This is a genomic window from Cognatundibacterium rugosum (assembly GCF_014284365.1).
Lineage (GTDB): Bacteria > Pseudomonadota > Gammaproteobacteria > Burkholderiales > Burkholderiaceae_D > Undibacterium > Undibacterium rugosum.
On record NZ_JACOGG010000003.1, the window covers coordinates 288,357 to 344,942 of the forward strand.

Sequence of the window (56,586 nt, forward strand, 5' to 3'; positions counted from 1 at the left end):
CGCTTTAACATAAACTGGAAAGCAGGGTGTTGTACCAGTTCGCCATCTATCGTATTTTGCGCCAGCAGGCTGGCGACCCTGACCTCAAAAAATTCATCCAGATTACTGCCGACGATGCACAGGTATTTGAGTCTTTCCAGCAAAGGAATGCTGCGGTCTTCAGCCTGAGCCAGTACGCGCCAGTTAAACGCAATTTGTGACATCTCCCTGTCAAGGAATATGACCTGCCTCGATGTTTCCGCTTTATTGGTACTTGTCACATTTCTTGCTGCCGGTTTAGATTTTTCCGGTTTTACTGTGTCCGGGGCAACTGCTGTCACTGCATCTGCGGGTGTAGCCGTCGGATTGACTGTTACTTCTGGGGTGTGCATAGTTTTTTGCATGTCATCAAAGCTGTCATCAGCCGTCATATATATGGCAATGACTATTGTAGGTGTAAAACATGACAAGTTTATGACAAATAAAATTGTGTTAAAAGAAATATTTCACAAATATTTCAGCGTGTCATGTTCTTGTCATATTTGATCAGTACAGTTCGCCTCGCAGTAGCAAAACATGTAATTTAACCTAGAGGTCAACATGCAAATGAATCATGTCGTGAAATCCCTGATCGCTGCAGTCGGTGTGGCAGCATCTTTCTCTGTTGCACACGCAGCTGATATTACTGGTGCTGGCGCGACTTTCCCATTCCCGATCTACGCGAAATGGGCTGAAGCTTATAAAAAAGCAACTGGCACAGGCCTGAATTACCAGTCCATCGGCTCCGGTGGTGGTATTAAACAGATTAAGGCAAAGACAGTTGATTTCGGTGCATCCGATATGCCTTTGAAGCTCGAAGAGCTGGACGCTGAAGGACTGACCCAGTTCCCGGCTGTGATTGGTGGCGTAGTTCCGGTTGTGAATCTGGATGGCGTGGCACCTGGCGCAATGAAAATGACTGGCGAAGTATTGGCCGGTATCTACATGGGTAAGATCACGAAATGGAATGCAGCTGAAATCGTTGCGCTGAATCCAGGTGTGAAGCTGCCTGCTGAAGATATCACTGTCGTACACCGTTCTGACGGTTCCGGTACCACTTTCCTGTGGACAGATTACCTGAGCAAAGTCAGTGCAGAATTCAAAACTGCAGTGGGTTCCGCGACCGCAGTGAAATGGCCGGTTGGTATGGGCGGTAAAGGTAATGAAGGCGTTGCAGCAAACGTGCAGCGTATCAAGAATTCTATCGGTTATGTTGAGTACGCTTTCGTAAAGCGTAACAAAATGACGCATACACAACTGAAAAACACAGAAGGTGTATATGTCAGCCCGGACGATGAAAACTTCAAAGCAGCGGCATCTCATGCTGACTGGGCAAAAGCACCTGGTATGTACCTGGTGCTGACTAACCAGCCAGGTAAGGCTTCCTGGCCTGTGACTGGTGCTTCTTTCATCCTGATGCACAAATCTCAGGCTGAAGCCGAAAAAGGCAAAGAAGTGTTGAAATTCTTTGACTGGGCATTCAAAAACGGTGGTGCGATGGCGACTGAGCTGGAGTATGTGTCTATGCCAGCTCCAGTTGTAAAACAGATTGAAGACGGCTGGAAAGCTAAAATCAAAGATGCATCTGGCAAAGCACTGTGGTAATCACAGTCTGAGTAACTTGTAATTCCGATGTGAGCCTCTCTGCAATTCAGAGATTTTCGTATCAGGCGAACCACTGCGGTGGTTCGCCTCCCGGTGAAAAAATACACCCATGACACTACCAACGTCTTCCGTCAACATGAACGCACCCTCCGTTATACCCACAGCCTCTTCCTCGCCGCAAGCAAACTTGCCACTTAGTGATGCGCGCATGGCGGTCATTATGCGTCGTCAGCGTTGGCAAGATTTCTTTTTCCATAAACTTACCTTGAGCTTTGCAGCATTTGTGCTGATCGTATTGCTCGGTATTATTTTCTCTTTGTTTGTCCGTGCTTTGCCTGCAATGCAGGAATTCGGACTGGCATTTATCACCACCATAGAGTGGGATCCGGTCAATGATAAGTTTGGCGGTCTGATCGCAATTGTAGGTACGCTCGCTACCTCTGTGATTGCATTGCTGATCGCGTTTCCGGTCAGTTTTGGTATCGCATTGTTCCTGACCGAAATCTGCCCGGCCTGGCTCAAGCGCCCATTGGGTACAGCGATAGAATTACTGGCAGGTGTGCCAAGTATTATTTACGGTATGTGGGGCCTGTTTGTATTTGCACCGCTGTTTTCAGAATATGTACAGCCTGCGCTGGCCGCCACGCTGGGTAAATTGCCAGTCGTCGGCGCTTTGTTTTCCGGTCCTATGATAGGTCTGGGTATTTTGTCGGCCGGTATTATTCTGGCGATTATGATTATTCCTTTCATTTCTTCAGTGATGCGTGATGTGTTTGAAGTCGTGCCACCAGTGCTGAAAGAGTCTGCCTACGGCCTTGGCTGTACTAAATGGGAAGTGGTCAGAAAGATTGTGCTGCCTTACACCAAAATCGGTGTGGTCGGTGGCGTGATGTTGGGTCTGGGACGTGCGTTGGGTGAAACCATGGCAGTGACCTTCATGATTGGTAATGCACACAAATTATCCTGGTCCTTGTTCGCAGCCGGTAACAGTATCGCTTCCACACTTGCAAATGAATTCGCAGAAGCAGAGTCCGTGTTGCATACCTCCTCGCTGTTCCTGCTGGGTCTGATACTGTTTGTGATTACGTTTATCGTGTTGTCTGCAGCTAAATTATTGTTGCTCGGTCTGAGCAAAAAAGAGGGATCAAAATAATGAGTGATCAACAAGTAATCGCGGCGCGTAATCCGGTTTACCGCAAGCGCCTGTATATGCACAGAGTGGGGATTTTTCTATCCTCGATCGCGATGGCATTTGGGCTGATATTCCTGATGTGGATTTTGTTCACGTTGATCGTGAAAGGCTTTTCCGCAGTCAATCTGGCGATGTTTACTGAATCGACGCCGGCGCCTGGCAGCGAAGGTGGTGGTTTGATGAATGCAATCGTCGGTAGTTTTATGATGGTTGGTGCAGCTACGTTGATTTCGACACCGATCGGTATTCTGGCGGGTATCTACCTGGCAGAATATGGTGACAAGAGCTGGTTTGGTGGACTCACCCGCTTTGTGACTGACATCATGCTGTCAGCACCGTCTATCGTAGTTGGCTTATTTGTGTATGCAATCTATGTCGCGAACGTGAAGCATTTTTCCGGCTGGGCGGGCAGTATCGCGATTTCTCTGATTGCGATTCCGGTCGTGGTGCGTACCACAGATAATATGCTGGGCCTGGTGCCGGCCAGTTTGCGTGAGGCGGCATTCGCACTCGGTGCACCACGTTGGAAAGTCGCTTTGCTGGTACGTCTGCGTGCAGTCAAAGCAGGTGTGGTCACCGGTATTTTGTTAGCTGTGGCACGTATTTCCGGTGAAACGGCGCCTTTGCTGTTCACAGCGCTGAGCAACCAATTCTTTAATGGAAATATGAATAAACCAATGGCGAATTTGCCGGTGGTGATTTACCAGTTTGCTATGAGCCCGTATGAAAACTGGCGTGATCTGGCGTGGGCAGGTGCCTTGCTGATTACCTTCAGTGTTCTGGGCCTGAATATTTTATCGCGTACCTTGTTTAACCAAAAGACACAGCATTAATCCGAGCATCGATATGACAACTACTCAAGCAACTACCCAAAAGAAAGCAATCGAGATCGACGGGCTGAATTTTTACTACGGTGCGACCCGTAGCCTGCGCGATATCAACCTGAATATTTTCGATAAAAAAGTAACTGCTTTTATCGGTCCTTCGGGTTGCGGTAAATCCACTTTACTGCGTACACTGAATCGCATGTACGATTTGTACCCAGGCCAGCGCGCTGAAGGCCGCATTGTGTATAACGGTAAAAATATTCTGGATGCAGATCAGGATATCAATTTGCTGCGCGCTAAAGTCGGCATGGTGTTTCAGAAGCCAACCCCATTCCCGATGTCGGTGTATGACAATATCGCGTTTGGTGTGCGTCTGTACGAAAACCTGTCAAAAGGTGAGATGGATGAGCGTGTGGAATGGGCATTGAAAAAAGCCGCGATCTGGACTGAGGTCAAAGACAAACTTAATAAGAGCGGTCTGAGCCTGTCAGGTGGTCAGCAACAACGTCTGTGTATCGCTCGCGGTGTCTCGGTGAAACCGGATGTGTTATTGCTGGATGAGCCAACATCTGCGCTCGATCCTATCTCTACCGTCAAAATCGAAGAGCTGATTAACGAGCTCAAAGAAGAATATACGATTGCTATCGTGACGCACAATATGCAGCAAGCAGCACGCTGCTCTGACTATACTGCTTACATGTATCTGGGTGAACTGGTCGAATTTGGTGAGACCGATCATATTTTCATGAACCCGGTTAAAAAAGAAACCCAAGACTATATTACCGGTCGTTTCGGTTAATACCATCCAGTGATATGGAATACAGGAGAAAAAAGTGACAGGTGAACACTCTTCAAAACAGTACGACATGGATCTGGAAACGATCCGTTCCAAAGTATTACTGATGGGCGGTTTGGTAGAAAGCCATTTTCACGACGCGATGTCCTGCTTCAGAACCGGCAATGAACAGCAGGCTGAAGCGGTTATTCAGTCTGATCTGGAAGTAAATCGCCTCGAAGTCAGCCTTGATGACATGTGTAGCCATCTGATCGTCAAGCGTCAGCCAGCAGCAAACGATCTGCGTACCGTGATGGCGACAGGTAAAGTGATTACCGATTTGGAGCGGATAGGCGACGAATCGACTAAAATTGCACGTATTGCAAAAGATGCAGCGATTAACCGCCGTAGTCTGCCTATGTTCAGTGGCTATGAAACAGTGCGCGTGCTGGCAGCGAATGTTGCTGACATGTTGCATAACTCGCTGGATGCGTTTGCGCGTCTGGACGATGCAAAAGCGGTCCAACTGATCGCGCAGGATGCCATTATCGACCATGACTTCCGCTCGATTATGCGTAACCTGATTACCTTCATGATGGAAGATCCGAGCACGATTTCATCTTCCCTGAATGCCTTGTGGGTAGCGAAAGCCATAGAACGTATCGGCGATCATGCGAAGAACATCGCGGAACATACGATATATATCGTTGAAGGCAAAGATATCCGGCATTCTGATTATGTCGCAACCAAACAAGAGCAAAAGAGCTAATTGAGATATGGCAGCTGACACCACTATTCTGATCGTTGAGGATGAACCGGCTATCGTTGAGCTGGTCAGCTTTACCCTGCGTGCCGCCGGATGGAATACCTTCGCTGTGAATAACACTGCAGAGGCATGGGAATTTATTCAACGCCGTACACCGCAACTGATATTACTGGACTGGATGTTGCCGGATCAAAGCGGCTTGCGTCTGCTGTCTAAAATACGTGGTGACCGTCAGTTCAATGAAATTCCCATCATCATGCTTACTGCGAAGAGCATGGAAGAAGATAAGATCGCGGGATTGGATCATGGTGCAGATGACTATATCACCAAACCATTTTCACCGCGTGAACTGACTGCGCGGATTAAGGCGCTGCTACGCCGTAAGAGCCCTGAACACGCGCAGACTGCACTGACAGCTGGTGCCGTGGTGCTTGATCCGGTCAGCTGCACCGTCAAAATATCTGATCAGAAGGTCGATATCGGACATGCGGAATACAAGCTGCTGAAGTTCTTTATGGCGCACCCGGAACGTGTATTTTCACGCAGCCAGTTGCTCGATAAAGTGTGGGGCGATCATGTCGTGATCGAAGAGCGCACAGTGGACGTACATGTATTACGCCTGCGTAAGGTATTAAAATCCGCCGAATCCTTAATTAAGACGGTACGCAGTGTAGGCTATATGCTGTCTGAAAAATAAATCAGTTTACGGCGTGTTCACCATGATCACGCCGTAAACCCATCAGTTGCGCTGCAAACGCAGCGGGCTGGTCTGATCAGGCTAAGATCACCAGACCCTCATCTACTATCCTTATTCAATAATAATATCTGGATCCCTTATGTCCCCTCGTCTGATTTTCTGGATTTCTAATGTCGTCAGAATTTTTCTGGTGTTGGCTGGAACTGCCCTGGCGGCTTATTTCTGGGGGTTGGTTCCAGGGCTGATTATTGGATTTCTGGTCCTCCTCACCATGTTTCTGATACAGCTGGTGTATTTGCAGCGACTGGGTGACTGGCTGGATAATCCCAGCAGCTCCCGTTTGCCCGATGGTTCGGGCGCCTGGACTGAAGTGTTTTCCCGTTTGTACAAACTGCGTCGTGGCGATGAAAAAAATCAGGCTGAGCTGACTGAATGGCTGGCACGCTTTCGTCAGGCAATGACACTGCTGCCGGATGGAGTGGTGATCATGGATGATGTGCTGTTTCTGGAATGGTGCAATCCCGCCGCTGAACATCATCTGGGCCTGAGTCTGAGTCAGGATAAGGGCATGCGTGTTACCAATCTGGTACGCAGTCCTGAGTTCATGGACTACATTATTTTGGGACGCTATGAAACACCACTGACCCTGTCTTTCCGCGACAGAAAGCTGATTGCACACATCATCCCGTTTGAAAACCGTCGTCAGATTTTGGTGACGCATGATGTCACTGAGTCTGAACGTATCGACATGATGCGACGCGACTTTATTGCTAACGCCTCGCATGAGTTGCGCACTCCGCTGACGGTGATTAACGGCTTTCTGGAAATCGCCTCGTTGCAGCCTGATCTCGATATACCAACCCGTAACGCGCATCTGAAACTGATGTCCGAGCAGGGCGAGCGCATGCAGCGACTGGTTGAAGACATGTTGACGCTGACCCGTCTGGAATCGGTCGACCATTTACTGCGCACTGAAGTCGTCAATATGCGCGGCTTACTTGAGCAGATATTGCAGGAAGCGGAAGCGCTGTCTGCCGGGCGTCACCAAATCAGTCTCAGTGTTGAAGGGCCAGATATTAAAGGCAGCACCGATGAAATTCGCAGTGCACTGACCAATCTGGTCACGAATGCAATTCGTTATACACCGCAGGGTGGGCGTATCGAAATCTGCTGGCAGAGCGTGGAGCAGGGGGCGAAATTCAGTGTGCGCGACAATGGGATAGGCATTAGTCCCGAGCATATTTCCAGATTGACCGAGCGCTTTTATCGCGTCGATAAAAGCCGTTCTCGTGAGACCCAGGGCACGGGGCTGGGCCTGGCTATCGTAAAGCATGTGTTATTGCGTCACAATGCACAATTATTTATTGAATCAACACCCGAGGTCGGTAGTGTCTTTGCTGTGCAGTTTCCTGGCACAGTCTTGCATCAGTTACACTGAACCAGCATAACGATTTAGTTTGTTGCTTGCTTTACTTGAATTTAGTTTAAATTTCTTGTCGCAAATAGACAGACGGAATAAATACGATACACTCAAAAAAGATTCCTGGTAGTAAAATCAGTGTCATCCAGACATCTGGAATTCTTTTTTTGAGGAATATTCGATGGAAATGAATGTTTTGGTGCTGGATGACGCACAGATAAACGTAACCCTGCTGTGTCATTTGCTACAAAAACTGGACGATTGCCGTTCCATCAGTTTCACGGAGCCTGCAAAAGCATTGAGCTGGTGTGCGGTTCAGGTACCTGATCTGGTGTTGGTGGATTACATGATGCCTGAAATGGACGGTGTCGCTTTCATCAGTCATTTTCGCCAGCTGCCAGGCTGTGCCGATATTCCTGTTCTCATGATTACTGCCAACAGTGGGTTGGAGCTGCGCTATCAGGCGCTTGATGTTGGTGCTACCGATTTCCTGATTAAACCCATTGATCGCATCGAATTTCTGGCCCGTACCAAGAATATGCTGGCGTTGCGACGCAGTCAGCGTTTTTTGGAAGACAGGGCCAGCTGGCTGAATGTCGAAGTACAAAAAGCGACAGCAGAAATCCGGGCGCGTGAGAGAGAGACCATATTGCGTCTGTCACGCGCAGCAGACTCACGCGATCCTGAAACCGGGGCGCACATCATCCGTATGGCAAATTATTCCAAGATCATTGCTGCCAATCTGGGCTTGTCCACCGACGATCAGCAATTGATACTCGAAGCTGCACCCATGCATGACATTGGCAAGGTGGGTATTCCAGACAGTATTTTGCTCAAGCCAGGTAAGCTGACGCCAGAAGAGTTCACGATCATGAAGCGCCATTCACGTCTTGGGTATGAAATTCTGGCTGGCAGCTCATCAGAAATGCTGAATGCCGGTGCCGTGATCGCACTTGCACATCATGAGAAATTTGATGGCAGTGGTTACCCCCAAGGCTTAGTGGGAGACGCGATACCTTTGTTCGCCCGCATCGTTGCTGTATCCGATGTATTCGATGCACTGACCTCAGAACGGCCCTATAAGGCCGCATGGGAAACTGAACGCGCCCTGCAATTTCTGCGTGAAGGTTCAGGTCAGCATTTCGATCCCGCCTGCGTCAATGCGTTCATGGCGGGGCTGAGCGAGATTTTGGCAATTAAAAATCAGTATCAGGAAGACTTGTCGCAGCAAAAAGAATTTGGTGCAGAGTGGGGTATTCAGACTTAAACAGGCTGTTGCAATGACAGCACGCAGGAAGCGCAGACAGTCTCGTCTAATGACATGAGGTTACGATGAAAATTGCTCAGGAAATTTTGTATGGTACACCCGGGACGGAATGGAAGCTGGATGCTGTTTCCGCCATATCGCCGCAATTGGTATTGGTCTTTGCATCGATTTCCCATTTTGAAAATCCAGACTTTTTAGCTCACTTAAGGCGCTTGCTGCCGGATGCGCAATTACTGGGATGCTCGACCGCTGGTGAAATTTCTGCTCAGGGTGTCAGTACGCAAACTGTGGTGGTGACAGGGATACGTTTTAACAGCGCGCAGTTTCAGATTGTTAGCGCGACTTTATCCGGTATGGAATATAGTGAGCAGGCGGGCCGTACTTTGGCCGCCCAGCTGAGTCGGGACGGTTTGCGTGCCGTCAGCGTATTCGGACAAGGCGTCGGTATCAACGGCAGTGCCCTGATCGATGGCATCGTCGCAGAGCTGGGGCAGGCATTGCCTGTGACGGGTGGCCTAGCGGGTGATAACGGCAGTTTTTCGCGTACCTATACATTAGGTCCGGCCGGTGTCTCAGATAACCAAGTCGTCGCCTTAGGCCTGTATGGAAAAAATCTGACGTTCACGCATGGCAGTTATGGGGGTTGGCGTCCTTTTGGTCCTGTGCGTAAGGTGACACGTTGTGAGGACAATATACTGTACGAACTGGACGGAGCACCTGCACTCGACATTTATAAAAAATATCTGGGTGATTACGCGGCTGATTTACCCGGTTCAGGTTTGTTATTTCCATTTGAAATGCTGAGCCATCTGCGCGAATCATTGGGGCAAATACGCACTATATTGGGTATCAATGAGCAGGATGGCAGTCTGATATTAGCTGGTTCGATTAATCCTGACGGTTATTTGCGACTCATGCATGCGCAAACCAATGAGCTGGTCGATGGTGCAGAAACGGCCGCCAGTGCTGCCTTACCAAAAGACGCACCAGAAACTGGTCAGGCGCTGGCGATGTTGGTCAGCTGTGTCGGCAGGAAACTGGTGATGGGGGGCCGGGTGGATGAGGAGGTGGAGGTCGTGCAGGATCTGATGGGGTCGCAAACAGTGATATGCGGTTTTTACTCCAACGGCGAGATTTGTCCCGGCTATCAATTGCAAGTTTGTAGTCTGCATAATCAAACCATGACCATTAGCTATATGGCTGAAGATATGTGATGACACATAAGCTCACTCAGCGCCAATACAAACGCTTGTTGGGCATTGCGGATGAGGCGCAGTTGCAGCAACTGCTGCAAGAATTTGAAACCCTGGCGGCAACGACGGATTGTCCGCCCCTGGCAGCGCGTGCATTGCGCGGATTCCGACAGTTTTTTACGCAGGTAGACGAAGCCTATGTGCAGTCGGATCGTGATCTGGATTTGGGGAAACGCAGTCTGGAGCTGAGCTCCCAGGAGCTGGGGCAGGCAAATGAAACCCTGCGTGTCGATGCCGATCAGCGCCGTCAGTTACTGAATACCTTGCGCCAGACTGCCAATGATGCACTGGGTCAGCTAGGGCGACAACTCAGCGATGATGATGCGAGTCTGGAAGGCTTATCGCAGCAATTGTCTATCCTGGTGAATGAATTGCTGACCACCCGCAATGAGTTGCAGGAAGCGATGGCCGACCTGGGTAAACAGCAATTCGCACTGGATCAGCATGCGATTGTCAGCATTACCGATACTAAAGGCACGCTGATTTACGCGAATGAAAAATTCTGTACCATCAGTCAATATAGTCCGCAGGAGTTGTTGGGAAAAAATCACCGTATCGTTAATTCTGGCCTGCATAGCAAGGACTTTTTTCAGGCGATGTGGTCGACCATTTTGTCTGGCAAAGTCTGGCACGGCCAAATCCGGAATGTCGCGAAAGATGGTAGCTTTTACTGGACCAATGCGACCATCGTACCTTTGCTGGATGAAGATCAGCAGCCATATCAGTTTATTTCCATCCGCACTGACGTGACAGAAGAATTTGCATTGCGCGAAAAGATAGAGTCCAGCCAGGCATTGCTGCAGAATGTGATGAATACTCTGGGTGAGGGGGTCTATACCGTTGACGCAGAGGGGCTCTGTACCTTCATTAATCCTGAAGCGCAGAATATCTTGGGATGGCAGCTGAACGATATTGTAGGGCAAAAGCTGGATGCGTTGCTGCAGCCGGTCGCGGCGGAGGGTGATGCTGGCACCGCACTTGCTGCTCAAATCAGTTTGCATCTCGCAGCTGGAAAAGTCTTCCGTTCTGATCTGACTTTTTTACGGCATAAAACAGGTAAAACCTTTCCCGCCGCGATCGTGATATCACCGATTTTTGAGGAAGGAAAAATTGTTGGTGCGGTCGGCGCTTTCCAGAATATCTCTGCACGTCTGGCGACAGATCAGGCTTTGCGTGAAAGCGAAATGAAGCAACGCATGTTGCTTGACAACGCGGCCGACGCTGTTTTCGTTGCAGGTGCGGATGAGAAGTGTACTTACGCTAATGATCTGGTGCTGAGCTTACTTGGGTATCGTCGTGAAGAGTTGATCGGCAGCTCCATTCATGATTTGTTTGTGGATGAGCGCGCTGACCCAACTGAGCTGAAATTTATGCGCCAGCTCATGCAAAGTCAGCGTTTGCGGGCAGAAGTCAGGCTTGTCACCAAACAGGAACATACCGTGCCGGTTGAGCTGAACGCAGCGTTGTTACCGGATGGCAGTATTTATTGTTCTTGCCGCGATATCACCGAACGTCTCGAATTTGAATCTGCACTGATCAAAGCCAAAGATGGTGCCGAAGCGGCTAACAAAGCCAAGAGTCAGTTCCTCGCGACCATGAGTCACGAGATACGCACACCCATGAATGGCATTATAGGAATGACAGAGCTGGCGCTGGACACGCCTTTGCAACCGCAACAGCGCGAATATCTGGAACTGGTGAAGCTGTCTTCCGATGCGTTGCTGGCGATTATTAACGACATACTCGATTTTTCCAAAATCGAATCTGAAAAAATCACTTTGGAAAAAATCGATTTCCCTATTCGCGACTTGCTCGCCTCATCGCTCAAGGCGCTGGCGGTGAAAGCAAATGAGAAAAAACTGGAACTGGTGTATCAGATAGATCCGGCTATCCCTGACATACTGATTGGGGATCCTGGCAGGATCAGGCAGATTGTGACCAATTTGGTGGGTAATGCGATCAAATTCAGTGAGGCGGGCGAGGTGGTGCTGGAAGTTCGCCTGGTCGCCAGTCATGATAACCAGGTCGACTTGTTTTTCGCCGTGAGGGATCATGGCATCGGTATTCCACACGACAAACAAGCCAGTATTTTTCAGGCCTTCAGTCAGGCAGATGCTTCGACGACACGCAAATATGGGGGGACTGGTTTAGGTCTGACCATCTCCTCGCGCCTGGTACAACGTATGCATGGGAAGCTGGAAGTGCAGAGCGAACCCGGTAAGGGTAGCAGCTTCTTTTTTACATTGTGTCTGGGGGTGGGGATCGGTACAGAGACCATGCTGGCGCCTGCCAGTCTGCATGGTTTGCGCGTGTTAATCGTCGATGACAATGCCATTAACCGACACTTCTTTGAAGATACCCTGATTGCCTGGGGTATGCGGCCTCAGTCAGCAGAAAATGCAGAAGAAGCGCTGCGGCAACTGGATGTCGCAGCAGAGCAGCAGCATCCTTTTGAGCTGGTCTTGCTTGATATCTGTATGCCGGAAACGGGCGGTTTTGAACTGGCAGAGCAATTGCGCCATGCAGATGGCAGTTATGAGCAGAAGATCATCATGTTGTCTTCTGCAGGCGCATACGAACACGCCTGCCGCTGTCGCGAGGTCGGGATACATGATTATGTGAGTAAGCCGGTCAGTCAGTCCGAACTGTTTCATGCCATTTCCGCCGTGATGTCAGGTATAGACAGGCACGTGTTACCGTCGCCTTCAGTGACGGAACCCGATATCAGGCCACTGCAGCCCTTAAAGATTTTGGTAGTGGAGGATAATTCGGTCAATCAGAAACTGGTGATCTCCCTGTTAGAGAAGTGGGGTCATGCCAGTACCACCGCTGAAAATGGACTGGTGGCGATAGAGCAGATTTCGCATCAACTATTTGACCTGGTGTTGATGGATATGCAGATGCCTTTGATGGGGGGCATCGAAGCGACGACGTATATCCGCCAACTGGAGCGTGATGCAAAACGGCAGAATCGCATTCCTATTATCGCCATGACAGCGAATGCGATGCCTGGTGACTGGGAAAGATGCCTGGAAGCCGGCATGGACCACTATTTGAGCAAACCGATCAAGGCAGCCTCACTCAAGGAACTGCTGGATCAATATCAATTACAAGTATTTCAAGGAACGATGATGACAAATTCCAGGCTGCAGTCTGAGATTAAGGCAGCAGAGGCCGGCGATTTCTCAGGCTATGATTATCAAACGGCATTGCTGCGCGCTGACCGTGAAATTGTGCAGATCATAGCTCATTCCTTTTTACAGACTTGCCAGCAACAGGTAGAGGAAATGCGCACGGCCATCGCAACTCTGGATGCTGAGCTGTTGCACAGAGCTGCACATACGTTGAAAGGTTTGGTCGCGAATTTTTGCGCCGAACCGCCTGAGACAATTGCGTACGCGCTGGAGCAAAAAGGAAAACTGGGGGATTTTAGTCAGACGCCTGAGCTGTTCCGTCAGTTTGTGACTGAGCTGGAAAAAATGAATCAGGCTTTGCGTCAGTTTATGGCTGACACACCACCTGAATGAGGGAGAGTTCAGGCTGGGTGATTACAAGATCAGCTGACTGATAAGCAGGCCACCCAGTATCAGCCAGCACCAGATGCTGCCTGCCAGCAACAGCGGTTTCCAGCCGGCTTTGCGCAAACTGGCGAGACGGGTGCTGAATCCGAGTGCGAACATCGCGGCTGACAGCAGGATCTGGTCCAGCTGTGCGAACAACTGGCGCAGCGCGGAGGGTAGGCTCAGCGCGGACTGCATCAGGATGACCACGACAAACAGGATGGCAAACCAGGGGATGCTCACATCGGCCAGACTGTGGCGCCAGCCCGCACTGCCAGCCGTACTGGTTTGCCGTGCAGGGTTGACCAACCATGCCAGCAAACACAAGACCGGTGCGAGCAGCATGACTCGCATCATCTTAGTCACGATAGCGACATCTGCGATTTGTGCTGTCATGGCTTTGCCCGCGACCACTACTTGCGCGACTTCATGCAGTGTGGCACCGGTATAAATGCCGATGCCAGCAGGTGTCAGACCTGACCAGCTCAGCAGCAGTTCCGACTGAAAGAATAAGGGATACAGCAGCATACTGCAGGTGCCAAAAAATACCACACCCGAAATCGCAATACCTGTATCTTCTTCTTTGCTGCGCAATACCGGCGCCGCAGCCAGTATCGCCGCTGCACCACAAATGGCGCTGCCGGCACCGATCAGCAGAGTGAGCTCACGCGGCAAGCGGAACACACGGCTTCCCAGGAACGCAGCCAGCCACAGCGTGCTGATCAGCATGAGCAGATCGACCAGTAAGCCGGGAAGGCCGACATTGCCGATGTCGTGCAGGCTTAAACGTAAGCCATACAGTACGATGCCAGCGCGCAGCAACTGCTGTTTGCTGAATTGTAGTCCCGCTTCCCAGTGATGGGCGCGGCTGGCTGCCAGCGGTAAATTCCCCAGTATTAAGCCCAGTAATATCGCCAGTGTCAGGCTACCCAGTCCCCAGCTTTGCAAAGGCGCACTTTGCGCCAGCATCAGGCTAACTGCCGCCATCAGCAGACTCAGCAGTAAGCCGCTGGCATGGGTTTGTATCATTTTTCGCATATCAAGCTCTAAAAACGAGGTGTTTTGTTCACAAACATCATATAGAAAACTATAAAATTAATAAAACAAATTAATTTGCTTTTATTAAGCTGAAAAAGGGGTTGATAATGCACTTAAGCCTGCGTCAGTTACAGGTATTTCTGGGAATTGCAGAAATGGGCACGACCAGTGCCGCTGGACAGAAAATCGCTCTTTCACAATCCGCCACCAGTGCTGCTTTAAACGAATTGGAAGCTGCCTTGCAGGTGCAATTGTTTGACCGGGTTGGTAAGGGGTTGCTGTTGAATGAGAACGGCAGGTTACTGTTACCACAGGCGCATCTGGTGCTGGATGCGGTGCGCTCGATGGAGGCGCAGTTTGCGCAACCCGACGCTGCGTGGCCGGGCTTGCGCATCGCGGCCAGTACCACTATCGGGAATTATTACTTACCTGATTTGTTCGCGCATTTGCAATCTACCGTGGCAACCAACAAGGCATCTGGCTTGCCATCTCTGTTCATAGGAAATACCAGCGATGTGGTACAGCGTATAGAAAATTACGAGGCAGATATAGGCTTTATTGAAGGGGAATGTCATCAGGCTGGTATTGTGGTCGAGCCCTGGCTGCAAGAACAGCTGATTCTGGTCTGCCATCCGCAACACGCGCTGGCACAAGCAGCCGGGCAGCGTTGCTCGGTATCTGACTTACAGAAAGAAGCCTGGCTATTGCGTGAAGCCGGTTCCGGCACGCGTGAAACCGTGGAGCAGTATTTGTCGCAGCAGTTGCAAGCTTTCCGCTGTGCCGGTGAATTGGGGAATTCTGAGGCAATCAAGTATGCCGTTGCGGCTGGCCTGGGATTAAGTTGCCTGTCAGTGGCTGTGGTGCAGGAGTTGCTAGCGGCTGGGCGCTTAATCCAGCTGCATCCCGAATTCGCGCCTTGTGAACGGCGTTTTTCACTGATTTATCAGGCGCATAAATCAGCTTCGGCGCAGCTTGCACATTTTTTACAGCTGGTACGTCGCTGGCCATCCGTAACGCAGACTGCGGCACCAGGCGAAGCCGGTGCCGCAACCTGAATCAGCTTAGATCGCTTGTGTCGCCTGACGCAGCCAGTCGCTGGCAGCACCAGAAACACGTGGCGACAGGCGCTGCCACACTTGCTGATGATACTGATTGAGCCATTGCCGCTCTTCATGGTTGAGCAATTCTGGCAGGATGCAGCGTACATCGATAGGGCACAAAGTCAGGGTTTCAAATTGTAGGAAATCCCCGAATTCATTGGCTTCTGCCGCGACATTCAGCAACAGGTTTTCTATGCGTACGCCCCATTTTCCTGGCCGGTAAATGCCAGGCTCATTCGAGGTGATCATGCCTTCCTGCATCGCCATATGTGCTTCAGGTATTGTGCCCGAAATGTTTTGCGGGCCTTCATGTACGTTCAGAAAATAGCCCACTCCATGACCGGTGCCATGGCCGAAATTGATATTCTCAACCCACAGCGGCGCACGTGCCAGGCTGTCCAGCATAGGCGACAGCGTGCCGCGTGGGAAATGCGCGCGCGACAGATTGATCATGCCTTTCAGTACCAGGGTGAAATCACGTTTTTGTGCATCAGATACGCTGCCTATCGCTACTACGCGTGTGATATCGGTGGTGCCGTTCAGGTATTGGCCACCAGAGTCGATCAGCAGCAAGCCGTCGCCCCGAATCGTCGCATGTGAAGCTGGTGTGGCACGGTAATGCGGCATCGCGCCATTGGCATTGAACCCGGCGATCGTACCGAAACTGGGTGAGATAAAATGCGGCTGGCGTGCACGCGCCGCACAAATCTGCTCATCTATCGTCAGTTCCGTAATCGTCTCCTGATTGTTCAGGGCCTGCTCCAGCCAACTGAAAAATTCGCACAGGGCGGCGCCATCCTGCTCCATCGCCTCGCGTACAAACTGTGCTTCAGCCGCTGTTTTGCGTGATTTGCCGAACACGGATGGATTGATCGCTTCAATCACATTGCAGCTGGCAGCTATCGCTTGTCGGAAACCAAAAGTAATGCGGCGCGGATCGATCAGTACCCGGCTGCCTGCTGGCAACTGGTGTAAGGCGCTGGATGCTTCTGCATAGTCGCGCAAATGGATGTGTTCTGTACGCAGTTTTTCTGCCAAGTCTGCGGGAACTTTGCCAGCTGCAATAAACAACTGCACCTGGTCCTGGCTGATCAGTGCATGTGCTACGAACACCGGGTTGTAACTCACATCGGCACCACGCAGATTGAGTATCCAGGCCAGATCATCGACGGTGGACACAAAATGGTGGTCAGCACCCAGCTTGTGCATATCCGCGCGCAGTTGCGCCAGTTTGTCTGTCCGGCTGACTGCTGCAAACGGTGCCTGATGTTCAAAAACCGCCGCGTCTGGCAGACCTGGACGCTCAGACCAGACTTGTTCCAGCAAATCGGTATCGGTTTTCAGGCTGATGCCTTGCGCTGCCAGGCTGTGTTGTAAATGGCGTGCTGTGGCCAGGGCCAGCACCATGCCATCGGCTGCGACGATCTGACCTGCCTTCAGATGTTGTGCCAGCCAGTCTATGTGCAGCGTTGCGGCGGCAGACATGGTTTTCATGATGCTGATGCCTGTTCCTGCTAATTCCTGCTCGGCCTGACTCCAGTAGCGGCTGTCTACCCACAGTCCGGAAAAATCATGGGTGACCACCAGATTACCTACCGAACCGGTAAAGCCGGAAAAATAACTGCGGCCTTGCCAGCGGTCTGGCAAATATTCAGATAAATGAGGATCGGCAGAGGGAATCAGGCAGGCGTCGATCTGCTGCTGTTGCATCGTCAGGCGCAGCGCCTGCAAGCGTTCAGGAATCGTATTCATTGGCATAGCTGTTGGCATCAGAGTGAGGAAAGTGCTGTGGCTGAGCGCCTGCTATCAACGCGCTCAGTTTCTTAAAAAACGCCGCATCACATTGGGTTTGGGTTCATTTGGATTCGCATGTGCGTAATCAAGTTCCGGGGCCAGCTCAAATTCATAGGCGGCATACAGATCAAGCAGTCTGGGCTGGTCGGTGCGTACACCCAGTCGCAGCTCTTCCACGCCTGCGGTTTGGGCTGCCAGAATAACGGCTTCCAGCAAATGCTGAGAAAGCGCCTGACCGCGAAAGGCCGGTAAGATGCCCATACGACGCATTTCCCAGATGCCGGCATCCATATCGACCGGTAGCCAGCGCACTGAGCCTGCCGGTTCATCGCTGATATACAGAATGAACCCGCCACCTTGCAGCAACTCCTGCTGCACTTGCTCAGTCGCCTCGCGGTGCCCGCTCGACGTCGGCGCCACTTTATCCGCCCAACAGCTCCGGGTCAGATGCGCGATCAATTGCGCATCGTCGGGGCTGGCTTCACGTATCACCAGTTCCATACAGGTCAGCCAACCCGCATACCAGGCTGGGCACCTGGCCACGGTTCCAGAATGTACAGGCCAGGATTATTCTTTTCATCCGCGGCGGAGGCAGCCAGCACCATGCCCTCGGACATGCCGAATTTCATTTTACGTGGCGCCAGATTCGCAACCATGACTGTCAGCTTGCCAATCAGCTGTTCTGGCTGATAAGCGGATTTGATACCGGAAAACACATTGCGGGTGCGGCCTTCACCGACATCCAGCGTTAAGCGCAGTAATTTGTCGGAGCCTTCTACGTGCTCGCAATTGACGATTTTCGCAATCCGCAAATCGATTTTGGCGAAGTCAGCAATGTTGATTTCTACGGCAACCGGTTCAATCTCACTGGCAGCGGTTGAGGCACCTTCGCCGGACTCAGCTGCAGCGGGCGTTGTAGCTGCAGTTGGTGCATCAAACAACTGGTCAAAAATCTTAGGATCAACGCGTTGCATCAAATGTGCGTAAGGATGGATAGTATGCAGATGTGGCAGCGGAGTCGCAACATCTGACCATTGCAATGCAGCGATGTTTAACTGTGCTTCGACCTGGCTCGCCAGTTGAGGCAAGACCGGTTTCAGGAAAATGGTCAGGATGCGGAAGGCTTCCAACAGACGGCTACAGACTTCCTGCAATTTGGCGTCGTTTTCCGGTTTCTTCGCTAATTCCCAAGGTTTGTTGGCATCCACATAGGCATTTACCAGGTCGGCCTGCTCCATGGCCAGGCGCAGTGCCTTGCCATATTCACGGGCTTCAAACAAGGCTTGAATCTCAGGTGCAGCTTGACGCAGATTGCCCAGGAAGGCATCGTCTGGCGTTGCCCAGTCGGTGCTGATGACACCGTTGAAGCGCTTGGTGATAAAGCCCGCAGCGCGCGAAGCGATGTTGATGTATTTGCCGATCAGATCAGAATTGACGCGGGCGACAAAATCATCCGGATTCAGATCCAGATCTTCCACCTTCGCGTTCAGTTTGGCCGCAAAGTAGTAGCGCAGCCATTCCGGATTCATGCCTATGTCCAGATAGCGTAAAGGCGAAATGCCAGTGCCGCGTGACTTGGACATTTTTTCGCCGGATACCGTGACAAAGCCGTGTGCATACACATTGTCCGGTGTTTTGTAGCCGGAGAACTTCAACATCGCAGGCCAGAACAGCGTATGGAAATAGGTGATGTCTTTACCGATAAAGTGTATTTGTTCGGTGCTCGGGTCCGCCATGAAAGCATCGAAATCACGTCCGGTTTTGCCGAAATAATTTTTCAATGAAGCCAGATAACCGACTGGCGCATCCAGCCATACATAGAAGTACTTGCCCGGCTGATCAGGAATTTCAATCCCAAAATACGGTGCATCGCGGCTGATATCCCAGTCGCCCAGTCCATCTTCGCCTTCCAGCCATTCACGGCATTTGTTCGCTACTTCGGATTGCAGGCGATTGTCTTGTAAGGCCCAGTTGCGCAGGAATTCCACGCATTGTTGGTCAGATAATTTGAAGAAGAAATGTTCTGAGGATTTCATGACCGGTGTCGCGCCGGTCAGTACGGAATACGGATTGACAACTTCGGTCGGTGCATACACGGCACTACAGACTTCGCAGGAATCGCCATACTGATCCTTAGCGCCACATTTCGGACATTCGCCTTTGATGTAGCGGTCCGGCAGGAACATATTTTTTACCGGATCATAAAACTGTTCTATGGTTTTGCTGGTGATGAAGCCCGCCGCTTTTAATTTACGGTAAATATCCTGCGATAACGCATGGTTTTCTTCGCCGTCGGTCGAGTGCCAGTTGTCAAACTGGATATGAAAACCATCCAGATATTGCTTGCGGCCAGCCGCAATACCGGCAACAAAAGCCTGAGGCGTGAGGCCTGCTTTTTCTGCCGCAATCATGATCGGTGCGCCGTGTGCATCATCGGCACCGACGAAATGCACTTCGTTACCCGACATTCGCTGATGGCGTACCCAGATATCAGCCTGGATGTATTCCATGATGTGACCGAGGTGGAAAGGCGCGTTAGCGTAGGGGAGGGCGGTAGTAACGAACAGCTTACGGGTCATGTTGATGCACTTTTGAATGTAAGGAACAAGGGCGATATTCTAACAGCGAATAGCGGGCTTTTTTCGCGCAGTCACAGAATTAGGCATTGCTTCTGTTGATATTTAAATGTCGCTTTTGCAGGGGGGGATTAAAAACCAGCCCAGTCTGGGTGGCTTAGGCGCACACGCCGATGGAGTGAAAACAACAGCTGTTTTGCCTGGCTCTGCAAAATCCCTGATAATGCCTGACCATAATTTCCCAATAGAAATTATTTATCATCATTAATGTGCAGTTAAGAATGAATTTTCTTTTCAGTAACATTCATTTCTGGTGGGACTGTTCAGCGCGTATTGCGCAGCGGCACTCACCAGAGCTTCATTATTTTGCCTGCTCATGAAAAAAATCTTGTTGTTTTTGCTCTTTGTTCTGTCCAGTCTGGCTGTATCAGTGCAGGCGCAGTCGGTGGAGGGGAAACGGGTTTTGTTATTGAGTCCGGACATGGGTTCCAGTGCTTCCCTGCAGGAATTCTATGGCAGCTTAAAAGCGGAGCTGCGCAAAACCGGGCCGGTCACGATTTTTCATGAAAATCTGGATATTTCTCAGTTTCCACAAGAAACGTATAAACAAAACCTGAGTAAGTGGCTCAAGGAAAAGTACCGCGTGCAGAATCCTGACCTGATCCTGGTGTTTGGTCAGCAGTCCCTGCGCTATTTACTGCAGCATGAAAAAAATCTGTGGCCTGGTACACCGGTCGTGTTTGCGTTGACCAGCGATATTGATGTGGTACAGATGAATCTGCCCCCTAATTTTACCGGCAAAGTATTGCGGGCAAATTTCTCGAATGTGGTCGGTGTCGTCAAAACTTTATTTCCACAAGCCCAGCAGCTTGCTTTGATTGGGAATGCACCCGGTCCGGATACGAATAAAACCTTTTTGCCTTCGCGTTTGAGCGGCATGGCCGATAATCTGCGTGTGCAGGATCTGCGCGGCCAGTCTGTTGATGCGGTCAAGGACGCGCTGAGTAATTTGCCGCCGGATGCTGTGGTCTACCAAGGTTTGCTGGCAGCTGACCTTGCTACCGGGCGCTCTTCTGGCAGCGAATTTTTGGCGCAGGTAATTAAATCGTCTATGCGTCCTGTGCTGGTTGATGATGCAGCGGTACTCGGAACAGGGCCGCTGGCAGCGCTGAGCTTTGCCTATGCTGAGCAAGGCAGGGAAACGGCTGAACTGGCGTCCTCTGTTTTGGCTGGCAAACCTTTACGCCAGGAGATACTCAGTTCCGGATTTACACCGCTGCTCGATAAAAATCAACTGCTACGCTGGCAGGTACAGCCCGGACAATATCCAAGTGGCAGTGAGCTGCGTTTTTATACACCCACCGTATGGGAGGCCTATCGCTGGCAACTCATCTTTACCTTTGCTTTGGTACTGGTATTGCTGATCGCGGTGGTGGTGTTGATCATAGAGCGACGCTTACATGCGCACGCAGTCGATGCCTCACGTCAGGTGCTGGGGCAAATTACCCAGATGAACCGTAAGATGACGGCCTCAATTTATAACGAAGCAATCGGCCATGAACTGATGCAGCCACTGGCTGCAATTTTGAGCAATGTCGAGGCGGCGCAGATTTTCCTCAAACGCGACCCTCCTTCACTCGATTTGGTACAGGAAACACTGCAGAACATCCGGCGGGATAATTTGCGGGCTGACGAGCTGATTAAAAATATGCAGGGTTTGCTGACTAAATCGGATACAGAGCTGGTGCCGGTGGAAGTGAACTGGCTGGTGCGTAAAGTGCTGCATTTCTTGTCAATAGAAGCCAAAGTGCGGCGCATCAGCATCAAAGAAAAGCTGGCTGCGGACGGCATGATCGTCTCTCTCAATATCGTGCAGATGCAGCAGGTATTGGTGAATCTGCTGCTCAACAGTATGGACGCGATAGACCGAAAAAAAGGGCGTGAACGCAGTATCACAGTGGAGACCATGTTGTATGGAACCGATCATGTCAGAATTTCGATTCTGGATAGCGGTACCGGCTTTGACGAGGGGGTGGAGCGGGTCTTTGAATCTTTTTTCACCACTAAGCCGGAAGGTGTGGGTCTGGGACTATGGATCAGTGCTTCTATCGTGCAGGCGCACGGTGGCCATATTTGGGCGGAAAACCGCTTAAATGGCGGCATTATGCGTTTCAAGCTGCCGTTGGTCAGGAGTGAATAATGCAAGTCAGTTTGCCGCCTATCGTACATGTAGTTGACGATGATTCTTCTGTGCGCTCGGCGCTCGGTATCTTGTTGCAAGCTTGTGGCTTTCGGGTATTTACCTACGAGTCGGGCTCCCATTTTTTTCAGGCAGATTTGCCTGCTGAAGTCAGTTGCATTTTGCTGGATGTGAATATGCCTGGCCTGAGCGGTCTGGAAGTACAGGAATTTTTGAATAAGCGGCAATGTCCGATCCCGGTGATTTTCCTGACTGCTTATGGCGACATTTCCATGAGTGTGCGTGCCATTAAGGCAGGTGCTGAGGATTTTTTAAGTAAACCGGTACAAAAAGAAAATTTGCTCAAAGCAGTCAATGCTGCCCATCAGCGTTACGAAGAAGCGCATCAGTCCAGGGTGCAGCTGGATGATTTGCGCTACCGTTATTCGCTGCTCACCGAGCGCGAGCTAGAGGTATTTCACCTGGTAGTGCGTGGCAAACTCAATAAACAAATCGCCTATGAACTTGGCAATTCCGAGCGCACCATCAAAGCTCAGCGCAGCAGTGTGATGGAAAAAATGCAGGTCGAAACGCTGGCTGAGCTGGTGCTGCGTGCAACTCAGCTGGGCGTATTTGATCTCGATAAAACCTGAACAGGAATCATGTATTCAGTTCTCTTTGCGATCACGGCAAAAAAAAGCGTTTTTGCACCAAAGTACGATAGACCGGGTACTTAGGTCTGCCTACACTGGCGCTTTTTGAAACTGGGCCTTGTCTCATAGGCGTATATATGCTGTGTCGTAGGTATTTATGTTGAATTCGTTTGAGCTGACTCATGTCAATATCATCGGCAGTGATGAGTATGAACGTGCTGTACTGGGGCTGGTGCTCGGTGCCAGAGCGTATCGCGTGCGTAGTTTCAGTAGTCTTGATGAATTTACTTTGCCACGACGTGAGGCGGGTGATACCTGTGCTTTGCTGGCTTTGAGCTGGCGCGACTTGGACTATGGCATGACACTGCAGCGGATCCGGCAGATTAGTTTGTATATGCCTGTACTGCTCTTGTCTGATCAGGTTTACTATCACCGGCTCGCTGCTGCGCTCGAATCTGATCACGTTTCTGTGTTAATCCGCCCGGTACAAAAAGACGCGCTGCTACGCTCCATACAACGAACAATACATGCCTGGCTGGAGTCAGAAATTGCCTGAGGTTTGCTGTGGCTTTGATCGGGGACGGAATATATTTTGAGGGCTGGAGTTGCTGGGTCTGACTTTGCTTGCTGAGTTGAAAATTATATAATCATCAAAAATTATTTTATAAACAACTTGGAGTGAGAAATCGTGTATCTATATACATTGCGATCTGTCAGTAGCCTGTTGGGTTTTATGGTTTCGGGTTTAGTGCTGACAGCCTGTGGCGGAGGGGGTGGTGGGACTGGCGGTGGTAGCAGCAGTACGACTGAGTCGCCCGTGCCGCAAAAAACTTTCCAGCGACAGATACCGCTTGCGGGGGATAGCTTTACTTATCAACACCAGGTGAAAGATGATAAGGGCTTAAGCTGGACTTATTATTCAACCGAAATTTATTGGAATCCGTATCGGAATGCGACGGGTAGTTTAAGTATCCTCAACGATAAGTTACCCAAAACTGGGTATTTCTTTGCCGGTACGAATACCTCTGCCACCTTCTCCTATTCCAGTTATTACGATGCAAATGGCGCAGAGATCCTGTTTTCCCCACGCTCAGCATCCGTATTGCCTTGTTCGTTTGCACAGCCGTATCAAACTGCGCAATCGCCATATACAGTTGGGCAGAGCTGGGATGTCAATGCCGTGTTAGGCTGTAATTCCGGGTCTGCTGTGAGCACTTACAAAACAGTCCGCGATACCGGAAACGTGGCAGCAGTAGAAGATGTGACGGTTGCTGCCGGTAAGTTCACTGCATTAAAGGAAGTGATGACGCTTAAGGAAGTGACTAACCGTACAACACCAAGCGCCAATGTCGCTGAAACGAGTAAAGACCTGAGCCGTACCTGTTGGCGCGACACGATCAGCGGTCAGTATGTCAAATGCGTGGCGACAGGCTTTGATGCCGACTTTCAATCTGCAACACCGGGAGGCAGTAAAAATCTGAGCATCAGCTCTGAACTGATAGGCCGACTGAATATCAGTAATGCGGGTGTCAAGGTTTTACCGCGATTTGCCGGTCGTTGGAGTCTGACGATAGGGGCCGATACCCGCACTAATTTTATTGAAATTGATCAAAACGGCGTGGTTAGTAAAGTATTTGAACTCAGTGCCGGTGGTTTAACGACAGATGCCACGACGCAGCTGCTGAATGCCAGTGTGAGCAATGAAGGTGATCTGTCGTTCACACTCAGCACTCCGGCAGCCAATGGGATCAATGGCATGAATGGTAGTTTCAGCGGCAAGCTCGATACGGTTGTGAGCGGTAGTGGTACGCTTAAACTGAGCAATGGCTATACCGGCACCTGGAAAATGACACGTCTTTAATTTTACTGATTCAATCCACTATTTTGGATTTATCTCAGATACCTAAAGCATTGACGACCGGTGGCTTCGGTGGCGTGGTGCTTCATCCTCTATCCTGAAGCAGAAAAGTTCTCGCAAAAGAAATGGCCGCCTAAGCCATTTCTTTTGCGGCTAGTATCAACCCGCTTGGATATTTTTCTTGATTGCACCAAAGTACAATAGTTTTCACAGCTGAGGGTCGCTAGACTGTGTCTGAAAACTCTGATCAATCCTGATCTGCCTCTATCATGAAAAAGACCCACATGTCTGTCGACGCTGAACTAATTAATTATTTGTTGTCAACTTCAGATGGCCGTCCTGGTGTGCCCGCCCATTCGGGTAATGCGATTACCTCCATTCCGGCGCATGAATTCGTCTTGGTATTTGAGGGGAGCGAGGCAACGCCAGCGATGCGTTTTTATCTGGCAAAAAAAATTAATGAGATGCTGCCCAATGCCGGATTCGATATGGCATTTATCGAGTCAGCAGAAAAACCGGCAGAAGCCAGACTGGCATTGTTGCATCCTGAGGCATATCTGATCGTGCAAGCGCTGTTGCCATTGGGGTTGAGCAGTGATTTCGCGATCCGTAACATCATCCAATATGGATTCGCCCCTATCGTTGAACGCCAGATGGATTTGCTGCGCGCTTTGAAAAAAATAGAGTCGTTGCTGCATCATGGAGGCTGGCGCAATCTGGATCTGATGTGTGATGCGACAGCGTTACCCAAGTTAACTACACACTCCACGCTGTGTGAATCAGACTGACCAGCGTCCGTCCTGATAAACTTCCTGACCGTCGAGACGTACCGAACACGTGATAGCAAATACATCGACGTGGTGTCTGCCTTCGCCACGTTTAATATGGGGTTTGGCGTAGCTGCCATGTTTGGAGCCTAGCGATAAATGGATGCCGCACATACGCTCGTAGGTGCCAATGTCCATAACTTTTCGCTGCTGCGTAAATGCACGGTTCAAACCAAAGCCCAGCTCACGCACCCAGACCACACCATCGTCAGCACGGATATTGGCCAGCACACGATCAAATTCTTCCGTGCTGTTTTCAGTGCCTACCACCTGACCCCGTTCCACAATCAGCGTGATCGGCACCTGTGGTTCATTGATACGGAAACTGGTATCGCCGAAAATAAAAATACGCACTTTGCCGTTCACATCTTCCAGTCTGACAGATTCTGTGAATACCTCTCCGATTGGGAATTGACCGCCAACATTGGCCATTTCGCTGTAGTCGCCTACATTCAGTTTGGCGGGTTCTAAGACGCCGCTGAATACTAGTTGTGCACCTTCTCCGCTATCAATCACAGCATGGCCGGCCTGATCAATGATGCGCTTGATTGCTTTACCTGTTTCCCGGTAATACACGGGGTCATACTGCAGTGCATCTATGTAGTAGCTTATTTCCTCCCCATCCATACGGCCTAAGTGCGGATGCTCTATCACTTTCAAACCACGTTTAAACAGTTCCACCCGTAGCCTGTAGGCTTCCAGTCTGAAATTGGTGGATTGCACCAAAATGACCAGATCTGATTTTTTGAGCGCCGCAATCGCATCCAATATGTCTTGCGCCGGTACCGTGCCGAATTGAAGGCACTTCGCTTCAGGCAGACATTGCTGGTAAGCCTGGCTGAGTATGTGTGCCAATGCAGACTGGGTATCAAATACGATCAGGGCTTGCTGTTGACTGGTATGGCAAAAAGCATGTTCCAGAATGCCAGAAAGATGCTGGCTGGCGAGTTTGGCCAGAGCCTGTGGATCGGTGGGCTGCGTGAAGCTTGCTGCTGCGTTAGCAGTGGGGGTAAGTGTTTGCATTACTAATATGGGGGGGGCTGTGATACAGACGGGCACTGGTTTGTGCTGTGCTCTATTTTACCAAGACTTTATAGTAAGTCTGTCGGAAGCGGCATGATTTGGCACAAAATCAGGATGTGGACTGTGAGGCTTTGCACTAAGGTGCAATAGACGGGAATAATTTCCATGAATAAACTTTGGCATGATTCGGCGATTGTGCTGATGCTTTTTCAATATACTGAAATCTGGAAATGACCATGCGAAATTTATCCTATCTCAGCCTGCTTCCTCTGGTGCTTGCTTTAGCAGCATGTGGTGGTGGCGGTGGTGGTAATAGTGACACTAGCACTAGCAGTAGCGGTAGTACCGGCTCATCTTCTTCCTCGGGAGGGGAGGGCGGGGTGCAGCCACCACGTGTGCCTACGGCTGACGAGAAAATTGCCGCTGCAATGCAGTCGGGCGATGTATCGGGCCTCGATAGCAGTTTGCTGCAGACCTTGCTGCAAAAAGCACAGGCAAATGCAACTGCCATTCAGCTGACGCAGGTTGGTACCTTAGGAAAAATTTTCAGAAAGAATGGTGCAGACCTGGATCAGACGCTGGCATTTACCGGCAATTCGATTGAGATAGGTTTACTCAATTCGACCTCAGGTATCAGCTACCTGGCTTCAGACAGCGGGAATGGCATGGCCGCGCTGAGCACGGTAGGGAGTGGGCGCGGCATGGCTTATGGCGCAGACGTCTTATCCTGGATGGCAGGCAGCACAAGCCAGCAGCAGCATCAGCCTTTGTTCTTACGCGCCTTTAACTGGGTGCTAAATGGCGATCCTGATACAGCTCTTCCTGCGACAGTCAAATACATTGTTACTGGTTATAGCGCAGCTAATGTGAATGCCTATCTCAAAAAGATTGGTGTGCAGGGTCAGGAGATCAGTTGTGCACTCAGTGATGCGGCCAATACCTGTTGGCAGAACGCCGATTTGCTGGTGTTCGGCGGTGGTACGAAGGACAGTACAACGCTTTCCGCACAAGTACAGACTTATATGAAAGCCGGAAAAAATGTGATGTATTTCGCGCCTAGCTGGGTAGAGTCTGCCGGTGGCCGCCAGGTTGCCAATGCCATGGGAATGAACGTTGGTGGTTATCCTGGAAATTACTTTGGCTCAGCCGCCGATCTGGGGATTGCTGCTGGCCGTACTGTGGCTGACAGCATACAGCGGGCCGATAAAATGGGTGCCTTGATACCGACGCTGCAAAAGCTGCAGGACGACAAACTGAGCTGGGATTTTAAAGCTGACACGACGCCACTCACACCCGTGACACAACTGATGAACGAATTGGCAGGGCAGCACGGAAGTGGCGCGAATTTGTTTCAGCAAGCGGGTATGGATGTACATAAATTGCTGGTATTGTGGGCGGATTTGTGGAGGCCAAACGCGGTGAAGTATGGTCAGTTGCCGCCAGATCAGAAAGCGACCGCCAGCGATTTTTTACGTACCTACGCCTCCGATTCATGGGTGGTTTATAACCGTGCCAAAACCACGGTAGCGCCAGCAGGTTACGGTGACTACATGCCTAAAGAGGCATTAACGATGCCGGTTAGTGCTGACTTTGAAGATATTGATGTCACGATTGCGCAAGGCAGTGGCACTACCGCTATCGGACGTGCTGCGATTCCGGGTAAGACAGTTACCATACAAGTGGTCGATGCAGCCGGTGGTAAGCTTGGTATGCAGACTGGTTACGCCAGAACCTGGGGCGACCCGGTAACTGACAACACAAAGTATGGTCGTCCGCGTCGTCCGGTGTCGTTCAGCATACCTTTGAGTGCAGATAAAGATAACGTATTCACCACACCTTTCGGTGGGCCGGTTTACCTGAATTACAGCGGTCTTGCCGGTGGCAAGCTAGTGCGCCTGCGCGTACGAGGTGCTGCAAAATACGGTCACTTTGACTTTACTAAAGATATGGCTCAGGCTGATATTGACGCTGCTTCGGCGGTGATTAAATCGAAAGTATTTGGCTGGCAGACATCGAAATTTGTTGGTGGAGAAGTGCATCAGACGAATGCTTATGCACTCAGTGTGATTGGCAATACCGACCCTCGTGACTACATCCTCAATAATCTGCGGGCACGTATTTTTGATTCTAACCACGTGGCGAATGGTTATAGCAATATGGCGATGTCGGATAACGTCAAATCGGTATGTGACAGTCTGAGCTGGACTTGCGACGGTGATATGCACCGTGCGCCTGGTGTACAGCATTTCATAGGTTGGATCGCTACCTGCGGATTCCTGTGTTCGGGTAATCCTTCTGACGGTTTCGCCGGAATTTCAGCTGGCTGGGGCTGGTGGCATGAGCTGGGTCACAATACCGTACAGCGCGTACATCACATTGTGCCGCCTGGCAGCGCTGGTTGTGTGGTCGAATGCGATAACAATATTCTGTCTACCGCCTCAGCCATCCGTCAGTACGGATTGACAGGAATTGATGTGAGTGGTGATCGTATCAACCATAAGGGCTTGTATCAGTTTATAGTGGATAGCCGTGCTACCGGTGCTACTGGCGAAGCATTGCGTGCGACGATGCAAAAGAAACTCTGGGATAGCGATGATCAGAATGCGATGCGTGCCATGCATTTTCAGCTGGGCTTTTTGTACACCCGTTTCCGTCTTGGAATGGCAAAACCTACACCTCATACCACCATTGAATATCTGACCTTGCTGACTAAGGGCGATCGTCTGGTGGCAAAAGACTGGACTGTGGCGAATGCGGCGAAGTACGGTATGGGACGGTATGCCAATAACACCATCACTAACCATGATCTGGTGTATGTGCTGAGCTCCAAAATTATTGGCAAAGATATGCGCAATTACTTCTTTGCTTACGGTATTCCACTAGACCAGAAGTCGCTGGATTCCGTTGCTGACCTGAAGTTGGAGATAGCACCCCTGAGCCTGTATGCTTTGGCTCCAGGTAAAGGAAATCAGGTGGAAACAGGTATCTGGATGGACATAGATGGAAAAACACCGGCATATCCGTTTTAACTGATTCGGCGATTGTTGTTTGTTTTCAAAAAAGACATATTTGTTTGATGTAAGTCATGTCAATGTCATAATTCTTTGCTATGATTCAACTCAGCTGCTGTACATACAACCGATATGTATGACGGTAGCAAGGTGTGCGGGCCCACTCTGGTGGGCAAGCCACCGATCCAATTCCGACGCGGGATCTGTACACAGATTCCGCGTTTTCATTTGTGCGCTGGCTCTCGAATTTGCTCAGTACGTCAGTTGCAAAAATTTGTCACACTGTATTGTGCGCTTTATAATCAGACGCATCTTTTACTTTCGGGCAAAAGTTATTTCGGGAACACAGACGCGAAGTCTCAACAGGAGATATCAGGCTGCTGGCTGTTCTGTTCCCGCTGAAACTCGTGCAATTTCTGCTGTTATGCTCTGGGGTGCTTATGAAGTCAGTCCGGTGGTGCGCATTTCTCTATGTCGTATTTGTTGCAGCGATACCAGTGCCGGGTTTTTCGTCCCCCGCGGTGGCAGAACGATGGATAGATAAAGAGTTTCAGCCATCCAGCCTGACGCGTCACCAGCAGCGCGAAGAAATGAAATGGTTTACCCAAACGGCGCAGCGTCTCAAAGCGCAGGGTGTGCATGAAATTCGGGTTGTGTCCGAAGTCATTGATACCCATTCCTACGAAGCCAATATATTGAGCCAGGCTTTTTTTGATATCACCGGTATCCGGGTGGTGCACGAAATCATGCCTGAGGGCGATTTGGTACAACGTCTGCAAAAAGCCATTTACAGTAATAGCAGCCCATATGACGGCTGGATATCAGATTCCGATCTGATCGGCACCCATTACCGCTATGGCGTGATCGAAGCCTTATCTGATTTCATGAAAGGGGCGGGAAAGGACTATACCAATCCCGGTCTGGACCTGAAAGATTTTATCGGCTTGCGTTTCACCACAGCACCAGATGGCAAGCTGTATCAGCTGCCGGATCAGCAGTTTGCGAATCTGTACTGGTTTCGTGCTGACTGGTTTGCCCGCCCAGATTTGCAGCAACGCTTTAAGGCACGCTATGGTTACGAGCTCGGGGTACCACTGAACTGGTCGGCCTATGAAGATATCGCCGAATTCTTTTCCAAACATGTGCGAGAAATCGATGGCCAGCCTGTGTACGGGCATATGGATTATGGCAAGCGCGATCCTTCGCTGGGCTGGCGCTTCACTGACGCCTGGTTATCTATGGCAGGCGTCGCAGATAAAGGATTACCAAATGGCTTGCCCGTTGATGAATGGGGCATACGGGTCGCCAGTGATCAATGTACACCAGTCGGTGCGAGTGTGGCGCGCGGTGGTGCCACCAATTCACCGGCGGCTGTGTATGCCTTGAAGAAGTACCTGCAGTGGATGAATGACTATGCGCCGCGCCAGGCAAAAGCATTGAATTTTTCTGAAGCCGGTCCGGTAGCAGGGCAGGGACAGATTGCGCAACAGATTTTTTGGTACACCGCGTTTACTGCAGCGCTGACCAAGCCGGGTTTGCCTGTAATGAATGCCGACGGTACGCCTAAGTGGCGCATGGCGCCTTCGCCGTATGGCGTGTACTGGAAAAACGGCATGCAGAATGGCTATCAGGATGTAGGGTCCTGGACTTTTTTTAAATCCACACCTTTGCACAGAAAAGCGGCGGCCTGGTTATATGCGCAGTTCGTCACTTCAAAAACGGTGTCACTCAAAAAATCAATCACAGGACTGACCTTCATCCGTGAATCGGATATCCGGCATGAGTATTTCACCCGCAATGCTGACCGTTACGGTGGCCTGATCGAGTTTTACCGCAGCCCGGCTCGGATTGCCTGGACTCCAACCGGAAGCAATGTGCCAGATTATCCGCAATTGGCTAATTTATGGTGGACCCATATTGCCGCAGCCATTAGCGGTGATGTCAGCCCCAAAGAGGCACTTGATAGCCTGGCCGCGCAAATGGATAAACAACTTGGTGAACTGCAGGCGCAAGGCATGCAGCATTGTGCCCCGCGCCTGAATCCTAAGTCGGATGAATCACGCTATCTGAGCGATAAAGGCTCACCGTGGAAGAAACTGCCTCAGGAAAAAAATCAGGGTGAAACCATCGCTTATGAAAAGTTGTTGCAGGCCTGGCGGGAAGGCCGGGTCAGATAAATCAGCTTTGTCCGGCATGTACTTTAATTTTGCGCTGTATCAGTAAAAACAAGCGATTCCCTCACCAGGTGACCCAATGCAGTTCAAGATGAAGCAAGTATTCTCCCGTTTTCAGCACACTACTCTGCTGGCTGTCACCTTGTTGATTATCGCGGTGATTGTTACGCAGACATATCTGAGTATGCGTGAGGATCGCAAGCTGACGCTGGACGCGGAGCGCAGCAATGCACATGTCGCCGTGCGGATACTGGAAGAGCATGTGGCTCAGACCATGCAGGACGGGGTGCAGAAACTGGATGCAGTCGCGGCGGCGGTGTCGGCTGTTGCACATGATCCGCGTGCGATACAGAAAGTGCTGACCTCCTATGATATTCAGGATAACCGTTATATCAAATCTTTGCGCTATATTGATCTGGGTGGAAATAGCTGGGTGAGTTCGCCCGATTTCCCAACCCATACCGTGAATGTGGCTGACCGTCAGGATGTGCGGTTTTTGCTGAATGCGCCTGATTACGGCGAGGTGGTGATCGGGCGCCCTTACCAGTCACCGTATGACAGCCAGCTGGTGTTGCCGATTGCACGTAATATTTTCGATCGCCATCAACAACAGGTCGGCATCATCAGTACTGACATACGGATTGCTTATTTTGCCGGCTTGTATGCGAGTGTCGCAAGTGAAAATAATGCGATGGTGGCTTTAATACTGGACCCTGGTTACGTGGTGATACGTTCGCCGTTTGAAGCCCGTTTTGCTGACCGGGATGTCAGCCAGGCCAACGCAACAAAAAAAATCAGTCAGTCAGATATTGAGGGTAGTTTTGAAGATGCAGACTGGCTCGATGATGAGTTTTTGCGCTTGTATGCCTATCGCAAAGTGGAAAAATTTCCGCTCACTATCGTGTATGGCCGTGACTTTGACAGCATGCTGGCGCAATGGACCCAGCGCATGGAAACCCGCGCGGCATTGACTGGACTGGTGGTGCTGATCCTGACCTTTGTGATGTGGGCACTCGCAGTACAAATGCGCAAACTGCGACAATCGGAGGCAACGCTGAGAACGGCTGAATATAAGTTTTCCGAAATTTTTGAACGTTCTCCACTGCCCTTGTCTCTGGTGAATCTGCATGGCAGAAAAATTGATGCGGTGAATGACGCCTGGTTGCACTTGTTCGCGTTCCGGCGTGAACAGGTGTTGGATCATTCATTTAGCAGCAGTGAGCATATTTGGATTGACCGTGCGCAGATGACCGCATTTACTGAGCTGTTGCGCAATCAGTCACAAGTGGATTTTTATCCGGCACAGTTACGCGATGCGCATGGCAATATTCATGATTGCCTGTTGTCGGCACGTCGCTATGAAGCCGATGGCGAAGAGCGCTTCATCATTACACCGCAGGACGTCACCCGCCAAAATGCGGCCGAAGCGGCGCTGCGTGAGCTCAATGAGGATCTCGAGCAAAGAGTAGCGCGCCGAACCGAAAATCTGGAGCGCTCGAATCTGGAATTGGAAGAGGCTTTGCAATCGCTGCGCCTGATGCAGACCGAACTGATACGCCAGGAAAAGCTGGCTTCATTAGGTTCGCTGGTGGCCGGGGTTGCTCATGAACTCAATACACCTATCGGTAACAGCGTGACCGTAGCCAGTACCTTGCAAGATGATGCAAAGCGTATCAAGCGCGAAGTCGAACAGGGACAGATCAAACGCAGTAGCCTGAATGCATTTGCTGATGGCATGTTGTTCGGCACAGATGTGTTGATGCGCTCACTGACACGTGCCTCGGAACTGATACGCAGTTTCAAGCATGTGGCAGTGGATCAGTCTAGCGATATGCGGCGCCAGTTTGACTTGCTCCAGGTGTTGGAAGAAATCCTGCTGACCAATTCCTCCATGTATGCCAAAACGCCGTTTCAGATGCGTACGACATTAGAGCCTGGTATCACGATGAACAGTTTTCCGGGCGCATTGGGTCAGATCATCGGTAATTTCGTCAGCAATGCCATGACCCATGCATTTGAGGGCCGCAGCAGTGGCTCCATGCATTTGATGGCCAGATGCGTGGGCGAACTGGCAGTCATTGAATTTCGTGATGATGGTAATGGTATTTCAGCCGAGAATCTGAGCAAAGTCTTCGACCCGTTTTTTACTACCAAGTTTGGTCAGGGCGGATCTGGCTTAGGGATGAATATCGTGTACAACCTGGCGACCGAAGTCCTGGGCGGCAGAATCGATTTGCACAGTGCACCAGGTTTAGGAACTTGCTTCACGCTGACTTTGCCACTGATCGCACCTGACAGCGAGCTCAAGGGTAAATGAATGCTCTGCCCGGCGGCGAACGTTCAGCGTGTCACGCTATGTTGCAGCCGCCACGCGCCCGGCGTGACACCGGTCCATTCTTTGAATGCATGCTGAAATGCACTCTGTTCGCGGTAGCCAAGCAGGAAGGCAATATCCGACAGGCTGAAGTCCGCATTCTGCAGATAAGACAAGGCCAGCTCATGCCGGGTTTCATCCAGAATTTGCTGAAAGCTGACGCCGGTCTCAGCCAGCTTACGTTGCAGGGTGCGTGGGCTCAGTTGCAGTGTGGCGGCGATGTCGTTTAAGCGCCATTGTTCGTGCGCGAGTTGTTCGCTGATGGTCTGGCGCACGCTGTGTACGATTTCATGCTCGCGGTGCTGTCTGTGCTTTTGCATCAGCAGTTGATCCGCATGCTGACGCAAGATGCTCGACAAACCCGTATCGGCATGTGGTACCGGCCAGCTCAGTAATGCCGCTGGAAAGCGGCTGTGATGACAACTGGCACCGAACTGCACCTCCGGGCCGAATACGCGCTGGTGCTCACGGATATCATCCGGTGCTGTATGTTGAAAATAAACCGGCGCATTCGGCAGTTTGCAGCCCGCAAACCAGTCGCCGAACACACGAATACCGGCAAACACACTTTCAGCCAGATGCGGGCTGGCATCCGGAAAAAGGCTGTGCCAACGGTATTCGGCCACGTCACCTTCTACAATCAGCTCGGAGCGGCCCAGATCGTGCGCCAATGCTTCATAGCGCATCGTTTGTTGAAACGCCTCACCAAAATCCCGACAGCTCATCAGTAGCATGCCATATACATTGTAGGTGCCCAGCTTCACCTTTTCGCCGACGTGCAATCCAAAGTGCGGATCGGCGCAGTGCTTCGCGCCCTGATCCAGTAAGCGCAGATAGGCGCTGGCTGACATCGTTTCAGCGGCAGGGTGAAATAGGGGCTGACCGCGCTCATCCTGATTGACGTGCGCCAGGTTCTGACCACGTTCCTCCAGCAGCTCCAGCAAGGGCTGCGCATAAGCCAGCGCCACACTGGCGCCTGGCGCGCTGCGGGCTGCGAATGAACGATAGAAACGATGCTCTGGCATGTTAGAACAATTCCTGTGACATGAATCAGCAATACCTGACGTGGATTTCGATCTAAGCTATTTAGGGCCTGTTAACATTTAAATCGCACACGTAATTTAAATGTTAACAGGCCCTAGTATAACATTCAGTCTGTCCCGCCCTGGCTGGCAGCTGATCAACATCAGAAGACTGGCAAATAAGCGACCACAAGGCAGACGGCAAGCTGGCGTCGCTTGTGTCGCAGAAAACACGAAAGGATGAGGATGAGACGTTGGAATGGTTGGGGCGATGATACTTACAGTTTGCCTGTACAGCCACAGGCGCTAAAGTTTTTACAGCAGCGCCTAGGCGAGGCGACACCCTTCAACGACGCCAGTTGGGACCAGGTTTGTTTGCTGGTACCGCCCAGCAGGCTGCCAGCGCATCCTTTGATCGACACGAGTGCAGCGACCCGCGTACGGTACAGCCGTGGTCAAAGCCTGCCTGACTGGCTGGCGCTGCGTTACGGACGCATCGCACATTTTCCCGATGGCGTGGCTTTCCCTGAGAGCAGTGCTGACGTACGCAATTTGCTGGCCTGGGCGCAGCAGCATGGCGTGGCGCTGATTCCTTATGGTGGCGGTACCAGTGTTGCCGGGCACATCAATGTCGTGGATAGCGCGCAGCCGGTACTCACAGTGGTGATGCAGCGCATGTGTCAGCTCATCAGTCTGGACAGACAGTCGCAGTTAGCCAGTTTCGGTGCCGGTGTATTTGGGCCTGATCTTGAAGCACAGTTAAGGGCGTATGGCTACACACTCGGCCATTTTCCACAGTCCTTTGAATACTCGACGCTGGGCGGCTGGGTCGTGACCCGCTCATCGGGCCAGCAATCGCTGCGCTATGGACGTATAGAGCAACTGTTCGCGGGTGGACGGCTGGAGACGCCGGCTGGCAGTCTGCAGTTACCGACGTTCCCGGCATCTGCCGCGGGCCCCGATCTGCGTGAATGGGTGCTCGGTTCCGAGGGGCGGCTGGGCATATTGACTGAAGCGACCGTCAGGATCAGCCCTTTGCCACAACAGGAAGCCTTTCATGCAGTGTTCTTTCCCGACTGGGAGCAAGCACAGGCAGCTGTGCAACAGATTGCACAAAGCAAATTGCCCTTGTCCATGCTGCGCCTGTCGAATGCGACCGAAACCCTGACGAGTCTCACCCTGGCCGGCCATGCCAGCCTGATACGCTGGCTGGAACGCTACCTGAGTCTGCGCAATTGCAAAGAACAGAAGTGCCTGTTGCTGATCGGTGCCAGTGGCAGCCGCACGCAAGTCGGGTTCGCGCTGCGTGCGGCACTGGCGATCGCCGGTACCTACCGTGGCGTACATATCGGTAAAACCATGGGGGAAAAATGGAAGCAGGGCCGCTTCCGTAATGTGTATCTGCGCAATACCTTGTGGCAGCACGGCTATGCGATTGATACAGTGGAAACGGCCTGTGACTGGCCTAAAGTCCGCGCCATGATGCAGGGTGTGGAGCTGGCCGCGCAGCAGAGTTTTGCAGAGTCTGGCGAGCAGGTGCATACCTACACCCATTTATCGCATTTATACGCGCAGGGTGCCAGTGTTTACACCACTTTTGTATATCGCCTGAGTGGTGACTATGATACCGATCTGGCTCGCTGGACCAGTCTGAAAACCAGAGTGTCCGAGACCATCGTACGGTTGGGTGGCACCATCAGTCATCAGCATGGCGTGGGGCGGGATCATGCACCGTATTTGCAGGCAGAAAAAGGGGAGCTTGGACTCAGTGCGCTGCGTACACTGGCGCGTCACTTCGACCCGGAGCGGCATATGAATCCAGGCAAGTTATTTGACACTGCACAGGATGCATCATGAGGCACCCAGCCTGGCAAAACCGCGCAAACGCTGACATCGCGCTAGCCCTGCAGCATCGTGGCCAAGAGTGGGATGTGGTGGTGATCGGCGGTGGCATTACCGGTGCCGGTATTTTGCTGGAAGCGGCCAAACGTGGCTTATCTGCGATCTTGCTGGAGCAGCGCGATTTCGCCTGGGGTACCTCCAGCCGCTCGTCCAAACTGGTACACGGTGGTTTGCGTTATCTGAAAGAAGCGAAGTTTCATCTGACCCGCGATTCCGTGCGCGAGCGTGAACGCCTGATGCAGCAAGCGGATGGACTGGTGGAAGCCCAGAGTTTTGCGTTTGCTGATTATCGCGGACGCAAACCGGGGCGCTGGATGTTTGCACTGGGCCTGGCGATTTATGACCGCATGGCGGGGCAACGAGCACGTCATTATTTCAGCAAGGATGAATTCAATTTTCTTACGCCGCATATCGCCCAGCAGGATTTGCAGGGTGGGCTGTGTTATGCCGATGCCAAAACCGATGATGCGCGGCTGGTGCTCAGGGTTTTACAGGAGGCCCAAGCGGTCGGTGCCATCGCATTGAATTATGTGGCGGTTGAAAACGTGCTCTACAGCGATGGACAGGCAAGCGCGGTGCAAGTGGTGGACCAGGTCAGTGGTCAGGGTTTTAGGTTGGCTTGTCGTACCGTGATCAACGCTACTGGCGCGTGGGCACCGCGTTTGCGGCGGCCAGATGTAGCACAGGCGGATAGCGCTAAAAAGTTACGTCCTTTGCGCGGCAGTCATTTGATTTTCCCGGCCTGGCGTTTGCCAGTGGCGCAGGCCGTCAGTCTGATGCATCCGCGCGATGGACGCCCGGTCTTCCTGTATCCATGGGAGGGTGTGACGCTGGTCGGTACGACGGATGTGGATCATCCCTTGGATATCCAGCAGGAAGTCTGTATCAGTCAGGCTGAGCTGGATTATCTGATGGAGGCGCTGGCTTTTCAATTTCCCTCACTCGCATTAAGCTGCGATGATATTTTGTCTTGTTATGCCGGTGTGCGCCCCGTGATTGATAGCGGACAGGCTGATCCATCCAAAGAAGCGCGCGATCATGCGGTCTGGCTGGAACATGGTTTGCTGACTGTGACCGGCGGTAAACTGACTACCTTCCGGCTGATTGCACTGGATGCATTGCAGCAGCTCAAACCGTATTTTCCGCATTGGAAAGAGGTCGAGAGTCAGGACGCCTTATTTGCCGGTTCACTCAGTGCTGACAACATGACAGCCTTACCGGCAGGCCTGAATCTGCAGCAGTGGCGCCGTCTGTGCGGCCGCTGGGGCAGGGATGCGCACGCGCTGATTGCGATCGCGCAGGAGGCAGAATTGCAGACACTGCCTGGTACACAGACACTGGTGGTGGAGTTACGCTGGGCTGCGCGTTTTGAGTCGGTCTGGCGCCTGGAGGATTTATTGTTACGACGCACCCGCTTAGGCTTATTGCTGAAAGCGGGTGGAGCAGCCCATGCAGACCTGTTCAGACGCATTTGTGAACAAGAGCTGGGCTGGAATGAGGCACGCTGGCTGCAGGAATGGACGGATTATCTGGCATTATGGGAACGTTGTTACAGCGTGCAGCATTTGTGCGTACCAAGCGCGACATCAGTGACAGCCGCGATATCAGCAACGCCGGTATCAGTACAGCGTTGAAACACAAAAGTTAAAATACAAAAAATAAAACGCGATTCCTGCATGCGCCGCGTGACAGGAACCAACAGGGCAGGGGACCTATGTCTGAGCAATACTTACTTTCTATCGATAATGGTACGCAAAGTGTGCGTGCCATTTTGTTTGATTTGCACGGCAATATCGTGGCGAAATCTCAGGTGCATTTAGAAGCTTATTTTTCTGCGCATCCGGGCTGGGCCGAGCATCATGCTGAAGATTACTGGCAGGCCGTATGTCAGGCTTGCCAGCACTTGTGGACCACACACGGCATAGAGCCCACGCGGGTGGCTGGTGTGGCGGTAACTACCCAGCGCGGTACGGTGGTGAATCTGGATAAGCAGGGCCAGCCCTTGCGCCCGGCGATTACCTGGCTGGATCAGCGTCGTACCGATGTGGTGCCGCCTGTGCATCCGCTGTGGCTGGCCGCGTTCCGGGTTGCGGGCGTGCACGACACCATACAATTTCTGCGTGGTGAGGCAGAAGCCAACTGGATCAAAGTTAATCAGCCCGAGATCTGGGAAAAAACCGATAAATTCCTGATGTTGTCCGGCTACCTGAATTACCGGCTCTGTCATCGTTTCGTCGATTCCACTGGTTCTCAGGTCGGCTATATTCCGTTTGATTACAAGGGCTTGAAATGGGCCGGTAAGCTGGACTGGAAATGGCAGGCACTCGCAGTGCGTCCGGAAACCCTGCCAGAATTGCTACCCCCCGGCAGCGTGCTGGACACGATTACTACAGAAGCCGCAGCAGCCACTGGCATTCCGGCAGGTACGCCGCTGATTGCAGCTGCCGCTGACAAGGCTTGCGAAGTGATAGGTGCTGGCTGTCAGCAGCCACACATCGGTTGCCTGAGTTATGGCACCACCGCGACCATCAACACCACCAGCCGCAAATATGTGGAGGTAGTGCCCTTCATTCCACCGTATCCGGCTGCGATCCCCGGCGCTTACAGCAATGAAGTGCAGATATTTCGTGGTTACTGGATGGTGAACTGGTTTAAAGAACAGTTTGGTCACCATGAAAAAATCCAGGCCGAACAGCAGGGCGTATTGCCGGAAGCCTTATTCGATGAACTGGTGAATGCGGTGCCGCCGGGCTCTATGGGCCTGATGCTGCAGCCCTATTGGACGCCGGGAATTAAAGTGCCGGGGCCGGAAGCGAAAGGTGCGATGATAGGTTTTGGCGATGTACATACGCGCGCCCACATGTATCGCGCGATACTCGAAGGCCTGGCCTACGCACTGCGCGATGGCAAGGAACGCATAGAGAAGCGCAGTGGTGTGGCCATCACCAGCTTGCGTATTTCTGGTGGAGGTTCGCAAAGTGACGCGGCGATGCAATTGACCGCCGATATTTTCGGGCTGCCGACCTCACGCCCGCATGTGTACGAGACTTCCGGCCTGGGGGCTGCGATTGATGCCGCGGTAGGACTGGGCTTTTACCCGGATTTTACCAGCGCCATCGCAGCCATGACACGCATCGGTGATACTTTTGAACCTATTGTTCATCACCATCAGATTTACAATGAGTTGTATCACCGCGTGTACCAGAAAATGTATGCGCGTCTGCAGCCCTTATATAAAGAGATACAGCAAATCACTGGCTATCCGCAAATGCGTTAACGCTCCGCTCCGGCATGCTTCCTGCTTTTCCCTATGTAGCTAAATACTAAACGGACCGGCAGGCATGACACAGAATCAGGCTGATGTGGCACATACAAGCCAGACAGCACAGAAAGCCACACAAGAACAAAATGCATGGGAGGCCCAGCTGCAGCTGGGTTTTGCACGTGCATTTGATGCGAGCAGGCTGTTGCAGCGCTCGCATCACGGTCCTTTACGGGTACAGAAAGCCTTATATCCGGAAGGGCCGGACGTCTGCCATGCCGTCATCATTCATCCTCCAGGCGGCATCGTTGGTGGTGACCGCTTGCAGATACAAGTCAGTTGCGCTACCGGCAGCCATGCGCTGATAAGCACGCCGGGCGCTGCTAAATGGTATAAAAGTCTGGGGCAGGCATCGCATCAGGCGGTGCAACTGGAGCTGGCTGCAGGCAGCATGCTGGAATGGCTGCCGCAGGAAACCATCGTGTTTGATGCGGCGCAGGTCGACATGCTGCAGGAAGTCAGATTGCAAGCTGATGCTCAATATCTGGGGGCCGAAATACTGTGTTTTGGCCGTCAGGCCAGTGGCGAACGCTTCACCCAGGGGTCGCTGTCCCAGCGCACCCGCATCTGGCGTGATCAGCAATTGCTATGGTCGGAGCAAGGGCAGTTGCAGGCTGGATCAGCCGCTATGCACAGTTTGCTGGGCTTGCGCGGGCATACCGTTTCAGCCACTTTGCTGGCGGCCGGACGTTTGCCGGACGCAGCACAGATGTTGGCCTTGCGCGAGGCCATGCAACAACTGTGTGATGATCAGGAGCCGGGTGCCGCCGTGGGTGCCAGTGTGAGCAAAAACGTGCTGGTGGCGCGCTATCTGGGCGACTCCAGCGAAGCTGCACGCGCCTGGGTGCAACTGGTCTGGCAGCATTTGCGACCCATCATGTGTGGCAAGGCGGCGCAGATACCGCGTATCTGGCAAACCTGAGCCTGTCGGTGGTGACTTTACTTGCTCTGCATCGCTTGCTGCCACGCATCAAAGCCACCACGTAAAGGGCGCACCTGAGTAAAGCCCAGCGCCTGCAAGCGATGTGCTGCATGGATAGCACTGGCATCGCCGGGGCAAGCGCAAAAGGTCACAGTCAGGGTGTCACGTGATAACTGTTCGCTCAGATCAGCCAGACGACTAAGTTCTGTCTGTAGTGCACCCGGCAACAGACCGGCTTCCGCCGCCAGTGCCGGGCTGCGTAAATCAATAATCTGCGCTTGCTGGCCCTGTTGCAGCAGGGCTTGTAAATCACTGGCCTGAATATGGGGTATGGCCGCCATGCGTTCGAAGCGCTTTTTCTGCCAGAATTTCCAGCCTATCCAACTGGCCAGTATCGCGCCAAATACCAGCGCCAAGCGTATGCCATGTGTGGCCAGCAGGGCCAGCAGAATGGCGATCTGTGCTTGCAAGGCATAGCCAGCCACTAGCGCCAGTCCGGCCCATAAGGCAGCACCGATGGCCGAGGCCAACAGAAACTGGCTGCGCGACATGCCCAGCGCGCCCGCAACCGGCGGCGCTACAGTAGAAAAGCCGGGAATGAATTTACCAAACACCACAGACCAGATACCCCAGCGTGCAAAGCGTTGTTCGGTCTGATTCACACAGGAGCCGGGGTTGATCGACATGCGGCATAAAAACTTCAAGATGCGGTAGCCAAACTGTTTGCCCGCCTGATACCAGATCAGATCCGCCAGCAGTGAGGCACAGACTGCTGCCAGTAGCAGCGCAGGTAAGCTCAGCCAGTGCGTGACCTGACTAGCCTGAAACATCATGGTCGGTACAGCCGGAACCGGCAAGCCTAATTGCTGTAACAGCACGTTGATAAACACCAGCAGTTGCTGGTGCTGGGCAAACAAGTCATTGAGCCAGGAAAAATTCATGATGCGGTCAGTTCAGTGCGTTGGCGTCGGGGGCTGTGGGGTGACGTGTATTGTAATCCTGAGTCAGTATTGGGCTGAGACCAGCTGACAACGTACTGCAACACTGCGTCAATGTGGAGCATGCCGCACTATTTTGGTGAAAAAGTGATGAGGCAGTGCTATGCATAGCACGGTGTACAGGCTGGAGTGATTCTTGCAATGCTTAAGGGTGACATGATTAATCCTTGCCTGAAAGCGAAATGCGATGGATCTGACCCCCAGAGAAAAAGATAAGCTGCTGATCTTTACTGCGGCCTTACTGGCTGAGCGGCGTAAAGCGCGTGGCCTGAAGCTGAATTATCCCGAAGCCGTGGCATTGATTACTGCGGCCATCATGGAAGGTGCGCGCGACGGCAAGACCGTGGCGCAACTGATGTCGGACGGCACACAGATACTGAGTCGTGATGAGGTGATGGAAGGCGTGCCTGAAATGATTCCTGATATCCAGGTGGAAGCCACCTTCCCGGACGGCAGCAAACTGGTCACCGTCCATCATCCTATCCCCTAGGAGTCGCTATGATACCCGGAGAATTATTGATTGCCGACGGCGAGCTGACGCTCAATGCTGGCCGCGCGACGCGCACGCTGGTTGTGGCAAACAGCGGTGACCGTCCGATACAGGTCGGTTCCCATTTCCATTTTTATGAAACGAATCCAGCCTTGTTATTTGAGCGTGCTGCAGGCTATGGCATGCGGCTGAATATTGCGGCCGGTACCGCAGTCAGGTTTGAGCCGGGGCAGCAACGCACGGTTGAGCTGGTAGCGCTGGCCGGTGACCGGCGGGTCTATGGATTCAATGGCAAAGTCATGGGTGCCCTGAAGGAGGATTTATGAAAATCAGCCGTCAGGCCTATGCCGAAATGTTCGGGCCAACCACAGGTGACCGCATCCGGCTTGCAGATACTGGTTTGGTGATCGAGATCGAGAGGGATTTTGCGATCTACGGTGAAGAAGTGAAATTCGGTGGTGGCAAAGTGATACGCGATGGCATGGGCCAGTCCCAGCGTGCGCATCGTGAAGTCATGGACACGGTGATCACCAATGCCGTCATACTGGATCATTGGGGCATCGTGAAGGCCGACATCGGCCTGAAAAACGGTTTGATTGCAGCCATCGGCAAGGCGGGTAATCCTGATATCCAGCCCGGCGTCGATATGATCATCGGCGGCGCGACGGAGATCATTGCCGGTGAAGGTATGATCATTACGGCTGGCGGGGTCGATACCCATATCCATTTTATCTGCCCGCAGCAAATTGAAGAAGCACTCATGAGCGGGGTCACCACCATGATAGGCGGCGGTACGGGGCCGGCGGTCGGCACGGCCGCTACCACCTGTACGCCTGGTCCCTGGCATTTACACTCCATGCTGATGGCAGCCGATGCCTTTCCTATGAATCTGGGTTTTCTGGGCAAGGGTAACGTGAGTCTGCCTTTGCCGCTGGAGGAGCAGATTTATGCCGGTGCGATAGGGCTGAAATTGCATGAAGACTGGGGCAGTACGCCGCAGGCGATCGACAATTGCCTGAGCGTGGCAGACCGTATGGATGTGCAGGTTGCGATCCACAGCGATACGCTGAATGAAGGTGGTTTTCTCGAGCATACGCTGGCGGCATTTAAAGACAGGACTATCCATACTTTTCATACCGAAGGTGCGGGTGGCGGTCATGCGCCAGATATCATTGCAGCAGTCGGACAGGCCAATGTGCTGCCATCTTCCACCAATCCAACCCGTCCCTATACCGTCAATACCCTGGATGAGCATCTGGATATGCTGATGGTATGCCACCACCTGGACCCGGCGATTTCAGAAGACATCGCCTTTGCTGAATCGCGCATACGGCGTGAAACCATCGCTGCCGAAGACATTCTGCATGATATCGGTGCGATTTCCATGATGTCTTCAGACTCGCAAGCCATGGGCAGGGTGGGCGAAGTGATTATGCGCACCTGGCAGACTGCGCACAAAATGAAACTGCAACGCGGTGCGCTGGCTGAAGACAGTCGTCACAATGATAATTTCCGCGCTAAACGCTATATCGCCAAATACACCATCAACCCTGCTATCACCCACGGTATCAGCCATGTGGTGGGTTCGGTAGAAGTCGGCAAGATCGCTGATCTGGTGCTGTGGAAACCGGCATTTTTCGGCGTCAAGCCTTCCATGATACTCAAGGGCGGCATGATCGCTGCGGCGCAGATGGGTGACCCCAATGCGTCGATACCGACACCGCAGCCCGTGCATTACCGCATGATGTTCGGTGCCTTCGGCGGCGGCTTGAAAAAATCCTTCACTTTCGTCTCGCAGGCGGGGCTGGATGCGGGATTGGCACAAGAATTGCAGCTCAATAAAACATTAATTGCTGTGCGCAATATGCGCAGTCTGCGCAAACGGGACATGCTGCATAACAGCCTGACGCCACACATGGAAGTTGACCCGGAAACCTACCAGGTGCGCGCCAATGGCGAATTGCTGGTGTGCGAACCAGCCAGCAGCCTGCCACTGGCTCAGCGTTATTTTTTGTTTTAATCGAATTGGACTGACGCAACATTGCCGCAGTGGCGTTATGGCCTCAGTCCAGGGATACACAATATGCTGACTTTACATACCAAAACCGAACAGGCTGAACAGATTTACGGTCAGCTGGAATTGCCCTATGAGTTAAGGGAAAAATCACGCCTGCGCGCCAGGCTGTTGTCGGGTGAAGAAGTGGCGGTGCTGACCGTGCGCGGCAGCGTGATGCGCCACGGCGACCTGCTGATGGCCAGCGATGGCCGCACTGTGCAAATTCTGGCAGCGGCTGAACCGACTTACAAAGTGGAATGCGATTCAGCGCAAAGCTTATTGCGTTGCGCTTTTCATTTAGGAAATCGCCATACCCAGGCCCAGGTCGGGGCAGGTTGTTTACGCATACGGCAGGACCCTGTACTCAAAGAGATGTTGCAAGGTCTGGGCGCCACCGTGAGTGAGGAAATGGCCGCCTTCGAACCCGAGTCAGGTGCCTATGGTGGCGGCCATCATCATGCTGATCACGACGGCCATCACGGACATCATCCGCTGGCACCGATACCGCTGCGTCAGCGCATACACCGGCCCGGAGATACACAGTGAAAACGATGTGCATCTGTTGCGCTCAAGGCCGGAGTTAAGGCTTATGCAAGCACATGCCTTACTGCATTTGCTGCAATTGGCCAGCCCGTCTTTACCGGTCGGTGCTTATAGCTATTCGCAAGGACTGGAAGCGGCAATAGAACAGGGCCACGTCACGAATGCAGCTCAGGCCAAAGACTGGATAGCCGCCTATGCACTGGAAGTGGTGGCACCGTTCGAGGCTGCGCTGACCTGGCGACTGCTGCAAGCCTTTGCCTGTGCCGATGCGGAAGCGGTCAGCAGCTGGAATACCTTGTTTATCGCTGCACGGGATACGGCGGAATTCCGCGCCGAGACGATACAGATGGGCTATTCGCTGGCCAGGTTGCTGTTGGATTTACAGGTGGTTGATGTCGATGCGGCGCGGATTTTGCAGAGCTTGTCGGAAATTCCTTTTCCGACCGCCTATGCCTGCGCTGCCATCAGCTTGCAAGTGCCGCCAGCGCAGGCTTTACTCGGCAGCCTGTATGCCTGGGCAGAAAACCAGGTGCTGGTCTGCGTCAAATCGGTGCCATTGGGACAGGTGGCCGGTCAGCGGCTATTGCTGGCACTGGGACCGGTATTGGAGCAGGCGGCACAACTGGCGCAGCAACTGGACGATGCCAGTCTCAGTAACTGGGCGCCGGGCTTGTCTCTGCTATCGATGCAGCATGAGGTGCAATACAGTCGCTTATACCGCTCCTGAGGATGTGGCCTCAGCGCCTTATCCTACGCAGCACAACAGCAATAAACAGAAATCAAATACAGGACTAGCTATGAACAAACCGAGTAATCCTAATCCTTTAAGAGTCGGCATCGGCGGTCCGGTCGGCTCAGGTAAAACAGCATTGTGCGAAATGCTGTGTAAGCGCATGCGTGCTGACTATGAAATGGCAGTGATCACCAACGATATCTACACCAAAGAGGATATGGAAATCCTGATGCGTGCCGATGCCTTGCCAGCAGAACGTCTGATGGGCGTGGAAACGGGCGGTTGCCCGCATACCGCGATCCGCGAGGATGCGTCCATCAACCTGGAAGCGATTGCACGCATGAGTGCCGATTTTCCATTTCTCGATCTGATCCTGGTGGAATCGGGTGGCGACAATCTGGCCGCTACCTTCAGTCCGGAATTATCCGATCTCACCATTTATGTCATCGACGTGGCCGGTGGAGAAAAAATTCCGCGCAAAGGCGGTCCCGGCATTACCCGTTCCGACTTATTAATCATCAATAAAACCGATCTGGCACCGTATGTTGGTGCCAATCTGGATGTGATGGCGCAGGATGCACGCCGTATGCGTGGTAGCCGTCCATTCGTGATGACGAATTTGCGCAGCGGTGAAGGACTGGAAGACGTGGTGCGTTTCATCCGCGAGCAGGGTATGTTGGATGTGGAAAAAACGCTGCAATAGGGGGGGGAAGCCTCGGCAACAATAAATTGAATAGTCAAAAAAACGGAAGAACGGTGCAGGATTTATAAATTTGTATAAGGGGGACTTGTTCTATGTATTCAAAAAATAAAACACGCTTACTGATGCTGTGCCTGAGTCTGCTGGCCATGCCTGGCATGACTTTCGCACACGATGGCCTGCATAGTGGTTCAGGCTGGCTGGCCGGACTGATCCATCCGTTCACCGGTGCAGATCACTGGTTGGCGATGCTGGCTGTCGGTTACTGGTCTGTGCAGCAAACTCATTTACGTCCTTATGCGGTCAGCCTGCAATTTACACTGGCCATGTGCCTGGGTGCCTCGTTGGGTGCTGCATTTGGTGTCATGCATTTGACCGAGTATCTGATCGCCGCATCGGTACTCTGCGGTGGCCTGGTGATGGCAATGGCAGTCCGGGTACCGGTCATGGCGGGCGTGCTGGCCATCAGTGTGTTTGGCGCTGCGCATGGTTACGCGCATGGTGCAGAGTTAGCGCCAGGCATGAGCCTGCTCGCTTATGCTGCAGGATTCACACTGTCCAGCTGCCTGCTGCAAGCCTTGGGTGCAGCCTTGTTCCTGCTCAGAAAACGCGTGTCCGGCGCGGGTAAATTGCGTTTTGCAGGTTGGGGCGTCGTTGCCTACGCGGTCTATCTGTTGGGGATGGGAAGCTGAATTCTTTTGATGGTGTCAGCTATCGCCTGCTATACGGAATCACTGCTGTGATTCCGTTTTTTTTTGGTGCTGCCGCAGATAGGCACAGATTGTCTGTGCCGATTTCTACTTCCAAATGCCTTGCATCAGTCAAGACGCAGCGCCTGTGGCGTCTTACACTGTGCACTGAACTTCATACCAGCCAGCGCAGGCTTTGCGTTATGCTGCGGAGGTAAGCAGTGCTCAGTGAATCTGGTTTGCCGTGAGCGGCAGGCGCTTACTGAGTGGGACAGATCTATCATCCAGACCGGCAGCGGCCGGAGAAAGTCAGGCTCTATCATGTGGCAAGGTGTTATTCCTGCAGTAACGACAAAATTCACTCCTGAAGATACGCTCGATTTCAAGGAAATGCAGCGGTGCTTCCAATATCTGATGGATGCCGGTTGCGATGGGCTGATCGCCTGTGGCTCATTGGGCGAAGGGCCATTTCTGTCGCATGCCGAGCGTATCGATGTACTGAAACTGAGCAAAGAAGTATGCGGATCTAAGCCAGCCTTGCTGACCGTGGCGGAAGCCTCAAGCAAAGAAGCCTGTGCGCTGGCGGAAAAAGGGGCTCGTGCAGGCGCCGATGGTCTGATGGTGGTGCCAAGCACAATTTACCATACCAATCATCAGGAAACTGTTGCTAATCTGCGTGCCATCGCGGCCGCCGCTGATTTGCCGGTCATGATCTACTCTAACCGTATCGCTTATCGCGTGGATGTGACGACCGATATGCTGGAAGAGCTGGCTGATGATGCGCGCTTTGTGGCGGTGAAAGAATCGTCGGACGATATCCGTCGCAGTACAGAAATCATTAACCGCCTGGGTGATCGCTATGACTTGTTCACCGGTGTCGATAATCTGGCTTTTGAGGCATTGACTGCCGGTGCCAAAGGCTGGGTCGCAGGTCTGGTGGTAGCCTTCCCACATGAAACGGTGGCGATCTATAAGCTGATACAGGCTGGCCGCTATGCCGAAGCCCTCACTATCTATCGCTGGTTCCGCCCTTTACTGGATCTGGATGTGTCGAGCTATCTGGTACAAAACATCAAGCTGGTTGAGGCCATGGTGATCGAGTCCAATGAGCGTGTGCGCCTGCCACGCCAGCCTTTGCAGGGTGAAGTGCGTAGCCGCGCAGAGGCTGTGGTGCGCGCTGCGCTGGCGACTCGTCCGGTCTTGCCACAACTGGCCTGAGCCCTTATTTCAGCGCCATGAGTTTGCATAGCGATGTGCTGGTAGTCGGTGCCGGCATCATAGGCACGGCCTGTGCGTGGACCTTGCAACAAGAGGGCTATCGCGTCACCCTGATCGACGCCGCCAGCGCTGGCTGTGGCGTGACAGCAGCCGGTATGGGGCATCTGGTGGCACTGGATGAAAGTGAGCAGGAACTGGAACTCTGCCTGTATTCACTGCGACTGTGGCGTGAGTTTTTGCAAGCCTTTCCGGGTACGGGTGAGCATCATCCCTGTGGCACTTTATGGGTCGCTGAAAATGAGGCTCAACTGGCTGAAGCCCATCAGCGTGCGGCACGGCTGAATGCACATGACTGGCAGGCCGATGCCATCAGCGGTGATCAGCTGGCGCGGCTGGAACCCGCATTGCGCAAAGGTCTGGCCGGTGCGGTGCGGGTGCAGCAGGACAGTGTGATTTACCCACCTGCAGTGGCGCATTTTCTGAGTCAGCAACTGGTCGCTGCCGGTGGCTGCTATTTGTCTGGCCGTCGTGTGCAGTCGCTGGCCCCGGATCACGTGCTTCTCGCTCATGGTGAGCGCATCCATGCCGCGCGTATCGTTGTGACCACAGGCGGACAGCTCAGCGAGCTGTTACCTGAGCTGCGGGTGTTTCCGCGCAAAGGTCATCTCGCCATTACTGAGCGTTATCCGGGCAGCTTACAGCATCAGGTCGTCAGCATGGATTATGGGCAAAGCAGCATGCGGCCGGATGGCCTGACTGTCGCTGCGAACGTACAGCCGCGTCCTACCGGGCAGTGGCTGATCGGTTCCTGCCGCCAGGATCATCAGACTGATACCGCAATTGATCCTGAGGCACTCACGGCGGTATTGAATGCAGCGATGCGTTTATTGCCTGGTCTGAGCGAGATGCGCATTCTGCGTGCCTGGGCGGGTATGCGGCCAGCGACAGCCGATGGTCATCCCCTGATCGGTGTGCATCCACATCATCCCTCCATCTGGATCGCAGCCGGACACGAAGGCTTAGGTGTCACTACGGCCTGGGCCACCGCGCATATCATCGCGGATCAGATGGCTGGCCGCACACCTGCGGTACACGCCGCACACTATTGTCCATCCCGTTTCACTCAGCCGGAGACCTGAGCTATGCAAGATCAAAAGGATAGCATCAGGCTTTGGCTCAATGGCAGACCAATCGAAGCGCAGACTGGTATCACGGTTGCGGCTTTACTCATGCAGCAGGATGAATGGCTGACGCGCTGCTCTGTTAGCGGTGAGTCGCGTTTTGTCCTGTGTGGTATGGGGGTATGCCAGGAATGCCGCGTCACGATCAATGGACAGCCGCAGCGCCTGGCTTGTCAGACACTGTGTAGCCCGGGCATGGTGATACAGACCGCATCCCATCACGCGATGGAGGCAAAATGACACAGCAAGAGATTTTCGTGCAACTCCTGATTATCGGTGCCGGGCCTGCGGGTCTGGCCGCCGCCAGTGCCGCGCTGCAGGCTGGCGTGCGTATCGTGATCCTGGATGAAAACCCGGCACCTGGCGGCCAGATCTGGCGCGGTGGCGAAATGAATTGGAAAGATGCGCGTGCCCATGCGATGTGGCAGCAAATTCTCAGCAGTCAGCTCGTTCAGTACCTGCCCGCGACGCGCATCGTCGCACTGCAGGCACAAACTCTGGTGGCAGAGCAGGACGATCAGGTACTGACGATACACTGGGAAAAGCTGATTTTATGCAGCGGTGCGCGTGAGATTTTATTGCCCTTTCCGGGTTGGACTATACCCGGTGTGATGGGTGCTGGTGGCTTGCAAGCTTTAGTTAAGGCAGGTGCCAGCTTGCAGGGGAAACGCGTGGTGATCGCCGGTAGCGGCCCTTTGTTACTAGCCGCAGCGCAGACTGCGCAGCAAGCGGGCGCGCGGGTGTTGCTGATTGCGGAAGATCAGCCCTGGTCCGCTTTGTGCCGTTTTTTCTGGCAATTAGTGCGCCAGCAGCGCGCCAAAGCCTGGCAGGCGCTGGGCTTGTTCTGGTCTTTGCGATATGTACGTTATCGCGCATGCAGCACGGTGTTGGCGGCGTCCGGTCAGCAGCGTTTACAACAAGTGCGGCTGCGCCAGGGTCAGCAGGAAATTGAACTTGGCTGTGATGTACTGGCCTGTGCTTATGGCTTAACGCCGAATCTGGAATTGGCGCATACGCTGAAGTGTGCGCTGACAGAAGGCAAAGTACAGGTCGATGCGCAGCAAATGACGTCTGTACGCAACATCTGGGCAGCAGGTGAAGTGACTGGTATAGGTGGTGTGGAGCAGGCGCTGATTCAAGGACACATTGCAGGCCTGGCCGCTACGGCACAGGCGATTCCGGAGGCAGCGCGACGTGTGCAGCGACAGGCGTTGGCATTTGCGCGTTTATTGCAGACTAGCTTTTCACTCAGGGCCGGATTGCGCGCGCTATGCAAACCGGATACCCTCGTGTGCCGGTGCGAAGACGTGAGTGCCGCGCGCTTACAGCAACATGCTGACTGGCGTACTGCCAAGCTGGTGACACGCGCCGGTATGGGGCCATGTCAGGGCAGGATATGCGGCACGGCCTGTCAGTTTTTATACGGTTGGGAAGCACCGCAGTTGCGTCAGCCTGTGTTTCCCGCCAAAACATCAACGCTTGCTGCCCTGGCAGCGGGCAGCCTGAAGGAGACAGAATAATGAAAAAATTATGGATTAACGGTGAATGGACAGACGGCGCTCAGTACACTACTGTACGCAGCCCATCTGACCGTGCTGACGTGGTTGGCGACTACGCGACGGCAGGCGCAGAACAGGCAGAGGCAGCGATTGCAGCGGCGTATCAGGCATCGCATAGCTGGCGTCATTCTGGCGTACAGCAAAGAGCAGATGCACTCGATCTGATCGGTTCTGAAATCCAGGCACGTAAAACTGAGCTGGGTACTTTGCTCGCGCGTGAAGAGGGTAAGACGCTGCCGGAAGCGATAGGGGAAGTCGGCCGTGCTGCCGCGATTTTCAAATTCTTTGCACAGGAAGCTTTGCGCATCCGTGGCGATAAACTGGCGTCGGTACGTCCTGGTATAGAAGTCGATGTGAGTCGTGAACCTGTGGGTGTGGTTGGTATTATCGCGCCCTGGAATTTTCCTATCGCGATACCGGCCTGGAAAGTCGCACCGGCACTGGCTTTTGGCAATACGGTATTGCTCAAGCCAGCGGAATTAGTACCAGCCTCGTCCTGGGCGCTGACAGAAATTATCAGCCGTGCCGGTTTGCCACCCGGCGTATTCAATCTGGTGGCGGGACCTGGTCGTGTAGTTGGCGAAGCGATGGTGAATGATCGCCGGGTCGATGCGATCAGCTTTACCGGTTCCGTGACGACTGGCAGCCGGGTACTCGCTGCTTGTGCAGCACGACGCGCTAAAGTACAGCTGGAGATGGGCGGCAAAAATCCTTTGGTGGTGCTGGCAGACAGTGATCTGGACGTCGCGGTCAATGCTGCGGTTCAGGGTTCTTTCTACTCTACCGGCCAGCGCTGTACGGCGTCGTCGCGCATTATTGTGGAAGAGGCGATCTATGGCCGCTTTGTGGCCGCGGTGACCGACAAATTGCAGCAGCTGAGGGTAGGTCATGCCCTGCACACAGGTATCGACATCGGCCCGGTGGTAGATCAGTCGCAGCTGGATCAGGATTTGCGTTACATACAGATCGCTAAAGATGAAGGCGCGAAACTGGCTTTCGGTGGTGAGCGCCTGCAACGTGATACCGACGGCTATTTCCTCAATCCTGCCTTATTCGTGGATTGCGATCCCTCTATGCGACATACGCGCGAGGAAATCTTCGGGCCAGTTGCTTCGGTGATTCCGGCTAAGAATTATGAGCATGCTTTGCAGCTCGCGAATGATACGGAATTCGGGCTGACTGCTGGCATTTGTACCACCTCACTCAAGTATGCGACACATTTCCGTCGCCATGCGCGGGCTGGTATGGTGATGGTGAATGTGCCGACTGCCGGCGTTGATTATCACGTGCCTTTCGGTGGTACCAAGGGTTCCAGCTATGGCGCACGTGAGCAGGGCAGTGCAGCGGTCGAATTTTTCACCACGATGAAAACCGCTTACATCGCATCCTGAGCGCTGCTGATGTCCGCCTTTACGTTGCTGAGTCAGTGCCTGTACTGAACCTCAGCAGCGCAGCAAAAAAACGGACTGCGTCGGCGCGAAGCACCGCCAGCGTCCGTGCCTCACGCGGGCAATGGCATTGTGCCATCAAGTTCGAGGTACCAAACATCCTTATCTGATCGACCACCACAGGCAAAAGCGTTGAAAATAAAAATCCTGTTGTTTCCGTATGTGCACCCTGCGAACAGGCTTAAAAAACAGCGATACTGTTGATTCTCTTTGTATACAGGAGTGCGTCTATGAGTGGACCGCTGGCAGGATTGCGTGTGATAGAAATGCTGGGTCTGGGGCCTGGTCCGTTTGCTGCCATGATGCTGGCAGATATGGGGGCTGAGGTGGTTCGGGTGCAGCGCCGCGCCGATACCGCGTCGGCGGCGCAGCAGGTGTTTCCTTTGCTGGGCAGCCGTTACGATGTGCTGGGACGCAGCCGGCGTGTGATTACACTGGATTTGAAATCGCCACAGGATCAGGCGACCTTGTTGGCGCTGAGTGACAAAGCGGATGCCCTGATCGAAGGTTTTCGGCCCGGTGTGATGGAAAAGCTGGGGCTGGGGCCTGAGGTTTGTCTGCAGCGTAATCCGCGGCTGGTGTATGGACGCATGACAGGCTGGGGACAGAACGGGCCCTTAGCGCACAGTGCCGGACACGATATCAATTACCTCGCGCTGAGTGGCATGTTGCAAGCGATGGGCAGACCGGATAGTCCGCCTGCGCCGCCCTTGAATCTGGTAGCAGATTTTGGTGGCGGTGGCATGCTGTTGGCCTTTGGTGTGGTCTGTGCTCTGCTGGAAGCGCGCCAATCGGGGCAGGGACAGGTAGTGGATGCCGCCATGACGGAAGGCAGTGCCTTATTAGGCGCGATGCTCTATGGATTTCAGGCTGCCGGTGCCTGGTCCTTACAGCGCGGCAGCAATCTGCTCGATGGCGCTGCGCATTTTTACGACACCTATGTCTGTGCTGATCATCGCTATATGGCGGTCGGTGCGATAGAGCCTGCGTTTTATCAGCAATTGTTGCAGTTGGCTGGGATAGATGTGAGCCAGTTACCGGCGCAGTTTGATCGCGCTGGCTGGGCCGCCGCCAAACAACAGCTGGCGCAAGTATTTGCGACAAAAACCCAGGCGCAATGGTGTGAATTATTGGAGGGCAGCGATGCCTGTTGTGCACCGGTGCTGGATATGCAAAGCGCGCCTTTACATTCCCATGCAAAAGCGCGTTCCAGTTTTGTCGAACTCGATGGTGTGGTACAGCCAGCACCGGCACCGCGTTTCAGCCGTACCCAGCCGGATGTACCTGCGCAATCTGCACATCAGAACGATGAGTCGGCGGCGATACTGCGCGACTGGGGTATTGCATCTTAGTCTTATAGTCTGCGTCGCTCAGATTTCATTGGTTTCGCTTCAGATGCGCCAGGACAGCTTCACAAAGACTTCGTTTTGCTGACGTTTGGCAGTCAAGCCCGGCGTCTCATTGCCGGAGCGGGTCCAGCCCAGATAGGCGACCCGTCCCAGGCTCTCGGTATGGGTGTACACCAGCGAGCTGATATGGCGTTCACTATCGGCAGCCACGGCTTTTTGGTATAGCGCCGGATTGCGCCAGACATGACCGCGTTGATAAATCAGACGCAGATTATCCTGGCTGCTGAAGTGCAGCACACTGTTGAGCTGAAAGGCGGTTTCTGTGTAGGCACGGCCTGACTGCGTAAGGCCGGGTATCGCGGTCTGATTGATCCAGTTAATCGCAAAGTTAGGCTCCAGCTCGAAGCGGTCATGCAGACGCAGTTTAGCGCTGCTACTCATGGTGCCACCGCGGCCAAGGCGGTTGCTGTCGATATCGATCACATCACCCAGAGTCAGGTCGGCGGACACCCTGGCCACCTGGCGGCCGGGACTCACACCGAAACCGGCCAGTAACTTATTGCTTGAAAATACCTCACCCGTTTCACTGACTCGGCTTTGGCTGGCCGGGCTGAAGGCCAGATAGGCACTGCTGTCGTAATGGCTGGCAACCCGTATGCCGGGTATCAGGCTGCGGCCCATGATATTGCCCAGACTATCGCGTTTGTATTCCAGCTGCAGATAAGGATTCACCTCATGGAAGATGCCGTTGCGGCCAAATTTTTTGACCAACTCAGCGTTAACACTGCGGAATCCGGTCTGTGAAAAAAATCCATTATCAGCGCGGAAGTCCTTACTTAAATCCTTGTACGTGGCGGACATTGCCCAGCTGTCGTTGCCGCGCGACCATTCCAGATGCGCAGCGTGACCACGCGTGCTGGCGCCTGCGACCAGATTGCCGTCAGCATTGGCCTGGGCTGTGGTTTGGCTCACTAAGAGCTGGCCGCGCAGCATTTCATTTTCATTGCGCTGCCAGATAAAATCGGGGCCGAACACGCGGTTATAGGCTTTTGACTGGCTCAGCGTGCGGTCTGTCAGTACCGCTCCCGCTGACAAGCTGCCAAAGTGGAAGTTGGCGCGCGCATCGGTGGCGATGGAATCCTCGCTGCGGGTCGCGAGTCCGGTGTAATAGCTATTCGGCAGCAGCACCAGGCCACCGGCGATATCTCTGGCTGTGAGGATGCTGATATCACGTTCGCCGTCGCGCCGTGTATAACGTAAGCCTGCGTCGGGATTGGAAATACTGCGTGTGCTGATTACATTCATCGGTGTTTTCAACATATCCGCACCTTCCAAAAAGAATGGCTTTTTTTCAGAAACGAAAATACTGAAGCGGGTATTGCCGGATAACTGAGGGGCATCCAGCTCGATTTGTGAAAAATCCGGGCGTATGGTGGCGTCGAAAGTCGTAGCGGAATCCGGTCTGAATTTCATATCCAGACTCAGCTGATTGCTGCTCGCTGAGCTTGCCGGAGTGCCGCTCTGCTCATCGCGACTGCGGCGGCTGACTATCTGTGGTGTGATACTCCAGTTCATACCGGAAGGCAGATTTTTCAAGCCATGGATCTCATCTGAGAAGCACAGATTGCAACTGGCGGCACGTGTGACGCCACCGCTATACATGCGGTAACGCTGATCCCGCATCATATTTCGCAATACCAGCAAACTCCAGGGTTTGTCTGCATTTTTGTCGTAGGCAATTTCGGAAAACGGTATCCGGTATTCGGCACTCCAGCCATCATCCTGTATTGCCGTCGCCACCTGGTAATCATAGTCCGGGGCAGTATCGTCGCCCGTCATATCCGAGTACATGCCATCCATAATCGCGCCACGCGCATTGACATAAAACACTTGTGAGGACTTATGGCTGCCACTGGCGTCGATGTAAAGCGCGACAAAGTCCTGATCGATACTGATCTTATCGCGCCGCGCAAAGGGGGCACGTATCAGCGCTGCCTTGTCATCGTAAGCTTTGATGCCGACGTAGAGGTATTTTTCGTCATAAGCCAGCCTTACCTCAGTTTTTAAATGCGCTTTTTGCTGATCGACAGGCTGGGTTTGATAAAACGTATCAAACGCCGCCGCCTTTGCCCAGATTGCCTCATCCAGCTTGCCATCGACTTGTATAGGCTGGGTTTTATCGGTGATGGGGTAGGCCTGAAAGCCGGCGGGTGCTGCGTAGTTTATGTTGCAAAGCAGTGATAAGGCAATGCTGCAGCTTGGTCGTGTCAGTCGCTTGACGAAAGTTAGGATAGGCATGAGGTTCAGTGTTGGCTGATGAAGTTTGAGCAGCGTATCAGACTAGGGCATGTCCTCATTTCATAGAATCAGCCAGCAAGTAGACATTTTTGCTGATTTGCAGGATTCTTCCATCCTGGATAAAAGGGAGATGGAATGGTTCGGCGCGTATTAAACGATGATATCTGGC

Annotated in this window: 45 protein-coding genes (1 of these 45 cut by a window edge); 36 read left to right on the forward strand and 9 right to left on the reverse strand. The window is 52.7% G+C overall.

Annotation, left to right across the window (positions count from 1 at the left end; translation table 11 throughout):
• A protein-coding gene (ppk1, locus tag H8K47_RS04480) for a polyphosphate kinase 1 (protein WP_230405011.1) crosses the window boundary here: on the reverse strand, nucleotides 1–203 show its 5' portion. Its footprint begins 1,837 nt before the window's first position; only the first 203 of its 2,040 coding nucleotides appear in the window; the start codon lies at nucleotides 201–203; its stop codon lies off the left edge, out of view.
• A 376-nt stretch (nucleotides 204–579) separates the two neighbouring features.
• Here ppk1 and pstS point away from each other — a divergent pair, with 376 nt between their 5' ends.
• The 10 genes from pstS to H8K47_RS04530 all read left to right on the forward strand — a co-directional run bounded on the left by pstS (nucleotide 580) and on the right by H8K47_RS04530 (nucleotide 13,347).
• On the forward strand, nucleotides 580–1,623 hold the full coding sequence (gene pstS, locus H8K47_RS04485; protein WP_186880216.1) for a phosphate ABC transporter substrate-binding protein PstS: 1,044 nt from the start codon (nucleotides 580–582) through the stop codon (nucleotides 1,621–1,623).
• Between the two features lie 109 nt (nucleotides 1,624–1,732).
• Nucleotides 1,733–2,776, forward strand: coding sequence for a phosphate ABC transporter permease subunit PstC (gene pstC, locus H8K47_RS04490; RefSeq protein WP_186880217.1), 1,044 nt, complete (start codon nucleotides 1,733–1,735; stop codon nucleotides 2,774–2,776).
• Nucleotides 2,776–3,648, forward strand: coding sequence for a phosphate ABC transporter permease PstA (pstA, locus tag H8K47_RS04495; RefSeq protein ID WP_186880218.1), 873 nt, complete (start codon nucleotides 2,776–2,778; stop codon nucleotides 3,646–3,648). The genes pstC and pstA overlap by 1 nt, the downstream gene beginning before the upstream one ends.
• 13 nt (nucleotides 3,649–3,661) lie before the next feature.
• A complete protein-coding gene (pstB, locus tag H8K47_RS04500; RefSeq protein WP_186880219.1) occupies nucleotides 3,662–4,441 on the forward strand; it encodes a phosphate ABC transporter ATP-binding protein PstB in 780 nt (259 codons plus the stop codon).
• Nucleotides 4,442–4,475: 34 nt separating this feature from the next.
• The gene (gene phoU, locus H8K47_RS04505; protein ID WP_186880220.1) at nucleotides 4,476–5,186 is read left to right on the forward strand and encodes a phosphate signaling complex protein PhoU; all 711 of its coding nucleotides are present in this window, start codon (nucleotides 4,476–4,478) and stop codon (nucleotides 5,184–5,186) included.
• 7 nt (nucleotides 5,187–5,193) lie between these two features.
• Nucleotides 5,194–5,880 carry a phosphate regulon transcriptional regulator PhoB gene (gene phoB / locus H8K47_RS04510; RefSeq protein WP_186880221.1) on the forward strand — a complete coding sequence of 229 codons (687 nt, stop codon included), beginning with the start codon at nucleotides 5,194–5,196 and terminating at the stop codon, nucleotides 5,878–5,880.
• A gap of 139 nt (nucleotides 5,881–6,019) precedes the next feature.
• On the forward strand, nucleotides 6,020–7,318 hold the full coding sequence (phoR, locus tag H8K47_RS04515; RefSeq protein ID WP_186880222.1) for a phosphate regulon sensor histidine kinase PhoR: 1,299 nt from the start codon (nucleotides 6,020–6,022) through the stop codon (nucleotides 7,316–7,318).
• 163 nt (nucleotides 7,319–7,481) lie between these two features.
• A complete protein-coding gene (locus tag H8K47_RS04520) occupies nucleotides 7,482–8,567 on the forward strand; it encodes an HD domain-containing phosphohydrolase (RefSeq protein WP_329604139.1) in 1,086 nt (361 codons plus the stop codon).
• 65 nt (nucleotides 8,568–8,632) lie between these two features.
• Nucleotides 8,633–9,781, forward strand: a complete 1,149-nt coding sequence (locus tag H8K47_RS04525; RefSeq protein WP_186880223.1) for an FIST signal transduction protein — start codon at nucleotides 8,633–8,635, stop codon at nucleotides 9,779–9,781.
• On the forward strand, nucleotides 9,781–13,347 hold the full coding sequence (locus H8K47_RS04530; protein ID WP_186880224.1) for a response regulator: 3,567 nt from the start codon (nucleotides 9,781–9,783) through the stop codon (nucleotides 13,345–13,347). Before H8K47_RS04525 ends, H8K47_RS04530 begins: the two co-directional genes overlap by 1 nt.
• A 21-nt stretch (nucleotides 13,348–13,368) precedes the next feature.
• On the opposite strand, the gene H8K47_RS04535 is transcribed toward H8K47_RS04530, so the two are convergent.
• Entirely contained in the window at nucleotides 13,369–14,418 is a 1,050-nt protein-coding gene (locus tag H8K47_RS04535; RefSeq protein WP_186880225.1) for a YeiH family protein, read from the reverse strand.
• A 107-nt stretch (nucleotides 14,419–14,525) separates the two neighbouring features.
• On the opposite strand from H8K47_RS04535, the gene H8K47_RS04540 reads away from it, so the two are divergent.
• A complete protein-coding gene (locus H8K47_RS04540) occupies nucleotides 14,526–15,473 on the forward strand; it encodes a LysR family transcriptional regulator (RefSeq protein WP_230410145.1) in 948 nt (315 codons plus the stop codon).
• 6 nt (nucleotides 15,474–15,479) lie between these two features.
• Here H8K47_RS04540 and H8K47_RS04545 read toward each other — a convergent pair whose 3' ends face one another.
• The 3 genes from H8K47_RS04545 to metG form a co-directional block, all read right to left on the reverse strand.
• Nucleotides 15,480–17,270 (reverse strand): aminopeptidase P family protein, encoded by a 1,791-nt coding sequence (locus tag H8K47_RS04545; protein WP_408057817.1) that lies wholly within the window; start codon nucleotides 17,268–17,270, stop codon nucleotides 15,480–15,482.
• Nucleotides 17,271–17,333: 63 nt separating this feature from the next.
• Nucleotides 17,334–17,813 carry a GNAT family N-acetyltransferase gene (locus H8K47_RS04550; protein ID WP_186880227.1) on the reverse strand — a complete coding sequence of 160 codons (480 nt, stop codon included), beginning with the start codon at nucleotides 17,811–17,813 and terminating at the stop codon, nucleotides 17,334–17,336.
• Between the two features lie 5 nt (nucleotides 17,814–17,818).
• Entirely contained in the window at nucleotides 17,819–19,891 is a 2,073-nt protein-coding gene (metG, locus tag H8K47_RS04555; RefSeq protein ID WP_186880228.1) for a methionine--tRNA ligase, read from the reverse strand.
• Nucleotides 19,892–20,264: 373 nt separating this feature from the next.
• Here metG and H8K47_RS04560 point away from each other — a divergent pair, with 373 nt between their 5' ends.
• The 5 genes from H8K47_RS04560 (at nucleotide 20,265) to H8K47_RS04580 (ending at nucleotide 25,366) form a co-directional block, all read left to right on the forward strand.
• Nucleotides 20,265–22,088, forward strand: a complete 1,824-nt coding sequence (locus H8K47_RS04560) for a sensor histidine kinase (RefSeq protein WP_186880229.1) — start codon at nucleotides 20,265–20,267, stop codon at nucleotides 22,086–22,088.
• The gene (locus H8K47_RS04565) at nucleotides 22,088–22,720 is read left to right on the forward strand and encodes a response regulator transcription factor (RefSeq protein ID WP_186880230.1); all 633 of its coding nucleotides are present in this window, start codon (nucleotides 22,088–22,090) and stop codon (nucleotides 22,718–22,720) included. The genes H8K47_RS04560 and H8K47_RS04565 overlap by 1 nt, the downstream gene beginning before the upstream one ends.
• Before the next feature lie 157 nt (nucleotides 22,721–22,877).
• The gene (locus tag H8K47_RS04570; RefSeq protein ID WP_186880231.1) at nucleotides 22,878–23,276 is read left to right on the forward strand and encodes a response regulator transcription factor; all 399 of its coding nucleotides are present in this window, start codon (nucleotides 22,878–22,880) and stop codon (nucleotides 23,274–23,276) included.
• A gap of 132 nt (nucleotides 23,277–23,408) precedes the next feature.
• The gene (locus tag H8K47_RS04575) at nucleotides 23,409–24,581 is read left to right on the forward strand and encodes a hypothetical protein (RefSeq protein WP_186880232.1); all 1,173 of its coding nucleotides are present in this window, start codon (nucleotides 23,409–23,411) and stop codon (nucleotides 24,579–24,581) included.
• A gap of 281 nt (nucleotides 24,582–24,862) precedes the next feature.
• Complete coding sequence (locus H8K47_RS04580; protein ID WP_186880233.1) at nucleotides 24,863–25,366, forward strand: hypothetical protein; 504 nt, start codon at nucleotides 24,863–24,865, stop codon at nucleotides 25,364–25,366.
• Here H8K47_RS04580 and H8K47_RS04585 read toward each other — a convergent pair.
• Entirely contained in the window at nucleotides 25,358–26,428 is a 1,071-nt protein-coding gene (locus H8K47_RS04585) for a M29 family metallopeptidase (protein WP_230410146.1), read from the reverse strand. The genes H8K47_RS04580 and H8K47_RS04585 overlap by 9 nt on opposite strands.
• A gap of 236 nt (nucleotides 26,429–26,664) precedes the next feature.
• On the opposite strand from H8K47_RS04585, the gene H8K47_RS04590 reads away from it, so the two are divergent.
• The 3 genes from H8K47_RS04590 (at nucleotide 26,665) to H8K47_RS04600 (ending at nucleotide 33,930) form a co-directional block, all read left to right on the forward strand.
• Nucleotides 26,665–29,457, forward strand: coding sequence for an ImpA family metalloprotease (locus H8K47_RS04590; protein WP_186880234.1), 2,793 nt, complete (start codon nucleotides 26,665–26,667; stop codon nucleotides 29,455–29,457).
• A gap of 422 nt (nucleotides 29,458–29,879) precedes the next feature.
• Nucleotides 29,880–31,616: an ABC transporter substrate-binding protein gene (locus tag H8K47_RS04595; protein ID WP_186880235.1), complete on the forward strand. Its 1,737-nt coding sequence runs from the start codon at nucleotides 29,880–29,882 to the stop codon at nucleotides 31,614–31,616.
• A gap of 88 nt (nucleotides 31,617–31,704) precedes the next feature.
• The gene (locus H8K47_RS04600; RefSeq protein WP_186880236.1) at nucleotides 31,705–33,930 is read left to right on the forward strand and encodes an ATP-binding protein; all 2,226 of its coding nucleotides are present in this window, start codon (nucleotides 31,705–31,707) and stop codon (nucleotides 33,928–33,930) included.
• Nucleotides 33,931–33,953: 23 nt separating this feature from the next.
• Here H8K47_RS04600 and H8K47_RS04605 read toward each other — a convergent pair whose 3' ends face one another.
• A complete protein-coding gene (locus H8K47_RS04605) occupies nucleotides 33,954–35,012 on the reverse strand; it encodes an AraC family transcriptional regulator (protein WP_186880237.1) in 1,059 nt (352 codons plus the stop codon).
• A 243-nt stretch (nucleotides 35,013–35,255) separates the two neighbouring features.
• On the opposite strand from H8K47_RS04605, the gene H8K47_RS04610 reads away from it, so the two are divergent.
• The 4 genes from H8K47_RS04610 (at nucleotide 35,256) to H8K47_RS04625 (ending at nucleotide 41,155) form a co-directional block, all read left to right on the forward strand.
• Complete coding sequence (locus H8K47_RS04610; RefSeq protein WP_186880238.1) at nucleotides 35,256–36,866, forward strand: FAD-binding oxidoreductase; 1,611 nt, start codon at nucleotides 35,256–35,258, stop codon at nucleotides 36,864–36,866.
• Nucleotides 36,863–38,545, forward strand: a complete 1,683-nt coding sequence (locus H8K47_RS04615) for a glycerol-3-phosphate dehydrogenase/oxidase (RefSeq protein ID WP_186880239.1) — start codon at nucleotides 36,863–36,865, stop codon at nucleotides 38,543–38,545. Before H8K47_RS04610 ends, H8K47_RS04615 begins: the two co-directional genes overlap by 4 nt.
• 80 nt (nucleotides 38,546–38,625) lie before the next feature.
• Nucleotides 38,626–40,188 (forward strand): FGGY-family carbohydrate kinase, encoded by a 1,563-nt coding sequence (locus H8K47_RS04620; RefSeq protein WP_186880240.1) that lies wholly within the window; start codon nucleotides 38,626–38,628, stop codon nucleotides 40,186–40,188.
• 64 nt (nucleotides 40,189–40,252) lie between these two features.
• The gene (locus H8K47_RS04625) at nucleotides 40,253–41,155 is read left to right on the forward strand and encodes an urease accessory protein UreD (protein ID WP_186880241.1); all 903 of its coding nucleotides are present in this window, start codon (nucleotides 40,253–40,255) and stop codon (nucleotides 41,153–41,155) included.
• A gap of 17 nt (nucleotides 41,156–41,172) precedes the next feature.
• On the opposite strand, the gene H8K47_RS04630 is transcribed toward H8K47_RS04625, so the two are convergent.
• Complete coding sequence (locus tag H8K47_RS04630) at nucleotides 41,173–42,096, reverse strand: VTT domain-containing protein (protein WP_186880242.1); 924 nt, start codon at nucleotides 42,094–42,096, stop codon at nucleotides 41,173–41,175.
• Between the two features lie 244 nt (nucleotides 42,097–42,340).
• Between H8K47_RS04630 and H8K47_RS04635 the strand changes: the two genes are divergently transcribed.
• The 13 genes from H8K47_RS04635 (at nucleotide 42,341) to H8K47_RS04695 (ending at nucleotide 54,122) form a co-directional block, all read left to right on the forward strand.
• Complete coding sequence (locus H8K47_RS04635) at nucleotides 42,341–42,643, forward strand: urease subunit gamma (RefSeq protein WP_186880243.1); 303 nt, start codon at nucleotides 42,341–42,343, stop codon at nucleotides 42,641–42,643.
• Nucleotides 42,644–42,651: 8 nt separating this feature from the next.
• Nucleotides 42,652–42,969: an urease subunit beta gene (locus tag H8K47_RS04640; RefSeq protein ID WP_186880244.1), complete on the forward strand. Its 318-nt coding sequence runs from the start codon at nucleotides 42,652–42,654 to the stop codon at nucleotides 42,967–42,969.
• Nucleotides 42,966–44,663, forward strand: a complete 1,698-nt coding sequence (gene ureC / locus H8K47_RS04645) for an urease subunit alpha (protein WP_186880245.1) — start codon at nucleotides 42,966–42,968, stop codon at nucleotides 44,661–44,663. Before H8K47_RS04640 ends, ureC begins: the two co-directional genes overlap by 4 nt.
• A gap of 63 nt (nucleotides 44,664–44,726) precedes the next feature.
• The gene (gene ureE / locus H8K47_RS04650) at nucleotides 44,727–45,245 is read left to right on the forward strand and encodes an urease accessory protein UreE (protein ID WP_186880246.1); all 519 of its coding nucleotides are present in this window, start codon (nucleotides 44,727–44,729) and stop codon (nucleotides 45,243–45,245) included.
• Nucleotides 45,246–45,288: 43 nt separating this feature from the next.
• Nucleotides 45,289–45,969, forward strand: a complete 681-nt coding sequence (locus H8K47_RS04655) for an urease accessory protein UreF (RefSeq protein WP_186880247.1) — start codon at nucleotides 45,289–45,291, stop codon at nucleotides 45,967–45,969.
• 70 nt (nucleotides 45,970–46,039) lie between these two features.
• Nucleotides 46,040–46,678 (forward strand): urease accessory protein UreG, encoded by a 639-nt coding sequence (ureG, locus tag H8K47_RS04660; RefSeq protein ID WP_186880248.1) that lies wholly within the window; start codon nucleotides 46,040–46,042, stop codon nucleotides 46,676–46,678.
• Nucleotides 46,679–46,770: 92 nt separating this feature from the next.
• Entirely contained in the window at nucleotides 46,771–47,367 is a 597-nt protein-coding gene (locus tag H8K47_RS04665; protein WP_186880249.1) for a HupE/UreJ family protein, read from the forward strand.
• 318 nt (nucleotides 47,368–47,685) lie between these two features.
• Nucleotides 47,686–48,582 carry a dihydrodipicolinate synthase family protein gene (locus tag H8K47_RS04670; protein WP_186880250.1) on the forward strand — a complete coding sequence of 299 codons (897 nt, stop codon included), beginning with the start codon at nucleotides 47,686–47,688 and terminating at the stop codon, nucleotides 48,580–48,582.
• Nucleotides 48,583–48,599: 17 nt separating this feature from the next.
• Entirely contained in the window at nucleotides 48,600–49,721 is a 1,122-nt protein-coding gene (locus H8K47_RS04675) for an NAD(P)/FAD-dependent oxidoreductase (RefSeq protein ID WP_186880251.1), read from the forward strand.
• A 3-nt stretch (nucleotides 49,722–49,724) separates the two neighbouring features.
• Nucleotides 49,725–50,003 (forward strand): (2Fe-2S)-binding protein, encoded by a 279-nt coding sequence (locus tag H8K47_RS04680; protein ID WP_186880252.1) that lies wholly within the window; start codon nucleotides 49,725–49,727, stop codon nucleotides 50,001–50,003.
• Complete coding sequence (locus H8K47_RS04685) at nucleotides 50,000–51,283, forward strand: NAD(P)/FAD-dependent oxidoreductase (RefSeq protein WP_186880253.1); 1,284 nt, start codon at nucleotides 50,000–50,002, stop codon at nucleotides 51,281–51,283. The genes H8K47_RS04680 and H8K47_RS04685 overlap by 4 nt, the downstream gene beginning before the upstream one ends.
• Nucleotides 51,283–52,713, forward strand: coding sequence for an aldehyde dehydrogenase family protein (locus H8K47_RS04690; protein ID WP_186880254.1), 1,431 nt, complete (start codon nucleotides 51,283–51,285; stop codon nucleotides 52,711–52,713). The genes H8K47_RS04685 and H8K47_RS04690 overlap by 1 nt, the downstream gene beginning before the upstream one ends.
• A 287-nt stretch (nucleotides 52,714–53,000) precedes the next feature.
• A complete protein-coding gene (locus H8K47_RS04695) occupies nucleotides 53,001–54,122 on the forward strand; it encodes a CaiB/BaiF CoA transferase family protein (RefSeq protein ID WP_186880255.1) in 1,122 nt (373 codons plus the stop codon).
• Between the two features lie 39 nt (nucleotides 54,123–54,161).
• Here H8K47_RS04695 and H8K47_RS04700 read toward each other — a convergent pair whose 3' ends face one another.
• On the reverse strand, nucleotides 54,162–56,417 hold the full coding sequence (locus H8K47_RS04700; RefSeq protein ID WP_186880256.1) for a carbohydrate binding family 9 domain-containing protein: 2,256 nt from the start codon (nucleotides 56,415–56,417) through the stop codon (nucleotides 54,162–54,164).
• Between the last annotated feature and the right edge of the window lie 169 nt (nucleotides 56,418–56,586).

Excerpts from the sequence above, each read along its gene's own strand:
- pstS (WP_186880216.1), top strand. The coding sequence starts at position 580 with ATGCAAATGAATCATGTCGTGAAATCCCTGATCGCTGCAGTCGGTGTG.
- pstC (WP_186880217.1), top strand. The coding sequence starts at position 1,733 with ATGACACTACCAACGTCTTCCGTCAACATGAACGCACCCTCCGTTATA.
- pstA (WP_186880218.1), top strand. The coding sequence starts at position 2,776 with ATGAGTGATCAACAAGTAATCGCGGCGCGTAATCCGGTTTACCGCAAG.
- pstB (WP_186880219.1), top strand. The coding sequence starts at position 3,662 with ATGACAACTACTCAAGCAACTACCCAAAAGAAAGCAATCGAGATCGAC.
- phoB (WP_186880221.1), top strand. The coding sequence starts at position 5,194 with ATGGCAGCTGACACCACTATTCTGATCGTTGAGGATGAACCGGCTATC.
- phoR (WP_186880222.1), top strand. The coding sequence starts at position 6,020 with ATGTCCCCTCGTCTGATTTTCTGGATTTCTAATGTCGTCAGAATTTTT.
- H8K47_RS04520 (WP_329604139.1), top strand. The coding sequence starts at position 7,482 with ATGGAAATGAATGTTTTGGTGCTGGATGACGCACAGATAAACGTAACC.
- H8K47_RS04525 (WP_186880223.1), top strand. The coding sequence starts at position 8,633 with ATGAAAATTGCTCAGGAAATTTTGTATGGTACACCCGGGACGGAATGG.
- H8K47_RS04530 (WP_186880224.1), top strand. The coding sequence starts at position 9,781 with ATGACACATAAGCTCACTCAGCGCCAATACAAACGCTTGTTGGGCATT.
- H8K47_RS04535 (WP_186880225.1), bottom strand. The coding sequence starts at position 14,418 with ATGCGAAAAATGATACAAACCCATGCCAGCGGCTTACTGCTGAGTCTG.
- H8K47_RS04540 (WP_230410145.1), top strand. The coding sequence starts at position 14,526 with ATGCACTTAAGCCTGCGTCAGTTACAGGTATTTCTGGGAATTGCAGAA.
- H8K47_RS04545 (WP_408057817.1), bottom strand. The coding sequence starts at position 17,270 with ATGAATACGATTCCTGAACGCTTGCAGGCGCTGCGCCTGACGATGCAA.
- H8K47_RS04550 (WP_186880227.1), bottom strand. The coding sequence starts at position 17,813 with ATGGAACTGGTGATACGTGAAGCCAGCCCCGACGATGCGCAATTGATC.
- metG (WP_186880228.1), bottom strand. The coding sequence starts at position 19,891 with ATGACCCGTAAGCTGTTCGTTACTACCGCCCTCCCCTACGCTAACGCG.
- H8K47_RS04560 (WP_186880229.1), top strand. The coding sequence starts at position 20,265 with ATGAAAAAAATCTTGTTGTTTTTGCTCTTTGTTCTGTCCAGTCTGGCT.
- H8K47_RS04565 (WP_186880230.1), top strand. The coding sequence starts at position 22,088 with ATGCAAGTCAGTTTGCCGCCTATCGTACATGTAGTTGACGATGATTCT.
- H8K47_RS04570 (WP_186880231.1), top strand. The coding sequence starts at position 22,878 with ATGTTGAATTCGTTTGAGCTGACTCATGTCAATATCATCGGCAGTGAT.
- H8K47_RS04580 (WP_186880233.1), top strand. The coding sequence starts at position 24,863 with ATGTCTGTCGACGCTGAACTAATTAATTATTTGTTGTCAACTTCAGAT.
- H8K47_RS04585 (WP_230410146.1), bottom strand. The coding sequence starts at position 26,428 with ATGCAAACACTTACCCCCACTGCTAACGCAGCAGCAAGCTTCACGCAG.
- H8K47_RS04590 (WP_186880234.1), top strand. The coding sequence starts at position 26,665 with ATGCGAAATTTATCCTATCTCAGCCTGCTTCCTCTGGTGCTTGCTTTA.
- H8K47_RS04595 (WP_186880235.1), top strand. The coding sequence starts at position 29,880 with ATGAAGTCAGTCCGGTGGTGCGCATTTCTCTATGTCGTATTTGTTGCA.
- H8K47_RS04600 (WP_186880236.1), top strand. The coding sequence starts at position 31,705 with ATGAAGCAAGTATTCTCCCGTTTTCAGCACACTACTCTGCTGGCTGTC.
- H8K47_RS04605 (WP_186880237.1), bottom strand. The coding sequence starts at position 35,012 with ATGCCAGAGCATCGTTTCTATCGTTCATTCGCAGCCCGCAGCGCGCCA.
- H8K47_RS04610 (WP_186880238.1), top strand. The coding sequence starts at position 35,256 with ATGAGACGTTGGAATGGTTGGGGCGATGATACTTACAGTTTGCCTGTA.
- H8K47_RS04615 (WP_186880239.1), top strand. The coding sequence starts at position 36,863 with ATGAGGCACCCAGCCTGGCAAAACCGCGCAAACGCTGACATCGCGCTA.
- H8K47_RS04620 (WP_186880240.1), top strand. The coding sequence starts at position 38,626 with ATGTCTGAGCAATACTTACTTTCTATCGATAATGGTACGCAAAGTGTG.
- H8K47_RS04625 (WP_186880241.1), top strand. The coding sequence starts at position 40,253 with ATGACACAGAATCAGGCTGATGTGGCACATACAAGCCAGACAGCACAG.
- H8K47_RS04630 (WP_186880242.1), bottom strand. The coding sequence starts at position 42,096 with ATGAATTTTTCCTGGCTCAATGACTTGTTTGCCCAGCACCAGCAACTG.
- H8K47_RS04635 (WP_186880243.1), top strand. The coding sequence starts at position 42,341 with ATGGATCTGACCCCCAGAGAAAAAGATAAGCTGCTGATCTTTACTGCG.
- H8K47_RS04640 (WP_186880244.1), top strand. The coding sequence starts at position 42,652 with ATGATACCCGGAGAATTATTGATTGCCGACGGCGAGCTGACGCTCAAT.
- ureC (WP_186880245.1), top strand. The coding sequence starts at position 42,966 with ATGAAAATCAGCCGTCAGGCCTATGCCGAAATGTTCGGGCCAACCACA.
- ureE (WP_186880246.1), top strand. The coding sequence starts at position 44,727 with ATGCTGACTTTACATACCAAAACCGAACAGGCTGAACAGATTTACGGT.
- H8K47_RS04655 (WP_186880247.1), top strand. The coding sequence starts at position 45,289 with ATGCAAGCACATGCCTTACTGCATTTGCTGCAATTGGCCAGCCCGTCT.
- ureG (WP_186880248.1), top strand. The coding sequence starts at position 46,040 with ATGAACAAACCGAGTAATCCTAATCCTTTAAGAGTCGGCATCGGCGGT.
- H8K47_RS04665 (WP_186880249.1), top strand. The coding sequence starts at position 46,771 with ATGTATTCAAAAAATAAAACACGCTTACTGATGCTGTGCCTGAGTCTG.
- H8K47_RS04670 (WP_186880250.1), top strand. The coding sequence starts at position 47,686 with ATGTGGCAAGGTGTTATTCCTGCAGTAACGACAAAATTCACTCCTGAA.
- H8K47_RS04675 (WP_186880251.1), top strand. The coding sequence starts at position 48,600 with ATGAGTTTGCATAGCGATGTGCTGGTAGTCGGTGCCGGCATCATAGGC.
- H8K47_RS04680 (WP_186880252.1), top strand. The coding sequence starts at position 49,725 with ATGCAAGATCAAAAGGATAGCATCAGGCTTTGGCTCAATGGCAGACCA.
- H8K47_RS04685 (WP_186880253.1), top strand. The coding sequence starts at position 50,000 with ATGACACAGCAAGAGATTTTCGTGCAACTCCTGATTATCGGTGCCGGG.
- H8K47_RS04690 (WP_186880254.1), top strand. The coding sequence starts at position 51,283 with ATGAAAAAATTATGGATTAACGGTGAATGGACAGACGGCGCTCAGTAC.
- H8K47_RS04695 (WP_186880255.1), top strand. The coding sequence starts at position 53,001 with ATGAGTGGACCGCTGGCAGGATTGCGTGTGATAGAAATGCTGGGTCTG.
- H8K47_RS04700 (WP_186880256.1), bottom strand. The coding sequence starts at position 56,417 with ATGCCTATCCTAACTTTCGTCAAGCGACTGACACGACCAAGCTGCAGC.